The sequence below is a fragment of the Paenibacillus sp. S25 genome (genome assembly GCF_019454085.1).
GTDB classification, from domain to species: Bacteria; Bacillota; Bacilli; order Paenibacillales; family Paenibacillaceae; genus Paenibacillus; species Paenibacillus polymyxa_B.
Genome location: NZ_CP073683.1, coordinates 4,124,104 through 4,181,774, shown reverse-complemented (window position 1 = coordinate 4,181,774; position 57,671 = coordinate 4,124,104). Strand labels below are relative to the sequence as shown.

Annotated in this window: 62 protein-coding genes and 1 pseudogene (2 of these 63 only partly in view); 54 read left to right on the top strand and 9 right to left on the bottom strand. The window is 39.5% G+C overall.

From position 1 onward, the window contains the following. On the top strand, positions 1-1,696 hold the 3' portion of the coding sequence (locus KAI37_RS18260; RefSeq protein ID WP_220029961.1) for a methyl-accepting chemotaxis protein. The gene continues 50 nt to the left of window position 1, outside the view; 1,696 of the gene's 1,746 nt are visible here — the last part of the coding sequence; the start codon falls outside the window, past its left edge; its stop codon occupies positions 1,694-1,696. Positions 1,697-1,810: 114 nt separating this feature from the next. On the opposite strand, the gene KAI37_RS18255 is transcribed toward KAI37_RS18260, so the two are convergent. Together KAI37_RS18255 and KAI37_RS18250 are read right to left on the bottom strand one after the other, a co-directional pair. Then, entirely contained in the window at positions 1,811-2,380 is a 570-nt protein-coding gene (locus KAI37_RS18255; protein ID WP_220029960.1) for a DUF1697 domain-containing protein, read from the bottom strand. Between the two features lie 32 nt (positions 2,381-2,412). After that, positions 2,413-3,063 (bottom strand): hypothetical protein, encoded by a 651-nt coding sequence (locus tag KAI37_RS18250; RefSeq protein WP_220029959.1) that lies wholly within the window; start codon positions 3,061-3,063, stop codon positions 2,413-2,415. Positions 3,064-3,274: 211 nt separating this feature from the next. Between KAI37_RS18250 and KAI37_RS18245 the strand changes: the two genes are divergently transcribed. The 11 genes from KAI37_RS18245 (at position 3,275) to KAI37_RS18195 (ending at position 17,849) form a co-directional block, all read left to right on the top strand. Beyond that, positions 3,275-4,267 carry a hypothetical protein gene (locus KAI37_RS18245; RefSeq protein WP_220029958.1) on the top strand — a complete coding sequence of 331 codons (993 nt, stop codon included), beginning with the start codon at positions 3,275-3,277 and terminating at the stop codon, positions 4,265-4,267. Further along, the gene (locus tag KAI37_RS18240) at positions 4,267-5,355 is read left to right on the top strand and encodes a hypothetical protein (protein WP_258382997.1); all 1,089 of its coding nucleotides are present in this window, start codon (positions 4,267-4,269) and stop codon (positions 5,353-5,355) included. The genes KAI37_RS18245 and KAI37_RS18240 overlap by 1 nt, the downstream gene beginning before the upstream one ends. 81 nt (positions 5,356-5,436) lie before the next feature. After that, the gene (locus KAI37_RS18235) at positions 5,437-6,390 is read left to right on the top strand and encodes an ADP-ribosylglycohydrolase family protein (protein WP_071644345.1); all 954 of its coding nucleotides are present in this window, start codon (positions 5,437-5,439) and stop codon (positions 6,388-6,390) included. 161 nt (positions 6,391-6,551) lie between these two features. Next, positions 6,552-7,472 carry a hypothetical protein gene (locus tag KAI37_RS18230; RefSeq protein WP_071642055.1) on the top strand — a complete coding sequence of 307 codons (921 nt, stop codon included), beginning with the start codon at positions 6,552-6,554 and terminating at the stop codon, positions 7,470-7,472. Between the two features lie 220 nt (positions 7,473-7,692). Further along, positions 7,693-10,080, top strand: a complete 2,388-nt coding sequence (locus KAI37_RS18225; RefSeq protein ID WP_220029957.1) for a polyprenyl synthetase family protein — start codon at positions 7,693-7,695, stop codon at positions 10,078-10,080. Between the two features lie 227 nt (positions 10,081-10,307). Next, complete coding sequence (locus tag KAI37_RS18220; RefSeq protein WP_220029956.1) at positions 10,308-10,847, top strand: CueP family metal-binding protein; 540 nt, start codon at positions 10,308-10,310, stop codon at positions 10,845-10,847. 284 nt (positions 10,848-11,131) lie between these two features. Then, positions 11,132-13,195: a methyl-accepting chemotaxis protein gene (locus KAI37_RS18215; RefSeq protein WP_220029955.1), complete on the top strand. Its 2,064-nt coding sequence runs from the start codon at positions 11,132-11,134 to the stop codon at positions 13,193-13,195. Between the two features lie 155 nt (positions 13,196-13,350). Continuing rightward, positions 13,351-13,731: an immunity 22 family protein gene (locus tag KAI37_RS18210; protein WP_220029954.1), complete on the top strand. Its 381-nt coding sequence runs from the start codon at positions 13,351-13,353 to the stop codon at positions 13,729-13,731. A 597-nt stretch (positions 13,732-14,328) separates the two neighbouring features. Next, complete coding sequence (locus KAI37_RS18205) at positions 14,329-14,847, top strand: hypothetical protein (protein WP_220029953.1); 519 nt, start codon at positions 14,329-14,331, stop codon at positions 14,845-14,847. Between the two features lie 313 nt (positions 14,848-15,160). Then, complete coding sequence (locus KAI37_RS18200; protein WP_220029952.1) at positions 15,161-16,375, top strand: Shedu immune nuclease family protein; 1,215 nt, start codon at positions 15,161-15,163, stop codon at positions 16,373-16,375. An 85-nt stretch (positions 16,376-16,460) separates the two neighbouring features. Continuing rightward, positions 16,461-17,849, top strand: a complete 1,389-nt coding sequence (locus tag KAI37_RS18195) for a hypothetical protein (RefSeq protein WP_220029951.1) — start codon at positions 16,461-16,463, stop codon at positions 17,847-17,849. A 165-nt stretch (positions 17,850-18,014) separates the two neighbouring features. Here the strand turns inward: KAI37_RS18195 and KAI37_RS18190 are convergent, their stop codons facing one another. Further along, positions 18,015-18,302 carry a hypothetical protein gene (locus KAI37_RS18190; RefSeq protein WP_220029950.1) on the bottom strand — a complete coding sequence of 96 codons (288 nt, stop codon included), beginning with the start codon at positions 18,300-18,302 and terminating at the stop codon, positions 18,015-18,017. A 154-nt stretch (positions 18,303-18,456) separates the two neighbouring features. Here KAI37_RS18190 and KAI37_RS18185 point away from each other — a divergent pair, with 154 nt between their 5' ends. The 3 genes from KAI37_RS18185 to KAI37_RS18175 all read left to right on the top strand — a co-directional run bounded on the left by KAI37_RS18185 (position 18,457) and on the right by KAI37_RS18175 (position 20,329). Then, positions 18,457-18,681 carry a helix-turn-helix domain-containing protein gene (locus KAI37_RS18185; protein WP_220029949.1) on the top strand — a complete coding sequence of 75 codons (225 nt, stop codon included), beginning with the start codon at positions 18,457-18,459 and terminating at the stop codon, positions 18,679-18,681. A gap of 176 nt (positions 18,682-18,857) precedes the next feature. Next, the gene (locus tag KAI37_RS18180; RefSeq protein WP_220029948.1) at positions 18,858-19,301 is read left to right on the top strand and encodes a hypothetical protein; all 444 of its coding nucleotides are present in this window, start codon (positions 18,858-18,860) and stop codon (positions 19,299-19,301) included. A 137-nt stretch (positions 19,302-19,438) separates the two neighbouring features. After that, positions 19,439-20,329: a toll/interleukin-1 receptor domain-containing protein gene (locus KAI37_RS18175; protein ID WP_220029947.1), complete on the top strand. Its 891-nt coding sequence runs from the start codon at positions 19,439-19,441 to the stop codon at positions 20,327-20,329. 189 nt (positions 20,330-20,518) lie between these two features. On the opposite strand, the gene KAI37_RS18170 is transcribed toward KAI37_RS18175, so the two are convergent. After that, positions 20,519-20,806 (bottom strand): DUF6809 family protein, encoded by a 288-nt coding sequence (locus KAI37_RS18170; RefSeq protein ID WP_179033033.1) that lies wholly within the window; start codon positions 20,804-20,806, stop codon positions 20,519-20,521. 120 nt (positions 20,807-20,926) lie between these two features. Here KAI37_RS18170 and KAI37_RS18165 point away from each other — a divergent pair, with 120 nt between their 5' ends. The 21 genes from KAI37_RS18165 (at position 20,927) to KAI37_RS18070 (ending at position 39,640) form a co-directional block, all read left to right on the top strand. Then, complete coding sequence (locus tag KAI37_RS18165) at positions 20,927-21,151, top strand: helix-turn-helix domain-containing protein (protein ID WP_220029946.1); 225 nt, start codon at positions 20,927-20,929, stop codon at positions 21,149-21,151. 181 nt (positions 21,152-21,332) lie between these two features. Further along, entirely contained in the window at positions 21,333-21,971 is a 639-nt protein-coding gene (locus KAI37_RS18160; RefSeq protein WP_220029945.1) for a COG1361 family protein, read from the top strand. 165 nt (positions 21,972-22,136) lie between these two features. Further along, on the top strand, positions 22,137-22,952 hold the full coding sequence (locus KAI37_RS18155; RefSeq protein ID WP_220029944.1) for a hypothetical protein: 816 nt from the start codon (positions 22,137-22,139) through the stop codon (positions 22,950-22,952). Between the two features lie 186 nt (positions 22,953-23,138). Then, positions 23,139-23,813 (top strand): DUF6602 domain-containing protein, encoded by a 675-nt coding sequence (locus KAI37_RS18150; protein WP_220029943.1) that lies wholly within the window; start codon positions 23,139-23,141, stop codon positions 23,811-23,813. Between the two features lie 353 nt (positions 23,814-24,166). Further along, a complete protein-coding gene (locus KAI37_RS18145) occupies positions 24,167-24,898 on the top strand; it encodes a hypothetical protein (protein WP_220029942.1) in 732 nt (243 codons plus the stop codon). A gap of 222 nt (positions 24,899-25,120) precedes the next feature. Then, the gene (locus tag KAI37_RS18140; protein ID WP_220029941.1) at positions 25,121-26,539 is read left to right on the top strand and encodes a caspase family protein; all 1,419 of its coding nucleotides are present in this window, start codon (positions 25,121-25,123) and stop codon (positions 26,537-26,539) included. Positions 26,540-26,762: 223 nt separating this feature from the next. Continuing rightward, the gene (locus KAI37_RS18135) at positions 26,763-27,407 is read left to right on the top strand and encodes a hypothetical protein (RefSeq protein ID WP_220029940.1); all 645 of its coding nucleotides are present in this window, start codon (positions 26,763-26,765) and stop codon (positions 27,405-27,407) included. A 237-nt stretch (positions 27,408-27,644) separates the two neighbouring features. Next, the gene (locus KAI37_RS18130) at positions 27,645-28,166 is read left to right on the top strand and encodes a GNAT family N-acetyltransferase (RefSeq protein ID WP_258382996.1); all 522 of its coding nucleotides are present in this window, start codon (positions 27,645-27,647) and stop codon (positions 28,164-28,166) included. A gap of 200 nt (positions 28,167-28,366) precedes the next feature. Next, positions 28,367-29,047 (top strand): MAE_28990/MAE_18760 family HEPN-like nuclease, encoded by a 681-nt coding sequence (locus tag KAI37_RS18125; protein WP_220029939.1) that lies wholly within the window; start codon positions 28,367-28,369, stop codon positions 29,045-29,047. 162 nt (positions 29,048-29,209) lie between these two features. Further along, on the top strand, positions 29,210-29,785 hold the full coding sequence (locus tag KAI37_RS18120; RefSeq protein WP_220029938.1) for a GNAT family N-acetyltransferase: 576 nt from the start codon (positions 29,210-29,212) through the stop codon (positions 29,783-29,785). A gap of 327 nt (positions 29,786-30,112) precedes the next feature. After that, complete coding sequence (locus KAI37_RS18115; RefSeq protein ID WP_220029937.1) at positions 30,113-30,985, top strand: GNAT family N-acetyltransferase; 873 nt, start codon at positions 30,113-30,115, stop codon at positions 30,983-30,985. 313 nt (positions 30,986-31,298) lie between these two features. After that, on the top strand, positions 31,299-31,547 hold the full coding sequence (locus tag KAI37_RS26710; protein ID WP_345945610.1) for a hypothetical protein: 249 nt from the start codon (positions 31,299-31,301) through the stop codon (positions 31,545-31,547). Further along, complete coding sequence (locus tag KAI37_RS18110) at positions 31,537-32,241, top strand: acetamidase/formamidase family protein (RefSeq protein WP_345945609.1); 705 nt, start codon at positions 31,537-31,539, stop codon at positions 32,239-32,241. The genes KAI37_RS26710 and KAI37_RS18110 overlap by 11 nt, the downstream gene beginning before the upstream one ends. A gap of 255 nt (positions 32,242-32,496) precedes the next feature. Next, the gene (locus KAI37_RS18105; protein WP_258382995.1) at positions 32,497-33,063 is read left to right on the top strand and encodes a GNAT family N-acetyltransferase; all 567 of its coding nucleotides are present in this window, start codon (positions 32,497-32,499) and stop codon (positions 33,061-33,063) included. Between the two features lie 880 nt (positions 33,064-33,943). Next, the gene (locus KAI37_RS18100) at positions 33,944-34,744 is read left to right on the top strand and encodes a CPBP family intramembrane glutamic endopeptidase (RefSeq protein ID WP_220029936.1); all 801 of its coding nucleotides are present in this window, start codon (positions 33,944-33,946) and stop codon (positions 34,742-34,744) included. 562 nt (positions 34,745-35,306) lie between these two features. After that, positions 35,307-35,840, top strand: a complete 534-nt coding sequence (locus tag KAI37_RS18095) for a YfiT family bacillithiol transferase (protein WP_071642015.1) — start codon at positions 35,307-35,309, stop codon at positions 35,838-35,840. A 29-nt stretch (positions 35,841-35,869) separates the two neighbouring features. Then, positions 35,870-36,019, top strand: a complete 150-nt coding sequence (locus tag KAI37_RS18090) for a hypothetical protein (protein WP_158659117.1) — start codon at positions 35,870-35,872, stop codon at positions 36,017-36,019. Between the two features lie 70 nt (positions 36,020-36,089). Further along, entirely contained in the window at positions 36,090-36,686 is a 597-nt protein-coding gene (locus tag KAI37_RS18085; protein ID WP_076293999.1) for a DUF2441 domain-containing protein, read from the top strand. Between the two features lie 233 nt (positions 36,687-36,919). Next, on the top strand, positions 36,920-37,861 hold the full coding sequence (locus tag KAI37_RS18080) for an acetamidase/formamidase family protein (RefSeq protein WP_220029935.1): 942 nt from the start codon (positions 36,920-36,922) through the stop codon (positions 37,859-37,861). A 190-nt stretch (positions 37,862-38,051) separates the two neighbouring features. After that, positions 38,052-38,558: an HIT family protein gene (locus KAI37_RS18075; protein ID WP_076294001.1), complete on the top strand. Its 507-nt coding sequence runs from the start codon at positions 38,052-38,054 to the stop codon at positions 38,556-38,558. 191 nt (positions 38,559-38,749) lie between these two features. Beyond that, positions 38,750-39,640, top strand: a complete 891-nt coding sequence (locus tag KAI37_RS18070) for a phosphotransferase (RefSeq protein WP_220029934.1) — start codon at positions 38,750-38,752, stop codon at positions 39,638-39,640. A gap of 135 nt (positions 39,641-39,775) precedes the next feature. On the opposite strand, the gene KAI37_RS26520 is transcribed toward KAI37_RS18070, so the two are convergent. Next, positions 39,776-40,051, bottom strand: coding sequence for a hypothetical protein (locus tag KAI37_RS26520; protein ID WP_071644343.1), 276 nt, complete (start codon positions 40,049-40,051; stop codon positions 39,776-39,778). On the opposite strand from KAI37_RS26520, the pseudogene KAI37_RS18065 reads away from it, so the two are divergent. Together KAI37_RS18065 and KAI37_RS18060 are read left to right on the top strand one after the other, a co-directional pair. Then, positions 40,013-40,135 (top strand): annotated as a pseudogene (locus KAI37_RS18065) (helix-turn-helix domain-containing protein); the annotation flags it as partial. The gene KAI37_RS26520 and the pseudogene KAI37_RS18065 overlap by 39 nt on opposite strands. A 231-nt stretch (positions 40,136-40,366) precedes the next feature. After that, on the top strand, positions 40,367-40,717 hold the full coding sequence (locus KAI37_RS18060; RefSeq protein ID WP_220029933.1) for a hypothetical protein: 351 nt from the start codon (positions 40,367-40,369) through the stop codon (positions 40,715-40,717). Between the two features lie 185 nt (positions 40,718-40,902). Here KAI37_RS18060 and KAI37_RS18055 read toward each other — a convergent pair whose 3' ends face one another. Then, positions 40,903-41,223 (bottom strand): DUF6809 family protein, encoded by a 321-nt coding sequence (locus tag KAI37_RS18055; RefSeq protein WP_220029932.1) that lies wholly within the window; start codon positions 41,221-41,223, stop codon positions 40,903-40,905. Between the two features lie 218 nt (positions 41,224-41,441). On the opposite strand from KAI37_RS18055, the gene KAI37_RS18050 reads away from it, so the two are divergent. The 9 genes from KAI37_RS18050 (at position 41,442) to KAI37_RS18010 (ending at position 47,105) form a co-directional block, all read left to right on the top strand. After that, positions 41,442-41,897 (top strand): NUDIX hydrolase, encoded by a 456-nt coding sequence (locus KAI37_RS18050; protein ID WP_220029931.1) that lies wholly within the window; start codon positions 41,442-41,444, stop codon positions 41,895-41,897. A 455-nt stretch (positions 41,898-42,352) separates the two neighbouring features. Next, positions 42,353-42,802, top strand: coding sequence for a GNAT family N-acetyltransferase (locus KAI37_RS18045; protein ID WP_028542551.1), 450 nt, complete (start codon positions 42,353-42,355; stop codon positions 42,800-42,802). An 89-nt stretch (positions 42,803-42,891) separates the two neighbouring features. Further along, on the top strand, positions 42,892-43,305 hold the full coding sequence (locus tag KAI37_RS18040) for a GNAT family N-acetyltransferase (protein WP_220029930.1): 414 nt from the start codon (positions 42,892-42,894) through the stop codon (positions 43,303-43,305). Between the two features lie 154 nt (positions 43,306-43,459). Beyond that, positions 43,460-44,002 (top strand): DMP19 family protein, encoded by a 543-nt coding sequence (locus KAI37_RS18035; protein ID WP_220029929.1) that lies wholly within the window; start codon positions 43,460-43,462, stop codon positions 44,000-44,002. A 137-nt stretch (positions 44,003-44,139) separates the two neighbouring features. Then, complete coding sequence (locus tag KAI37_RS18030; RefSeq protein WP_220029928.1) at positions 44,140-44,589, top strand: hypothetical protein; 450 nt, start codon at positions 44,140-44,142, stop codon at positions 44,587-44,589. Positions 44,590-44,699: 110 nt separating this feature from the next. Beyond that, positions 44,700-45,197, top strand: coding sequence for a GNAT family N-acetyltransferase (locus tag KAI37_RS18025; protein WP_028542549.1), 498 nt, complete (start codon positions 44,700-44,702; stop codon positions 45,195-45,197). 231 nt (positions 45,198-45,428) lie between these two features. After that, the gene (locus KAI37_RS18020) at positions 45,429-45,977 is read left to right on the top strand and encodes a GNAT family N-acetyltransferase (RefSeq protein WP_220029927.1); all 549 of its coding nucleotides are present in this window, start codon (positions 45,429-45,431) and stop codon (positions 45,975-45,977) included. Positions 45,978-46,001: 24 nt separating this feature from the next. Then, the gene (locus KAI37_RS18015) at positions 46,002-46,457 is read left to right on the top strand and encodes a DinB family protein (RefSeq protein ID WP_220029926.1); all 456 of its coding nucleotides are present in this window, start codon (positions 46,002-46,004) and stop codon (positions 46,455-46,457) included. A 21-nt stretch (positions 46,458-46,478) separates the two neighbouring features. Next, positions 46,479-47,105 carry a class I SAM-dependent methyltransferase gene (locus KAI37_RS18010; RefSeq protein ID WP_071641967.1) on the top strand — a complete coding sequence of 209 codons (627 nt, stop codon included), beginning with the start codon at positions 46,479-46,481 and terminating at the stop codon, positions 47,103-47,105. A gap of 162 nt (positions 47,106-47,267) precedes the next feature. Here the strand turns inward: KAI37_RS18010 and KAI37_RS18005 are convergent, their stop codons facing one another. Together KAI37_RS18005 and KAI37_RS18000 are read right to left on the bottom strand one after the other, a co-directional pair. Then, entirely contained in the window at positions 47,268-48,131 is an 864-nt protein-coding gene (locus KAI37_RS18005; RefSeq protein WP_220029925.1) for a sulfurtransferase, read from the bottom strand. Positions 48,132-48,206: 75 nt separating this feature from the next. After that, the gene (locus tag KAI37_RS18000; RefSeq protein WP_220029924.1) at positions 48,207-49,151 is read right to left on the bottom strand and encodes a DMT family transporter; all 945 of its coding nucleotides are present in this window, start codon (positions 49,149-49,151) and stop codon (positions 48,207-48,209) included. Positions 49,152-49,384: 233 nt separating this feature from the next. On the opposite strand from KAI37_RS18000, the gene KAI37_RS17995 reads away from it, so the two are divergent. The 7 genes from KAI37_RS17995 to KAI37_RS17965 all read left to right on the top strand — a co-directional run bounded on the left by KAI37_RS17995 (position 49,385) and on the right by KAI37_RS17965 (position 56,404). Then, complete coding sequence (locus KAI37_RS17995) at positions 49,385-50,293, top strand: hypothetical protein (protein WP_071641963.1); 909 nt, start codon at positions 49,385-49,387, stop codon at positions 50,291-50,293. A 212-nt stretch (positions 50,294-50,505) separates the two neighbouring features. Next, positions 50,506-51,219, top strand: coding sequence for a 2,3,4,5-tetrahydropyridine-2,6-dicarboxylate N-acetyltransferase (dapD, locus tag KAI37_RS17990; protein ID WP_013311259.1), 714 nt, complete (start codon positions 50,506-50,508; stop codon positions 51,217-51,219). Between the two features lie 180 nt (positions 51,220-51,399). Continuing rightward, a complete protein-coding gene (locus KAI37_RS17985) occupies positions 51,400-52,536 on the top strand; it encodes an N-acetyldiaminopimelate deacetylase (RefSeq protein WP_068942451.1) in 1,137 nt (378 codons plus the stop codon). Between the two features lie 75 nt (positions 52,537-52,611). Further along, positions 52,612-53,721: an ABC transporter ATP-binding protein gene (locus tag KAI37_RS17980; protein WP_028542542.1), complete on the top strand. Its 1,110-nt coding sequence runs from the start codon at positions 52,612-52,614 to the stop codon at positions 53,719-53,721. Then, positions 53,711-54,523, top strand: coding sequence for an ABC transporter permease (locus KAI37_RS17975; protein ID WP_023989586.1), 813 nt, complete (start codon positions 53,711-53,713; stop codon positions 54,521-54,523). Before KAI37_RS17980 ends, KAI37_RS17975 begins: the two co-directional genes overlap by 11 nt. Next, entirely contained in the window at positions 54,513-55,334 is an 822-nt protein-coding gene (locus tag KAI37_RS17970) for an ABC transporter permease (protein WP_013311255.1), read from the top strand. Before KAI37_RS17975 ends, KAI37_RS17970 begins: the two co-directional genes overlap by 11 nt. Beyond that, positions 55,331-56,404 (top strand): ABC transporter substrate-binding protein, encoded by a 1,074-nt coding sequence (locus KAI37_RS17965; RefSeq protein WP_220029923.1) that lies wholly within the window; start codon positions 55,331-55,333, stop codon positions 56,402-56,404. The genes KAI37_RS17970 and KAI37_RS17965 overlap by 4 nt, the downstream gene beginning before the upstream one ends. A gap of 512 nt (positions 56,405-56,916) precedes the next feature. Here KAI37_RS17965 and KAI37_RS17960 read toward each other — a convergent pair. Beyond that, positions 56,917-57,671, bottom strand: partial view of an aminotransferase A gene (locus KAI37_RS17960; RefSeq protein ID WP_220029922.1) — the 3' portion only. It continues 409 nt past the right edge of the window; the window shows 755 of its 1,164 coding nt (coding positions 410-1,164); its start codon lies beyond the right edge, outside the window; its stop codon occupies positions 56,917-56,919.

Sequence of the window (57,671 nt, the reverse complement as noted above, 5' to 3'; positions counted from 1 at the left end):
TTTAAAGGTTACGACAACGATGATCTCCATGATTGTAATCAGCTTAGTGGGTTTACTCATTGTATCGTTGGTAGGGGTTATTGGTATGTATCAAGCTAAAGAGGGTCAAGGTATTTTGTATGTGGATCGCTTTCAACACCAAACGAATATTCTTGAAGTCAAAAGTGATTTCTATAATATGCGGGCTAATTATACAAAAATACTCGACAATAAGGAGTACACAGATAAACAGTATAAGCAGGTGCAGAAAGGAAAAGATAGCGTTACAACCGGACTAAATGAATTCTCACAAAGGAATTTGGATGCTAAGGAACAGAAATTGTACGAGGAACTACGGGGGAGTATAGACACATATTATCAGGATATTGAGCAAATCATGGCAGTCAAAAAAAATAGCGGAACGTATGACACGGAAGAGAGAGGCCGGATTAATAAATCCAGTACGGCAATTGTTACGATGTTGACTACGATTTCAGATTATAACAATGAGCAATCCGCCAACTTATATCAAAATACGCAAAATGAGATTAAAATGCGTACAATTGTTTTGATCACAGTTCTGGCCCTCGTGCTGGCTATTCTTATCACCATCTCCTTTGCGGCCATTCGAAATATCCGTTTTCGGATGAGTACAATTACGAAATACTGTGAGGAGATTACCCAAGGAAATTTAACGGCAGCACTTGATCCTGCCTTGCTCAAAGGAAATAATGAGATCGCTGTGATTGCGCGTGCTATTCAACAAATGACAGATTCAACCTCAATGGTCATTACGGGGGTTATCAATGAGTCACGCCAAATTAACCAACTGAGTGATCAGACGAATTATAATATGACAGATCTCAATGAGCGGATTAGAGATGTATCTGCCACGGTCGAACAGCTGTCAGCAGCTATGGAAGAGACTTCGGCATACACCGAGAACATGAATCATTCTGCGGAAGAAATGCAGCGGGCAGCAGAGTACATTTCGGTTAAAACTCAAGAAAGAGCTCAGTCTGCCAATGATACAAGTGTAAAAGCCGAAACATTGAAGCACGCGGCTAGTGAATCCAATAAAGCGGCCAAGGAGATTTACCGGAAGGCCAATGAAAAGATGAAGGAAGCGCTAGAACGAGCCAAGGCGGTAGGCCAAATTCGTTTACTTTCTCAGTCTATCTTAGAAATCACGGCACAAACCAACTTGCTGGCTCTAAATGCATCCATTGAAGCGGCTCGTGCGGGTGAGTCAGGTCGAGGGTTTGCGGTTGTGGCTAACGAGATTCGCAAGTTGGCAGACGGCTCCAAACACGCGGTAGACCAAATTCAGAGTGTTACTCAAGAAGTTGTGCAATCTGTAGAGAATTTAACTACTAATGCCGAAGAATTACTACACTTCCTGCAAGCCCAGGTGGGCAAGGATTATCAGCTGCTTGAGGACACAGCAGGACAATATTACAATGATGCCGTGGAGCACACAAACACGGTCAATGATTTGAACGCCACCTCTAAGCAGGTGAATGCAACCATCCAAACCATGGTTAGAGCGATTCATGAGATTGCAACAGCCAGCGAACAGTCCGCTATATCCACTCAGCACATTGCAGAGAATATGGTTTCATCGACGGAGAAATCTCTTGAAGTGGCACACCAGTCTGATCAGGTGAAGGAAAGCGCGGCCCGACTGAATGAACTGGTCGAAGGTTTTAAAATTTAACGAGGGCAATACACAAAGACTAGGGAAAACATTACATCGAAGAAAAACAGTTGAGGAGCCCTAAAAAGGCTCCTTTTTTAAGTTTACTCTTCCAAGATTGATTTTGGACTACAGTCAGGAACTCGTGTCCTGCAACTCCTCCTGTTCAGTCGTTTGCATCAGCTTATAGATCTGCCGTGTTGTGTTCACATTCCGTACCGTCATTTGCTGATACAGCTTGGTGCCGACTAATTTCGTTAACCCGCTTTTTGTGACTTGTTCTTTGCTGACAGAATACAGAACGGCCCCGGTCGTATATATTACATGGCCTATTCCCGGTTTCAAAGGAAGCTTATCCAGAACGGAAATATCGTTAATTTCATCCCACAGAAACATTACATCACTTTTCATCTGTGTATCATTAGACCATTCATTCGGCAGTGCCTCCATAATGCTCTGAATCTCTTTCATATTACGAACGATGACACGGATGGGTAAGCTAAAATCCTCCAGAATCGCCTGTTCCAATATGAGTGAAAGCTCCTGGTTAGACTGGGTCTGACTAGAAAAAATAATGTTTCCAGAATTAATGTAAGTCGTCACATGCCCCATACCTGCATTTTCAAACGTTTGCTTGAGCTTCTTCATCTCGATCTTGTTGTTGCCGCCAACATTGATGCCCCGCAGTAATGCGATATAGATCATATAAGCTTCACCTCTCTTCAAAAAAAGGATTTCTAACAAAGGGATAGGTATTCCATTAAATACGTGGTTTGATTTTCGCTCAACAGCGGATGCAGCAATGGTTTTACGTGCTCGATATATTCTGCTTTGGTTTCGTAGGTGTCCTCATCTTTCAATTCTCCCTTAAAGGTACAGGCACCTTCGATCAGGATGGAAAGAGCCGTAAAGAAGTTAGCTAAAGAGTCGGCAACCTGCTGCGCTGCCCCACCTTCAAAAGCAGCATATACAGGGGAACCGAGAGCGCTAGTATCGACAATGACTGGATCGTCATTAAAATTGGCAATCACGACATGATGGGGCGGCCACGAAGAAGATTCTTGGACAAACTCACCAGATGTAATCCAGCGATAGCCTAGTTGTTGGCGATACAGATGTTCTGGTGCGGCAAAAAAGAGAACCGCGGCATCCCCGATTTCAACTGCTGCATTTTTTAATTTGTGTGTTCCCGCTGCCTTAGCATCGATCATTTCATAATGGCTATACAGGTACTCAAGCTCAGGGGATACGGGAATCCGTCTGTCCCAGCAATCTGTTAGGTTCTCCATCCGGGGCTGGATGTCGTGGTTTTGGAACAGCCCGTAGGCATCATTATATAAGTTTTGCTGTTGTACAAAACGGGCCAAAGCTTCGCTTAACTGTTTCATAGGTGTTCATTCCTTTCTAATTGTAGGCTATGACCTTTGACATCACGGTTTACTTCTATCGTAAAGATATCATAATATAGACATGGAGAACATATGTTTCTGTAATTGTGCCGCCTTGCCAGTCTATCCAGATTAATTTTACAATATAGGAGTTCGAAAATGTTTTGTACTTAGTTTAGTATGCTCAGGCTTACTTGTAAGGAGGATAAGCATGTCATTTTCTAAAATATACGATTACAAATTAAGAGCTTATTTTAATGAGCGTATTTCTGATTTAAGTCATGAATATCTATTTTATTCTTATCCCGATCAAGAGCAAAATTTAAGAATATTAACCCTGAATATAAACGAACAGGATTATGTTTCTCTAGTGCGATGGCATGATCTGTTTGACAGGTCGATATTTACAAAAATGGATGATATCATTCGAAGCGAACGGGATACTGAACGCCTAATTCGATTGCTTTCGTTCATTTTTAATGTTTTTGATATACATAAAGATGTTGCTTATAGGAGAAAAAACTTATTTTGTTTTTATTATCAATATCAAGTTTCACATCTAAGAGAGAGAGGAAATGAATTCTCGCTTACTCAGGACAGACTATTTTTCCTTCACCATCTCTTATTTGAACTGGGTTTAGGTGACGACATTTATGATCGTCTAACGATTGAAAATAATAGGATTATGTACAGAATGGAAGACGCACAATATTATGATCTGCACATTCTTATTAACATTTTGCATGAGCATATTAACAAAAGTAGGATGGATATGGATACACAAGCAGCACTGGAAAAAATAAAATTTTTACAAGGCCAATGGGTCAACTTTATGCTGGGTAGTCATGATGTATATGATTTTCCATTCGATGATTTCAACAAGCCGTTTGTAGAAGCAACGATGTTTATGCAAGCCTACAAATCTAATAAAAATGGGGTATTAGAGGTGCTGATAGACTGTATCAATGAGCATCAATCTCCAACAGAGCAGTTCATCTCCCATTTGATCTTGATGAATTATTCCTATTTTGTTCTCAAAAGTGATCCTAGCGAAATTACATATCTTAAGTTGTTTTGCAAGAAAAAACCGGGAGTTTTTATGAAAGTATTGACTGCATTGCTTGAAATCAGATTTTTTATCGATAAATCCAGCTTCACAAATGTGGGTATAGATTATTATTTATCAAGAATAAAAGGGGTTTAATGATGCCATTCCATCACGTTTCTTTACCTGATTTACCACCGTCTATCGGACGCCTTACAGCCATTCATCCACTAAAGGGCGACTCTCAGGAAAGCATAACCCTGCTGGCACTAAACACACAAGCAGAACTGTGGAGACTAGAACTTCGCTCAGGCAGCGCAGAATTGTGCACACGTATTTGTATTCCTGATTTTAATCCCATGCAACCTGTCCAAATGGTTACCAGTTCTGACGGCAGATACGTAGCTATCTCCAATCGTTTTGGACGGCATGCGGCAGTGTATGATTTAGTCCATGCTCAAGAAAAAATGCAACTATCGCGGGACGAATATCACTACGATAAAAGTATGTTTCCCCTGGCATTTGTACACCAAGACGGTGCATGCATTCTTGTCCATGGGACGGAATGGAACCGGCTTGATCTGACGGATGTAGAAACAGGCATGCTTTTGACAGCAAGACCTACTCCTGTTTATAACAGCGAAAGCAAAAATGAGCACTATCTAGATTATTTTCATGGGAGGCTGCTGATTTCACCAGGGGGAAAGTGGATTGCGGATACGGGATGGGGATGGGCTCCATTAGGAGTGGTCCGAACTTGGTCCTTATCCGATTGGCTGATGAACCCATGGGAATCGGAGAATGGTCCGTCAGTTCGCCATCTTTGGCAAACCATAGATTGGGATGGGCCGGTGTACTGGACAGGACCCGACACATTGGCGGTTTGGGGACAGATGGATGCCGATTTGCTGGAGGAGGAAGATTGGGGAGAGGAAGGAGTTGAACCGGCTGTTGTCCTATTCGATATGACCCAGACCGGGTACCGGCGTGTGCTTCCAGCGATCCCCTCCCTAAATTGTAAGCCACTTGTAGACGGGACTTTTCCTTACCCCCAAGCGGATATGGCCATTTGCGGTGACCAATTATTCTTATGGGGAAAAGGAGTCCCGCTTCAGGTATGGCGGCTTTCAAGCGGTGTGCGGGAATATGTAGATACGGAGCGGTTTCCACTCGTTTACCATCAAGAGGCAGGAATTTTTATTGAATTGAAAGCGGATAGCCGTTGTAAAGCCTTAAGCTACGAATAAATGGCAGTGTCGGGCTTCCTTCCTGGCGAGATGGGAAAATATGCATTAGTTATTACATTTGAAAAGGGGCGTAAAACCAAAATGGCACTTATCAAGGATCGTTTTTTGGGATGCCTGGTTGGGCTGGCAGTGGGTGATGCTTTGGGAACCACTGTGGAATTCAGCAGTCCAGGTACATTTGAACCTGTAACGGATATCGTGGGCGGCGGTGTCTTTGGGTTAAAGCCGGGCCAGTGGACGGACGATACGTCGATGGCGCTCTGCTTGGCCGAGAGTATGGTGCGAAAAGATGGCTTTGATCCGGCAGATCAAATGCGCCGATACACCAATTGGTACCACTTGGGATATATGAGCAGCACAGGAACGTGCTTTGATATTGGTGGTGCAACGAGAGCAGCACTGCATCGCTTCGAAGCTACCGGAGATCCGTACAGTGGGTCCGTTGACCCCATGACTGCTGGTAATGGCTCGATCATGAGGCTTGCACCTGTTGCCATGGCTTATGCGAACCGTCCAGAAGAGGCCGTGATGTACGCCGAGCTGAGCTCGCGAACCACCCATGGAGCAGTCGAAAGTGTGGAGGCCTGTGCCGTGCTTGCTTCAATCCTTGTGGCAGGTTTGCGGGGAGCGGACAAAGAATCCATGTTATCGGTGGATGTCTGTTATAAGTGGCGGCAGGACGAGCCCGCTTATTCGGCAGCCATTGAAGAAATCATTCAGGGATCTTACAAGCATAAGGAGCCGCCTGAAATCCAAGGAAGCGGTTATGTTATTCGTTCCCTTGAGGCTGCGCTATGGGCATTTTACCATTCGGCTTCATTTGAAGAGGGGGCACTGCTGGCGGTAAATCTGGGGGATGACGCAGATACGACCGGGGCAGTGTACGGCCAGATTGCAGGGGCTTATTACGGGCTAAGCGGTATCCCGAGTCGTTGGCGCGAGAAGCTGGCGATGAAGGAGACGATCGATGAACTGGCTGAGGCTTTATGGCATAAGGTCGAGAAGGACCAAACGCTCCAAGGGGAACATCTATAAAGGTCAAGCTGGGCTGCTTTTCTTATGAAGCAGAACCCAGCTTGTTTTTTTGTTTGCTATATCGCCATACTTCCGCCCTACTCAGCAACATGCCGTTATGACAAAATGAGTTCAATACAAATAACACTTCATTTTATTGACCTTTCAGAGGAGGAATTACCTTGTCACATCCACATAAACAGCTTCATTCATTTGTTGATATTTCCAACGATATGAAAGGATTTGAGATCGTTTCGACCCAATTTGGCCCTGATGGGCGCGTGTATATTTTGCTGATTGATAAAGTCCCAGAACGAGTGCGGGGAATGTTCACGCCTGCCTCATTGAAAGACAGACATACTTACAAGGTACTCATCCTAGACGATCACATCGAAGAAGTGTGTGTGGAGGCGCAGCAGTTCAACTATCATTATGTACAGCCTCTAAAAAATCATTTGTTACTCGTCGGAGCACGGTGCCATTATTACGGACCTGGTCAATACGATCTAAATGGTAAAATTATTGATTATGAAGGTCGTACCGTGAATGAACTACTGCTTGGAGACGGTATCCAGAGTGTTCAGGTTACAGAAGAAGGTACGATCTGGACCAGTTATTTTGACGAAGGTATATTCGGGAATTATGGTTGGAATGAGCCTGTGGGGTCCTCCGGCCTTGTCGCCTGGAATAAAGAGGGACACAAAATATATGAGAACCAAGCGGCAGACATTCATGATTGCTATGCTTTGAACGTGGTTAGCGAACAGGAAATCTGGTTTTATTACTATTCAGACTTTTCATTAGGGTGCATTTCCGGTAGCGACCGTACGAATATTACGTTTATGAATCCGAGGATTTCCGGCTGCTCCGGGGTGGCTACAGATGGATATCACTTTTTATTCGACGGCGGATATGGAAAGGATGGACAATATGTCCTGAAAAAGAATGTGAAGCCAGGTAGTTTGAGCAAAGGGCAAAACATCCGTTTTTTAAATGACGATCAAGAGTTTCTTCAGCCGCACGAACAGGATTTTAGAAAAAACCGCCTGCTGCTCCGTGAAGGTTCTCTGCTGTACCAGGTGGCTGTTGAAGAGTTAGCGTAAAAACCCACGTCAGACGTGGGCTTTTTTGTTGATTGAAAGTAATTTGAGCCTATATTCTTGTTTTAAATTCATGGATATTGCCAAAGAGGGGGTATCGATAAGCAGCATGATAATTTCGTAACCTTACAGTTTTTTTTCCGTATAAAGATAAAAACATGATCCAAGTTCGTTCCCTCAGGGAGAAATACAACCATGTTTAACAAAATGAGAAGTTGAGGTAATGCACCATATGAATGAAAAATTACAAGCCAATACAGGATATCAGCTGGCTGAGCGGAAGGCGATCCAGTATTTTGCATTATTGTATGATCAGGTCTTAGACAAATCTTATGTGACTACCCTGACAGAAGACATTCAAAAGTGGAAAAAAAATCATCTTCAACATTCCTCATGGTTATCCTTTTTTTCACGGAGAAAGAGAAAACCTGATACTTGGGACTATAATAGATACATTCAATGGCTGAATTATACAGGCAAATTGGATGATTATCTGGACCGAAGTGTCTCCTATATTTATATGAGGGACCTAGGCAAAGCTCTGGATTCTCCTGACACACATACCCGGATTCAGCGTGTCATTGCAGACGTAAAAAAACACTTGATCCAATCCACCAGTGCAAACGGGGGAGACCAACCGGAATTTATGAATTTGGCCGGGGTGTATCGGTGGGCCCAGAGGGAAGGTATAGAAACCGCGATAATTTGGGTGATCAACAAACTTAGGTCCGTATCCTCCCATATTCCCAAGGAGATGGATGCCGAGCAAGCCCAGCGCAAACTGATTAAGATCATTATCGGGGTTATTCTGCATGTGATGGAAGAAATGGACGATACAGTGTTGCCTGTGGAACGTGCTCGCAGACTTGATGAAGCCATCAGGCTTGGGTACTCCTATGGTCTAACCTATCCTTTCATTGATGATCTTCTCGATTCCCAGGTTTTGACCGTTCAAGAGAAAGAACAATATTCCCGTATGATACGTGCCGCGCTTCTTAGTGGATCTGTGCCTGAGTTGGGCGATTGGACCGGAAATCATATGGAGTTGATTCAATACATACATTCGGAGCTCTCGGATGCATTTGAGTATATTAAGGAACATCAGCGGCCAGACACACAGCAAACCTTTTTCGAGCAGTCCTATGTCTTTTTTCATGCTCAAGATATTGACCGTGTTAAGGACCTAACGCGAGCTACTTATACCAATGAAGAGCTTTATATACCCGTGATTTTGAAGTCTTCTTCGTCCCGATTGATTGTCCGTTCCGTGATTAGTGCTCCTGCGGATGAGGGTTTTGAGCAACGAACATTCTTTTATGGTATCTATAACCAGCTTGCTGATGATTTTGCGGATATGGTTGACGATATGAGAGACGGTGCGGTAACACCCTATACCTACTATTTAAAATATCATCATCAGAGATCGGATCTTATCAATCCCTTTGAATTATACTGGGCGGTTATTTCCTATTTGATCCATAACGTATATGACTCCGATGCCATGGCTCGTGAGGTGATACTGGATCGTGCAATGAATGGACTCAAACGTTATAAAGAACGTGTAGGTATTGAAAAGTATAATGAAACGATGGGGATCTTTGCATCCAGAAATCCGGAATTTAATAATCTTATTCAGAAGATGGTACAAAAAGCGGATGATGTAGATTTCTTAGATAAGCTGCTTCGGGACCAGATGATTACCCATCTGAAAAACGATGCGAGGGAAAAGGAAGACTTTTTTAATACGGTCAAAATGGTTCGTGAGCAGATTAACAACCAATTGAAAATTACCAAGCCTCAAGGGATTCCGGTCATGAAAGAACGGCTTATTGAGGCTGCAAATTACAGTCTCGAAGGGGACGGGAAGCGGATACGGCCTATATTGACTTGGGTCATGGGCGTGAACGAATATGGATTAGATGCATCGGCAATCGTGCCGCTTCTGAGATCACTGGAGTATATGCATACAGCCTCCCTGATCTTTGATGATCTTCCTTCCCAGGATAATGCGTCTACCCGTAGAGGGCGTCAGACCTTGCATCAGGTGCACAATAGCGCTACCGCAGAATTAACCGGTCTGTTTCTGATCCAGAAGGCGATTGGGGAACAATCGTCACTTGACCAGTTCAATGCTGAAACGGTGCTTGCTTTGATACAATACTCGGCCCGTAAGGCAGAGGATATGTGTATGGGTCAGGCGATGGATCTGGATTCCAAAGGAAAGGCACTGACCTTGGAGCAGCTGAATATGGTGTGCTTTTACAAAACAGGAGTGGCGTTTGAGGCTTGTCTGGTTATGCCAGCCATGCTTGCACAGGTCAAGGAGTCGGAAATTGCTGCTTTGAAGAAATTTGCCTATCATATGGGGATTGCTTTTCAGATTAAAGATGATTTGCTTGATGTGGAAGGAGATATGCTCTTACTCGGAAAACCTGTTGGCCAAGATTCTGATAATAACAATTCGAATTTCGTGTCCATCCTTGGTCTTGAAGGTGCTAGTAAAGAGATGTGGGAACACTATTGCCTCGCGATGGAAGCATTGGAAGAAATTCCACGTAATATTGCTTTTCTGAAGCACTTAATACATTATGTCGTGAACAGGGACCGTTAAAAAAACGAGTGTACCCCATTGCTCCACAAGAGTAATGGGGTGTTTTTACGTTGAGACAGAAGAGCTGCTCATGCTCCTTCGCTCATCGGTAATCCTCTATGTTATACAAATATGACTGAATCACAGCACAGATATGTGAATATCTGGTGACTTCAGCACCCCATTTTTCCCATTATGGTGCATTCTCCCTTATAATAATACAAAACAGACGAGGAGATGAACTCCAAATGAAAAAAGGAATCTTAGTCGCTTCAGGGTTGGTTGTTGCCGCATTGGGGACATACCTAATTGCAGGAAATATTCAGAAAGAAGGGGTGGAAAACCACGAGACGACAGACATCAAGCAATTGGTGCATGATATCAGTGCAGGCAAGGCAACAGCCCAGTCTGCTTCCATTAATTCCAGTCAGTTGATTGTGACAGGGGACGATACTCAGACCGTGAATTATGATTTGCCTGACAACGAGTTTTTTGTTTCGATTGCACCATATGTGGAACAGACCCACCCTTGTGCAACTCATAGTCTAACAGGCTGCCAAGGCGAAATAAAAAACGGAGCGTTCAATGTGACCGTTCACGACTCCGAAGGGAATGTCATCATGGAGAATGCCGCCATGAAATCACAATCCAATGGTTTTATTGATCTATGGCTACCGAGGGATAAAACATACCGTATTAGCGTGAATCATGAAGGTAAAACGGCTGAAACTGAATTCTCTACATATGAGAAAAACGATACGTGTATCACAACGATGCAGTTGGGTTAACGACGGAGGATGAGGGTTGAGCTTACGGATCGCTGAAACGCTCTAAATCCGCAAAACTCTGCGTTCTCATATATAGCTTTTAGTAAAGAGCCTACGTCTGACGGAGGCTCTTTGTGCTGCCCTAATCTTTTGCTGGAGTTACCGAACAGGTTGGGAGGGAATCTATGAGGAATCAGATAGCGAAACTTTAAATTGTGTATACTAAAAACCTATTAAAACAACTGCAAACTTCCGACATATTATCTAAGAGCTTTTCGCTCAATATTCCTCGGGGAGATGGCAGCATGTCACAAAATATTAAGAAGCGCGTAGTTAGATCATCCAGCATCGCCAACACATTGGCCATGGTCTTGTTAGTCATTATCGTTGTCGTCTTTGCAACCTTGGGGACGTTCATGTTTGCAAGCACGCAAAGCATACTTGTCAAGCAGCAAGAGGCCATGCTCCAGACCAAGACGCAGGCCGTTGTCACTCAATTCGATGCGTTGTTTAAGGAAAAGGGATCACTTGTCAAACAAATGTCAACGAATAATCTTTTTAAGCAATATTTAGAAACCACCCCATCGGCAGAAATGGTGAAAACTTCTCCTTATGCTGCGGAAACAGTAGCGACTCTGGCAGCCATTGTAAAGGCAGAGCCATCTTTTGCCGACGCCTGGATTGCAGGAATATCTGGTAAAGGCTTCTTTCTTCAGAATGATGGTGTTGCTTCTAAACCGGATTTTGATATTCATACACGCCCATACTTCAAGCCAGCTGTTGAAGCAGACGGTTTATACTACTCAGAACCCTATAAGGACGTCAATTCGGGTAATGTGCTCATGGGCATTTTCTATCCGATTAAAGATAGCAGTAACCAATTAATCGGATTTGCTGCAGTTGATATTGCTTTCAAAGACATCCCTGCCGTTATGCAAAGCTATTCGCTTGGAAGCACAGGTTATTCGATTCTTGCGTCCAAAACAGGTGATATTTTGTATCACCCCGATCAAAATAAAGTGCTGAAAGAAAAGATTAACGAAAGCACAGGTGACCTTGGGGAGATTGGAAAGAAAATGATTGCTGGTGAGTCCGGAGTACAGCTAATTAATGATAATGGGGAACCTCGTTATATTGGGTATGCAACCAGTAAAGATACGGGGTGGTCTGTAGGCTTAACCATTTCTGAAGATGAGGTGCTCACAGAATTAAAAACCTTTACCTGGCTTACCATTGGCGGTTTTGCGGCAGCCACCATCCTGCTCGTTGTGATTTGTTATATAACGCTCCGTTATCTGTTGAGATCAATCCCGAAATTGCTTGCAAAAATCAAGCTGATTGAAAATGGAGATTTGACCGTTCAGTTTGATACGCAATCCAACAATGAAATCGGGCAAATTTCTCAAGGAATTTACAATATGGTTCAAAAAATTCAAGGCATGCTCCAAATGGTGGGTGGCTCAGCTCAAGTGTTGAATCAGTCTTCTCATGATTTGCAATCCATTTCTTCCAGAACGGCGATTACGATGAACGATACTGCGACAGCAATTAATGAAATTGCCAATGCAACGAACTACCAATCTATTGAAACGGATAACATTTTACAAAAAACCGGAGCATTATCCGGCCAAATTGACGAAATTGCCAATGATGCCAAAGCCATCGAAACGATGGTGCAAATCTCTGCTGAGCAAAGCGGACAGGGGCTTGCGGTAGTAGATCAGTTATCCAGATGGGCGGAAGAAAATCACAATTCCACACAAGCGATGTCGTCTATTATTCAGGAGATTGATCTGAGCCGTCATGAGATTTCCAGCATCGTGGATACGGTTAACCAAATTGCAACGCAGACCAACCTGCTGGCGCTCAATGCTTCCATTGAAGCTGCACGTGCAGGAGAACAGGGTAAAGGGTTTGCTGTGGTTGCCGGGGAGGTTCGCAAGCTGGCTGAGCAGACTGCACTGGCGACACAGGAAATCTACAAGAAGGTACGTGTGATTGAAGAAAAAACCAGCGTATCGGTTGAGCATACAGTTCATGGTCTGAAAATTGCAGAAGAAAATGCCAGATCGGTGGAGGACACGAAGCAAGTATTCTTTAGCATTAACAAGGATTTGGAAGATTTGAAATTGCGAATGATCCAGATCAGCACCAACACCTCCAAAGTCCACAAGCACAAAGATGAGATTTTGCAGGCGCTGGAGATCATATCTTCCACCACCGAAGAGAATTCCGCTTCAACCGAAGAGGTTAGCGCCAGCACGCAGGAACAATTGGAGAGCTTCGAACAGGTTGCTGAGCTATCCAAACAATTAAACCAATTGTCCAATAAGCTTCAAGACGAATTAAAACAGTTCAAGGTCGAGTAACAAGTCTAGGCATGATTTTGACTAAATATACAGCAAAGCCCGCATCCAGCGCGGGCTTTTTAGCTTCAACAGCTGTTGTAGGGTAAAGGGCATGATAGCTGGTGCGTGATATAGATAGACCATACTATAAACTGAAATATTAGCGGGGTGAAGATATGAATTACTTTGAAAAAAATATGGTGTCCGTCTGGTACGGCCACTTTGCCTCTGATGATGAGTTGTTTGAATATGTTGAGATCAAATACCCGGAAGATGAGAATGAGGATGTTTTTAGCGGTTTTTTAAATGACCATGAAATAGATGATTTTGACGAAGATTTTGCTGAAGGAGTCTTTCTGATGGATGGGGCAGATGATGGTATAAAAGATGTTTCCTATGTTGATTCTTTTTTATCTCCACTATTACATGATTTGAGCAAAATAGATGGTAAATATAATTCGTTGTTCTTTATATATGATTGTAATACAAGTGGTTTATCTGAAAAAAATGGCGAGAAACTACGCTTTTTAGCCGCATATCCTTATTCAAAAGATTAACGGTTACACTATTCTTTTGTCTTCGGAGTCTCATTACAAGTAATTATGATAATGAAAATTGAACTTAAAGGATCAATAATTTGATCCGAAAGAATCAGGGCCTTAAGGTGAATTTCCATCTTAAGGCCCTTTTTTTGTGCAAAATTAGATTTCCAAATTTTTGAACGGCTGATATACTAAGGAGACAAGCGAGCATGAAGATTACCTATTTTATCGGATGAAGCAGGAAGGATCGGCAAGCGCTGCTCTCAGAAGCGGCTTTTGTGATGGTCGAGCAGTACAAAGAGGTGGAGCAGCCGGAAGACTGGCTATTTCCAGAGCAGAGAAAAGGCCGCCACCTGACGGAACGTTAAGCTTAGATTGATCTTCGCTATTTTCAGGAACTGCTGGGGCATCAGAGTGTGCGAACGACGGAGCGGTATACACATGTGAGCAGGCGGGACATTGGGCGGATTCAAAGTCCGTTGGATCGGATGAGCGGGCAGGAGGATTGAAACGCAGAAAGTGCGGGAATCAGGAACAAAGTGCAGGATTCACGAAGTTCGTGAATATGACGTTATACGTAATTACTGTAAATAGAAGCGAGGAGATTTTAAGATGGAACCCTTCTTTAAAAAGCCTGAAGAAGTTGATGAATATTTCAATAAAGTGACTGATAGTCTATTAATCTTAAAAGCAAGAATAACAGCATTATATAAATCTGATAAAGACTCTATAGAGTATTTTGCTTTTTACGAGTCAATACTTACTCAAGTTAGAGCTTTATTTATTGAAAACAGTCGATATAAAAACAATTATACTGTTCAAGTTTTTTTGAACAAATTGGGGTTATCAAAGACCTCAGAGGAAATTCATACATACTTAAATAGCGAACTTATACCTAGCATTAGTATTAGAGATGCTATCAAGATAAGTGTCGACAGATTTATTGTTCATTATGATCAAGTTTCTATTGAAGAAAAACATATCGAAGAAATTTGTAGAGAGCATTTAACTGATATTAAGAATGAATTTTTTATAGGCAGATTAGTAGATATTATTTCAGGTCATATGCTCCTTTCATATGTGAAGCGTATGAATGATTGGGAAGTTGATTGGTTTGAAGGTAAACAATAGATGAACTAACTTTCTAGAGGAAGATTTTTGTGAGAAAACTCGAAGAAGACAGTAACTACGTATAACATAATATTCACGCATCGGGCATACGCCCTCGGTCCGGCAGAGGGATTTCGGGGAAGCAGAGGCAGCTGGACACACCTGGCATTCGCCAGGCGTCGTAAATACAGGAACGTTATACGACAGAATCTAAATAGCAGATATATAACACACAGATGTAATCGTGTTTAAGAATCCATTAAATATAAACTATGCGCTAAATATAGAGAACTAATTTAATCTTAAGGTAAAAAATGTTTATTAAGGAGATTTTATGATTAGATTCGAAGAAATCGAGGATGAAATTATAATTCGATACACACCAAGGGATGGGGGATATTGGATAGCGAAGAAATTTGAAGATAACAAGGAGATAGCTATACATAAAACCTTTTACTTCGAAAAGAATGATTTATATAAGGAGATCGGTTCAGAAGAATTTACTATAATAGAAGAGGCACAATTTTCTTTTGCAAAGTTAGAAGGCGACTATTTTAGAGTCAAGAAAACTGCAATTGGGATAGAGAAGGAGTTATTGATCCATAAAAGTATAAAATTCCAACTAAATATATTTAAGACATGGAATAATATATCTATTTTCAAAAGGGTTTTTGATGTGATAGAAGGGGATTTGTCAATTGGACCAAAAGAGTCGGATTTACCTATAGAAGAATTCAAGAAAATATTAGAGATATTCCCCAAATCCACTGAACTACGGAAATATTCGAATGCAAGGATTAGCCATATATTAAAGGAATATGTAGATATGAAACGAGATTTTGTATCGGACTATAATTCCTACATGTCTAAAAAGTCAGTTGCTAATAGTGCTAGGTCTAGCTTAAGTGCTTCATTTGCTGAATATGAAATAATGAAGTATCGGATAGTGCTGAATCGTCTTAAAGATATGCTGAAAAATGAAAAAGGCTATTCTGAATCAGACTGGCAAAACGAAATTATTGATGTTTTAATATTGATTTATCCTAAATATATCACAGTATTCAAAGAAGTAATCGTCTACGACGATTACGATTCGAAAGAAAGAAGATTAGATTATATGCTAGTTGACTCAAATGGAAATGTTGATGTGGTTGAAATAAAAAAACCTAATTCTAATGCTTTAATTTCGACAAGAACATATAGAGACAATTATGTCCCTGTTAGAGAACTCTCGGGTACTATCATGCAAGTAGAAAAGTATCTGTTTCATTTAAACAAGTCGGGTAGACAAGGTGAATTGAAGCTAACAGATAAATATAAGGATTTGCTTCCGGATGGTTTCAAGATTAACATAACAAATCCTAATGCTATATTAATTCTTGGAAGAGAAGAAGATCTTGGGATTGAACAACTTCGAGATTTAGAAGTTATTAAACGAAAGTATAAAAATGTGATGGACATTGTTACATATGATGATCTTATTAGAAGATTAGAAAGAATTATTGAAAAATTTCAAAGTCAAATTGCCGAAAACCCATTCAAGAAGTGATTCCGTCGTATAACATAATATTAACGACTCAGCGAATGCTGAGTCGTTAATAAAGGAACGTTAGATGACATAAAGGAGAATACAGATGGAAAAAATAGTTTTCAGTCAGATTACATATGCTTATGAATTTACAAATATAGAGATCTTCTTCAAATATAAAAATATGACTTTTTTTAGTACTGATAATCTTACAAGCGTTTATACAGATAGTGGAGCTTCTCAAGCAAGGGAGTTCCAATTGAATTGCATTACCAGTATTGAAATGCACGAAGGAATAAATGAAAGTAACAGATACAATAGAGCAAGTATACTTACAATACTTGGAATTGTTTCTTTTTTCGTGGGAATCCCATTAACGGTTTATCATAAAATAAAAGGAGAAGATACAATAATACCGAATAATTTAATTAATGAGGAACCTTTAAAATTAACTATTGAAAATGAAGATTATACGGAACAATTAAAATCTGTGTTGGAGAAGTTAGAATCCGATGAAGAGGTTGTAGTATCTTTATTAGACCGTTGGAGAAAAGCAAACTACTTAGTAAATGAAAGCGTCGATGCAAATCTCTACCATGATGAAGCTATTCTTAATTATTTTCATATTATAGAACTAATTTGTGAAATCTACTCAAAAGATTTACGAATAGATTTGGAAGAAAATATAAAAGGGTATGTTGAAGAATTTTATAAAAAACATTTCTTTTTCAATGAGAATCAACTTGAGTCACAAGTCAATTCAGTAAAAAAAGTCTTTACTGAAGTTTTGATTGGTAGGGACTTAGCATTGTCACATAAAATTAAATTTGTTCTAACTAAATTCAATATGTTGAATCCTTTTGTTGAATATTTTATAGACTCTGTAATAAAAACAAGGAATGCTATTGCTCATGGGAGATTTACATACCAAGAAAAATTATCTTGGCCTTTACCACCGTTTTTGTTCATGTCTAATGAATCGTTTGAAATATTAGACTCCTTAAACTTTCTTACAGCTAGATTGATTAGCTGTTATTTAGGGATTGAATGTTGGAAAAAGGAATGGGAAGAAGTAGATAAAGATTTAATGCCCCCTGATAAATTGCTAGAAAAATTTTTGACAAATGTTTCGGAATATCCCGAGTTGAATTGTGTAAGTATTAATGAACCAAATCAGTATCATATTACATGGAGGTCAATTTTCAAACATTATGTAAGTAATCCTAAAAAATTCAAAATAGAAAAAATTGAAACTGTATTAAAAAGCTTCTTTATGGATTGTACAGTCAACGAGTCCAGCGCCAGTGATTTATTTAACATATCTGTAATCTTAAGTGACTCAAAGGATGAGGAAATTCAAAATACAGCTATAAAGAACATAGATTTGATAATTCAGAATAGGTGGTATCTTTGGTCTAATAAAAGAGATATTTATAGTTATTTAGAAAAAATGAATGTTCCACCTATCTGGTATCTGAGTTATTTAAAGCAGTAAAGATCTTATCTAACATAATATTTAAGCGGCGTCTCCTGACAAAGCCTTGGTCTTCTGAGTGAACTTCGGAGAGAGATTTCAGTAGAAAGCTCCTTCGAGGTTCACGAATACAGAAACGTTTTACGACAGAATAAAATACAATAGAAAAGAGGATCATATGATCCTCTAAATGCTAGAGTTTTGCAATTCACTAAAGAGTTGTAGAGCGTCTTTGAAACCTTGTATGTAGATACTTCTTTCTAAGATGGACTGAAGAGAAATTTGAGCGTCTTCGTAAAGAAAAACCGTATGTTGAAGTTGATCGGGCAAAGCATCACGAAGTGTTTTAAAGTATTGATCTGTCTCAGAAGAAAGCCGAGTGTATTCTGCATGACAATCCAAAAGCTCAGTATAGAGTAATTCTAGACGTATTCTTATCAGTGGTTCTGTTAGCGATTCTAATGTATTAACCATATCCTGTTTCCTCCTTCGATTAACTCTATAGAGTTATTATATAACCTTACAAAGTTAATTACAAGGTGAATATTTGCCTTTGTAGAGTTAAAACTTCGCTTTTAATTGATGATTACTACTGTGGAAGATAAGATAAAACTATGGAGGGGAAAAGATGAACGTAATCAAGTGCAATATACGAGAACTCATGGCAGAACATCGAATAGATGATATAACAGAATTGATGGTGAGATCAGGCTTAAGTCGTAACTCAATCAACAAGTTATATCGGGAGACGAATATAGAAACAACAAAGCTAGAAACTTTATTTAAACTATGCGATACATTTAACTGCAAATTATCGGATTTAATTGAGTATGTACCTGAAGAAGAAAATTAGTGAAGGTATATTCAAGAAGTGATTCCGTCGTATAACATAATATTCAAGCTGCGGCTCCTTTGGAGCCTTGGTCTGCTGGATGAATTTTGTGGAAGCGTTTCAGCAGACACATCCGACTTCGTCGGACGTCTTGAATACAGGAATGTTATACGAAACACTTCGAAAGCAGGAAAAACATGATAGCCAACAGTGCGATGAGAAATTTATTAAATAACTTAACTGAGTCTAACCTATCAATGAGCTTAGACCTATTCAATCCTGATTTTTGTATGTGGAATGATTGTATTTTGCTAGATGCTTCAAGTTTAAGAAATATACATTCTATTGAAAAAACCATTTATCAAGATCAAATGGATCTAGAAGCATCAATTAATCATTATCACATCGAAAACTTAAAGACAGGATTAGAACTTATCGAAAATTGGGAAGAGCGTTTAAAATTGAAATATCCTAAACGAGAATTTATTTTGATTTTAAGTTCTACAATTACAGGCGAAGATGTGGTGATTCGATTCTACCAACTTAGAAATTACGAGCCTGAATGGATTAAATTGAAAGACCTTGAAGGGTATAGAGAAGAAGCTATTTTAGTTATGGAGATTTTGAATGCGATCCAATGATGTGAAGTGCTTCCTATAACATAATATTCACGCTGCGGGCATACGCCCTTGGTTCGGCATTCGCCGAACACCCGACATACGTCGGGTCGTGAATACAGGAACGTTAGCCGAAATATTCGCATGAAGGGATGAAAGAGATGCCTAGTATTTTTTTAAGTCATACCAGTTTAGACAAACCATTTGTAGAAAAATTAGCAAGAGATTTAAAGAGAATTGGTGTAAATGTATGGTTCGATAAATGGGAGATTAAAATAGGTGATTCAATTACTTGGAAAATAGAGGAAGGGATAAGAGAGAATGAATATTTAGGAATTGTACTTTCTCCCGAAGCACTGAATTCTGAATGGGTTAAGAGTGAACTTGGAGCGGCATGGGTAAAACAAATGCAGTCAAAAAAAGTATTTGTTCTACCCATATTTTATAGAGAATGTAACATACCTTATTTTTTAGCAGATCGAAGATTTGCAGATTTCAGAAATAACTATGAGCAAGGTTTTAGTGTATTAGCATCTATCTTTGGAATAGAAGAAACAGAAGCAATAACTCAAGACAATTGGAGAAAATTCACAAAAAGTAGAAAAGTGGATTGGAAGAAATTTAAAACACTTGAATTTGAGGATCTAGTAACTACTTTAGTCGACCAAGCTATAAAATATAACTGGTCAACATGGGTTGGTGGTACTGCGAATCCTTTTTCCATTACATTAAGTGCAAGTTCAAATGGAGAGCATAGATCCATATCTATAAAATTAGTTGGAGAAAGTAATGCTTATATGTATACAGATAAATATAATTGGAATCCAAATAATTTGAAAAATAAGGATTACGATATCTATGTTGGAAATTCAGTTGATGCGTGTGAAGAATATGTATGGAGGATAATGGATGATTTTAACGAACAATTTGGTAGGCCTACAGGCAAAGCAGAACATGCAACTGAACGCTTTTCAAAGGGAGATGAAGTCTTAGTTGCCACTAAAGAAATGATTAGTAAGTTTAATTGGTACAAGGGAGACAATGACCTTTAGTAAACTCAATGAAGGCAAATATATCGGCTAACAATATATTCACGCTGCGGGCCGACTGATGTCGCCCCTTGGTCCGCCAGAGGCTAATAGCAGGGAAGCAGGATCAGCCTCGCAGGGTTCGTGAATACGGGAACGTTATACGACAGAATCAGAAGTAATAGAAATAGAAAAAGAGGATCATATGATCCTCTAAATGCTAGAGTTTTTCAATTCACTAAAGAGTTGTAGAGCGTCTTTGAAACCTTGTATGTAGATGCTTCTTTCTAAGATGGATTGGAGAGAAACTTGAGCATCTTCGTACAGAAAAACCGTATGTTGAAGTTGATCGGGTAACGCTTCGCGAAGCGTTCTAAAGTATCGATCTGTCTCCGAAGAAAGCTGATTGTACTCCGTATGGTACTCCAGAAGCTCAGCAAAGAGTAATTCTAAACGTATTCTTATAAGTGGCTCTGTCAATGATTCTAATGCATTAATCATATGATGTTCCTCCTTTAATTAACTTCATAGAGTTATTATATAACCTTGTAGAGTTAAATCTTTGCTTTTCGTTGATGATTACTGATATGGGAGATAAGATAGAATTATGGAGGGGAAAAGATGACCGTAATCAAGTGCAATATAAGGGAACTCATGGCAGAACATCGAATAGATGATATAACAGAATTGATGGCGAAATCGGGATTGAGTCGGAATTTAATTAATAAGCTATATAGGGAAACGAATATAGAAACAACAAAGCTGGAGACTTTATTCAAGCTTTGCGATACATTTAACTGTAAATTATCTGATTTGATTGAATATCTACCTGGAGATATTCAATAGTGAGGGCAGATTCAAGAAGCGAATCCGTCGTATAACATAATATTCAAGCAGCGGGCTCCTTCGGAGCCTTGGTCTGCGGATGGATTTCGGGGAGTAATTTCAGCAGACAACCCCTTCGGGGTTTATGAATACAGAAACGTTATAGGAAATTGCAAAACCCGAAAATACAAGAGGAGGATATATGTCTAAATTACTAATGGATATAATTCAGGTATCTGCAAATATTGCGATTGTATTAACTTTTATAATTACAATTTATATTTTCAGAGAAAACATCTCTTCTCGAAAAACCTCAATTAGACCTTTGTTGATGCCAGGTAGGGTTAATCAATTTTTTAATGATGATAATTTGTTTGCTGGAAATTACGAATATCCACTGACTGATGATGTAGGAACAACCGCGTTAGTTCATTTTGGAATAAAGAATGCAGGAAAAGGAGTTGCGAAAAATGTAAACGTGCTTAACTTTAGAAGTGAAGAAGAAGAACCTATTGAATTTAGAGTGGGGAACAATTCAATTAGTATACCTGAGGGTGAACATGTACCATTTGTAATTAGAATTGCGAGAAAAGATCCTACTGATTATTACTTCATTACATACAGTACAACGGTTTCTTACGAAGATATTTTCGGGAAAAAATTCTATATAAGTATAAGACTATGGGTTCAAGAAAGTGGCGTAATAGTCATTGAATACAATGATACTCAAATACCACAATGGAAAGAATTTATGACTGTTGTATCAAGAGAAGTTGAGTTAAATGGATTTTTTGAAATGAGGCAATTAGAAGAACGTATCAATGATAATAAAAGAGAGTAAATAAGAACAAGCAACATCCTATAACATAATATTCACGCTGCGGCTCCTTTGGAGCCTTGGTCTGCGGGATGGATTTCGGAGAGGCATTTCGGCAGACAACCCCTTTGGGGTTCATAAATACAGGAACGTTAGGTGAAATCATCGTGAAAGGAAAAGGTGAAGATATTGTCAGACAATAATATTAATACACGAATAATGGATTGGTTAAATTCTCAGGGCTATCCATTAGAGATGAGTGTGGCAGAAGTTTTACTGAACTTAAAATTTAATGTTATTCAATCGGAGTATTTTATTGATGATGAGTCAACTCAACAAAGAGAGATAGATATAGTTGCAAGTCTTCAAAAAGAGATTGGTAATAAACTTGTTAGAATAAGCCTTATAATTGAATGCAAAGTATCGAAAGATAAACCATGGATAATATTTACCTCAGAGAATACAAGATTAGCTCCTCCAGCTAGAATAGCTCAAAGAGCTGGCTCAAGAATTGGAAATATTGTATTGGGAAACTTAGCACATAAAAAAGAAATTCAAGACCTTAATCTATTTAGCTTACCAGAACGCCCCGGTTATGGACTTACACAAGCTTTTACAAACGGGAATGATGTTGCATATAATTCATGTGTTTCGGTTTCTAAAGCAACTAGAGCTATATCAAAAAGTGTAGATTCAAGAAAGAATGATAGATATGTAAGGATCTGTTTGCCTGTAATAGTAATCGACGGTAAACTATTTGAAACTTATTTAAATGAAAGTAATGAGATGTCTGTAATTGAGGTTTCTAAAGGAGTTATGGTATGGAGAAACCCAATTGTTGGGATGCCGCATACTGTAATAAACGTGATTACTAAGGAAGCAATAGATGAGTATTTTTCAAGTGTAAAAACAGACATTATTAAGATCATCGATTTTATAACAAACGACCCATCAATAATTTCTAATGAACCTCAGGTAACTCTTAGAACCGATGACATCACCTAACATTACATTCCTACAACGTCGCGTCCTCGGTCGCCAAGAGGGATTTCGGAGAAGTTAATTCTGGCACACATTCAATCGGCTAAGTTTAACGACCCGTTCCCTATGGTCACTTAAGCCGCTTGAACGTCAGGAATGTGCGAACGTTATGTGAAATTGCAGAAAACTTGATAAGGATGTGTTGCAGGGATGTTACTAAGACATATAAATGAAATTGAAAATACTTTATTACAAATCTCAAGAATTCCCGCAAATGCTGGACATACATTGCATCGGGGAACACCACGAGAAGCATTTATTAGAGAATTTCTTCAGAATCACTTGAGTGAGTTAATTGGGTTTGGTACAGGGGAAATCATAGATTGTAATTCAGAGCCTCGTCAACTGAGAAATCAAATTGACATCCTGCTTTATAAGAAAAATTATCCTAAACTAAACTTTGGGGGAGATATTAACGGTTTTTTTGCTGAATCCGTTGTTGCGACTATAGAAGTGAAATCTCTATTGACGGAGCAGGAACTCATAAGTGCATTTAATTCAATTAGAAACACCAAGAGTTTGCAAAGAAATGTAGTAACAAGTTTTCATACTGGTTATCAGCCACCAGGAATCCTATCAATCATTGTTGCCTATGATGGTCCAGCGAATATGTCTACGATTCATGGTTGGATTAACAACTATGTTAATAATAAAAGGGTTATAATACCCTCAATGCCGTTAACTGGGAACGAAAGGAATCAGATAAGTAGTCCAGTTGCTGATTTAATAGTAGTTTTAGGTAAAGGGGTCATTCAATTCGACAATAGCCCATCTCCTTTATTAATGATGAAAATCGGCGACAAAACCCAAATGGAAAATGGCTAGTGATGGATAACAATACTGGAAGCTTATTGATGCTCTTTTCTCAGTTAACACTTGCATTATCAGGTGTATCAGCGAATTGGATGGATATGATGCCTTACTTGAGAAATTTCAATTTACCAAATGGTGCCGCAAGGTTTTTAGATTAAGAGATCTCGTGTGCTAATTCTACGATGCCTGCAACTTCACATAACATAATATTCAAGCTGCGACTCCTAACGGAGCCTTGGTCTGCGGGAAGGATTTCGGAGAGGAATTTCAGCAGACAACCCTTGTGGGGTTCATGAATACAGGAACGTTATACGACAAAATCTAAATGATATTGTTGAAGAATCAACTTTACAGAAGGAGAAATTATGCAAAAAAACTTAAATGTCGATAAAATTCTTGGAGTAATGTTGAAAGAAATACAAAATGAAACAAGGAAATGGCTAGCTGGCAGACCATGTAGTGAGGAAGCATTTTTAAACAGACTTACTGAGGTTTTAGCAAAGACGAGAAGGAATTGCGATGTAGGAAATACTGAAGTTTATAAAGTAGAGGTTAAACAGTATATTTTACATAGAAAAGGTAAAAATCAAACGGATAAATATGGCTCAGATCTAGCAGTTACAATTTCTATCCCAGACCTCAAATTCTCAAAAACATCGTTGCTCCAATTAAAAAAAAGTGAAAATTATAAGGCACAACTTTTGCGAGACCAAATACAACAAGCATCACAATTCGAACCCATCAAGCAAAGAAGTTTTGTAATGACAGTAGATGAATCACGAGGCGGCATTAAAGTCAATTCTATTACTAATATTGAGAAGGATATACCTATTGGACAAACTAGTAAGACTTTTGAATGTGAAGAGTGGGATACACTTTCAGAATGGATTATTAAATGGATGAGTTGTAAAGTAGGAGCTGGAAATAAGGCTAATGATCCAATGCCTATTGAAAAATTATTAGAAAAGCAAATTATAAATGATGGTGAGATTGACCAACTTGAACTTGATGATATTTATGATTCAAATGAACTTAAATTACCCGAAGATTTCTTTTTAACTAAGAGTTGGATAAAGTATACTTTTAGAAAAGAATGACTCCAAAAATAGAGTTAAAGAAAAAAAGAATATGTTAGTCAATCAGAGAAGGGATTCCGTTGTATAACATAATATTCAAGTAGCGGCTCCTAACGGAGTCTTGGTCTGCGGGAAGGATTTCGTGGAAGCAGATTCAGCAGACACATCCGACATTCGTCGGACGTCGTGAATACAGGAACGTTATACAACAGAATCAAAGTTAAAGAAAGGGAGAATTACATCATGAAAAATGTAGCTATAGTAATAGCAGTATCAGATTACGAAAATATCACGCCACTACCAGGGTGTAAAAATGATTATAAACTTATATCAGATATTTTAAAGGCAACAAATAAATACACAGATGTTTTAGAAATATATGAAAAAACCGATTCTCTGAATGTAAAAGAAAGTTTAACGAGTTTCTTCTCTGGTATAAGAGAGGAAGAGATTGGGGAACTTTTCTTTTACTACACTGAACATGGAACTTATGATGGGGAAGAGGAGGATCTTAGATTTGTTCTAACAGACTATTCAAAAGAAAAATATAATACAACTACTCTTTCAAATAATTTTATTGATCAACAGATTAGAGGAGTTGATCCAAAATTAACTGTAAAAGTAGTTGATGCATGTAATTCCGGAATACCTTATATCAAAGGAGATTTAGAAGTTACTCAAATCTTCGAACAAGAAAAAGCAATTAGTAATTTGTACTTTATGTTCTCTTCTCATAGCCATCAGTCTTCCTATGTAGATACGATTAGTCATTTTACAAAAAGTTTTGCTGAAGCCATCTTAAATTACAAAGGAAATGAAATCAGCTATGCAAGCATTATAGAATACATTAAAGATAAATTTGCTCAGTCAAGTAAGCAAACTCCTTATTTTGTTACTCAAGGCACTATGAGTGATATTTTTTGTAATATTACAGATATCATAAAAAATATTGATATAAAAAAATATGAAAAACAAATTCTTGATTATAAAAAAGAAGAAACTTCATTGACTGAAGCAATTAAAAGATTATCTAAATCATATTCATCTAAAGATGAGATTGATAAGATTTTAAGTGAGATGAAAGAAGCATTTGCTGAAATAATTAATATTGACTTTCTTGCAGAGATATTTTCTTTAGATGTTATTGAAGTATCAAATTATACAGAAATTTTAGACATAGATGCAGTAGCTAGGTGGATTGATAAAAATCCTAATGATTATTTTATTGAAGTAGAGAAAGAAGAGATCAGTAATAGTAACAATATTTATAATAATATTTATGGAAATCTCATTCCAAATTTGTTTAAGCCAAAAGTTGAGTTTACAGGTATTTCTACAAGGTTGAATACTACTTTTGACTCTCTTAAAATAAAATTAAATCCAAGTTATCCGGCAACTTTCCCTTACCAATGTAATGTGGTTTTTTTAATTTCACGTTATAAGATTACCGTTTTTTATAAATTCATCACGTATCATGAAACTGGATGGGAAATATATGAATATGGTGATAGAAGTAAATGGAAGTATTTCGATTTGAGATATGCCAATAAAAGTGAAGGAATGAAAAGAATTAAGAAAATCAATAATGAATTTTTTGAATATATTAAAAGCAGTATACAAGCACGCTTGGAAGTACAAAATTCCTCGAATAAACATGATTAAATGATTCTGAAAGTTAAATAGGTTAGAGCGTTGAAAAAATATAAATGAGGCCTAATCGAAGAAGTAATTCCGTCGTATAACATAATATTCAAGCAGCGGCTCCTGAGGGAGCCTTGATCTGCGGGAAGGATTTCGAAGAGGAATTTCAGCAGACAACCCCTTCGGGGTTCATGAATATAGAAACGTTAGGTGAAATTATTAGTTGAAAATAAAGGAGAGCATTATGAAAGACATAGATTCAATAAATAAAATTGCTCAGATTTGCTTTTATTGTATTACAATTATATTGGGTTTTCTTACTTTTAGGAATGCAAAGAGAGGATTATTAAACCCAGTAAATACTGAGTATCATAAGAAAGTAATTGAACGATTGTCTGAAGTTTCAGAAGAACTTGCTAGTGAATTTTATAATGATTCAGAAAAAGACTGGTTCCAGATAAATGACATTACAAATGCAGTTGACAGAATTAATGATTTTTATTTAGAGAATAAGGAAGAAATTTTGTCCAAGAAACAATTTCCTTTTTGCGGTTATCCACTTCCTGAACTATCCTCACATTTGAGAACATTAATATCAAGAATTAATTTTGATCCATTTATACCTATAAAAATAAGAGATTTAATTATTGAACTTCTTGAAAATAGATTGGAATATACTGAATCTATTATTGTTGAAGAACTGGATAGATATTGTGATGAATTAGCAGAAGGATTGCATACAGAACTTTTTGAGTATAATGATGGATTAGTGCAGACTAGAGTGAATAAAAGACTAAGTGAACTAGGATTAGATGAAAGTCAAGTTCAAGAAGCAGTAAATGATATTCAAATTGAAATACATCATTATTTTAGATCCTTTCAACCATGAATGTAACTCTAGTAGGTTAATAACATCACCTAACATAGCATTCCTACTGCGGGCATTCGCCTTTGATCGCCAAGAATGATTCCCAAGGGGGTTAATCAGGCGATACATTCAACCAGCTAAGTCTGACGGCTTGTTCCCTTTGGTCACTTGAGCTGCTTGAACGTCAGGAATGCAAGAACGTTAGGCGAAATTAATGCAGTACAGAACAGATAATAAGATCTTAGATAGAGGTGTCCAATGTCTATAATTATTCGGACTGAAATCAATAGTGATTATACACAAGTTCACAATGTCAATTTTGTTGCTTTTGGAAATAGAGAAGATGAAGCAAAATTAGTTGAACGGATAAGAGAAACTGAAAATTTTATCTCACAGCTCTCAATTGTTGCTGAAGAACATGGAGAGATTGTAGGACATTTATTAATGAGCAAAGCCGAAATCATAAATGGTGAGAAACGTCATGAAGTATTTGTTTTAGCGCCTATTGCAGTAAAACCTAATAATCAAAAACAAGGCATAGGAAAACAACTAATTTATGAAGGATTGAATAGATGTAAGCAACTTGGACATTTTATTGTACTGCTAATTGGGCATCCATCTTACTATCCCAAATTTGGTTTCAAGCCAGCTCGAGAATATGGCTTAGAATTAATTCAGTTTGAAGTTCCAGATGAAGTATTTATGGTATGTGAATTGAACGAAGGTATATTAAACACTATTAAAGGCGAATTGAAATATCCTAGTGCATTTTTCGGGTAATTCAAGAGGGTATTAACATCACCTAACACAATATTCACGCTGCGGGCCATTCAGCCCTTGATCTGCCGGAAGAAATATCGAAGAAGAGGACTCAGGCAGATACATCCATTTCCCTAAGATAAGAGCTATCTAAGGGGAATGGACGTCGCGAATACGAGAACGTTAGGCGAAATTATATAGATGAAAGTATGGAGAAATATATGAACTCTTTTTTTGATTATGACAAGTACTGGAATCAAAATTTAGTTTCGTTAAATAAATTTCAGAGACTTATTATGTTTATTAATGATGATACGGCAATAAAGACACATATAACTGGCTTTGGGTTAACATTAGATATGGATAAAATTATAAGTAATTATAAAGCAGATTTCACCCAAACCCTTTATATATTTGCGAATCAAATGGTGGCGTTTTACTGCACTTTACTAGATTCGATAATTGAAGAGTTCTTTTTTTGTATTTTTGCTAAGTATCCAGAGAAATTAAAGATATTTGTTAATGAAGAAGAGAGCTTTAGAACAATGCTAGGTTTTTCGCTAAATGATTTTTTAAAATATGAATCAAAAGAAGAATACGTATATCAACTTTCAAAGAAAGCCTCGAAAATTTGTAATAACGGAAATATAAAGAAGGTGTTTAAAAGGATTGAGCGATTGATTTCATTGGATTATTCTGAAATAAAACTTGATGCTATCAATGAGTTATATACTACACGAAATAAAATCATCCATGAAAACATATTCTATAAACTTGATACTGATGATTTGAATAAATTTAATGATGGAGTTGATTCTTTATTGTACGAATTGAGGGATGCATTAAAGAAACTGGATATAGAAGTGAAAGATTCTTATGTAAGAATATTTGACGATGACTAACATAACTCCGCCTAACATCCTATTCACGCTGCGTCGCTACGCTCCTTGATCTGCGGGAGAAGCGTTGGCAGATAACCCCTGATGGGGTTCGTGAATAGAGAAAACGTTATAGGAAATCAGTGCGAATCATCGTAATATCAATACAAACAAAGGAGAATTTATATGCACTCTGAAAAGAACCCGTACAGCCTGTCAATAGAATGTAAAGACATTATCCTTCGCGAATATCAATTAGAAGATTTAAATCAATTACAAGTACTTACATGGCAACCGGAGATTTATGGGTTCTTATCAGGTTGGAATGTTGAAAAAGAAGTCAGACTAGACTGGTTGAAGAATTATGAAATACCAGAAAACAATCAATTTCTTAAACGTGTCGAAGAAGGACTGGATGTTGGTGATCTTAGACTGAGGCTAGGGATCGTACTTAAAGAAACTGGGGAATTTATTGGCTGGTGTTGTTCAGGAATAAAAGACGATCTTCCAGCACCAAACAGAGAAATCATGTATGGTATTTCAAAAGACCATAGAAGTAAAGGATATACGACTCAAGCAGTTCAGGGAATAATTCAGTATTTATTTGATAACACGGAGATCAAAGAATTAAATGCAATTGCATTACTAGAGAATGGTGCATCGAATAGAGTTATTCAAAAAAGTAATTTTAAGTTTGTCGGAGAGATAGTAATAGATGATGAAATATATAACCATTTTAAAATTCATAAGATAGATTTTTGAAATATGGTGAGCTAATTCGGGAAGGAACTGATATCCTATAACATAATATTCAAGCACGGCTCCTTCGGAGCCTTGGTCTGCGAGATGGATTTCGGAGGGGCATTTCAGCAGACAACCCTACGGGTTCATGAATACAGAAACGTTATAGGAAATCAGCGTAAAACGAAAATAAAAGCAAATTGCTATCAGTTAATTCAATTAACAGGCAAGATAGTTAATCGTTTTCACGAATATAATTCCCTTATTTTCCAATCAGCAAACCGTAAAAAAGAACGATTGTTACGAAGAATCTGTAAAAACGTTGAACAGATGAAAGGAGAAAGTTCGATGCAATTTAAATGGTATACAGATGTGCATGAGTTTTATAGAGATACCTATGAAGTGCTGATGCATCATGAGGCACAAAATATGATTCCTCTGGGCAATATCATAATCGGGCATGAAGGAAAAGACAAAACAGATTGGCGTGACCCTGCAAATTGGCTTATGGTAACGATTTCGGATGCTAAGGGCATACAACTTACCGCCATAATGACACCGCCACACAATATTACGCTGTATGCAACGGACAACGTCATTAACCCAAAGGCTATCGATTGTTTGATAGATGGGCTGAATGACCGTGAAATTCCAGGAGTGATAACTGAAAAAAACTTGGCAGAATATTTTGCCAGAGAATATACCTTACGTAAAGGAATAACCTTTAAAACGACCATGAGCCAACGTATATATGAACTTACAGCAGTAAACCCAGGTATTCAAAAGATTGGTACCGTTCGGTTGCTAGACGAAAAGGATATTCACTTTTTCCCGTATTGGGCTGAAGCATTTTCCGCAGCAGGGAATTACGGTCAAACAGAAATGTGCATCCCGCAAGAGGCAGAGCCTTACCTCTACCGTATAGCACCGAAAAAACTTTATATTTTAGAGGATGACAACGGAATTCCAGTTTCTATGGCCGGATATACAAGGGAACTTCAGACAGCTATCGGTGTGGCATTTGTATATACGCCTCCGTATGAGTGTAGAAAGGGCTACGCGACTTCAATTGTGGCGCAAATAAGCCAACTTGCCTTGGATAAAGGATTTACTAAATGCGTCTTATATACGGACCTGGCGAATCCTACATCAAACAGCATCTATCAAAAGATAGGCTATAAGCCAATTTGTGATTCGCTTCAGCTAGAATTTAAATATTAGAATGATGTGACCAGAACTTCTACTAAGTTGAAATGAGAGCATAATATACAGTAAAGATAAGGCGGAGATTACAGTGAGATATCCCCGTTTTGTGAATCAAAACAGTTAAATATGTGTGACCCTGTATATTCCCTTTGATTCATCAATAGTGTATGTAAGTATTTCGAAGAAGGTGCTGACATCCTATAACATTATATTCACGCTGCGGGCATACGCCCTGGGTCCGGCATTCGCCGGCCACCCGACATGCGTCGGGTCGTGAATACGAGAACGTTATAAGAAATTGACGATAATTATTTTAGGAGGTTATTTCATGGCAGAATTCAGAGTAAGGCCAGATCGTTCTAATTTATATGGTTCTATTTCCGCCGAATTTGATCCTATATTAACGATTAATTCTGGAGATACCGTTCAATATTCCTGTTTTGATGCTGGTTGGGGTACTCCCTCGGATGAAGGAAAAAGAGTAAAACCCTATGAGAGACGAGAAAAAATAGATTGGGGCCATGCCTTATGTGGGCCTATACAAGTAATGGAAGCAAAAAAAAGGGATGACGCTTGAAATAAGAATAAATGAGGTTATACCTGGACCTTTTGGGTTTACGTCTGCTGGTAAATACCCAAATTGGCAAAATCAAAAGCTAGGCTTAACCGAATGTGATGAACTTAACCTTGAATGGAAGTTAGATAAAAATAGTTTGGTCGGAAGTACGGGAGTAAATGGAAGAACATTCTCGGTGAAATTAAAACCGTTTATGGGGATTCATGCCATGCCGCCGGAAGAGAAAGGGATTCATACAACATGGCCCCCACGATATTGTGGTGGGAATATCGATTGTAAGGAGTTAACAAAAGGAAGCGTATTATATCTCCCTATTCCAGTAGATGGCGCATACTTTTTTGTTGGGGATGGACATGCCGCACAGGGGGATGGAGAGATTAGTTGTCAAGCTATCGAATGTCCGATGGAATATTTAGAACTAACTTTTGCAGTCAATAAAGAGATGAAACTTGAGTTGCCAATTGCGAATACTCCAAATGGGTGGATTAGTTTTGGTTTTCATGAAGATTTAAATGAAGCTACTGTGCAGGCAATGGATGGGATGTTGAACCTGATGGGTGATTTATTCAATTTAGATAGGGTTGAAGCTATTGCCTTAGGAAGTACAGTAGTTGATCTTCGGATTACTCAAGTTGTAAATGGAATCAAAGGGGTTCATGCTATACTTCCGCATGGAGCTTTAAAATTGGCTTAGGTTACTCATAAGAAGGCGTCAACTACTTATAACGCCATATTCACGCATCGAGCATACGCCCTCGGTCCGGCAGGGGGATCTCAGGGAAGCAGAGGCAGCCGGACACACCCAGCACTCGCTGGGCGTCGTGAATACGAGGACGTTATCAGAAATGATTTCAAGACAATGTTAATGCTATATTTTAAAACCTTGATTTCAAGAGCAATGTTTAATACTACAAGATGTGAAAATTTATATGCATAGGAGAGGAGTATCGTGAATAGAAGCCCATATGAAGAATTTCCTTATATCATAACATCAGAAGTAACACTAAGAAAAATTGTCGAAACAGATTTAGACCGTCTGTTTGAGATATACAGCAATGAAAATCTTTTTCAATATTCTCCTGTCATGTTGAAAAAAAATAAGGAAACTGTAAAGAACATGATTGGGCACTTTGAAAGGGATTTCAATAAACGCAAAGAGATTTTTCTTGGAATTTCCCAGAGCAATTCGCCTGACAGTATCGTTGGAGTAGCCGAGATGTTTGATTATAATAGTGACGTAAACATGATAACTATAGGCTACAGACTTCACGAACAGTTTTGGGGTAAAGGTATAGCCACAATGACAGTTAATGCAATGACAGATTATCTGTTCAATCGTGTTGGTGTTAACCGCATACAGGCATTCGTATTACCAGAAAACATAAAATCGCAAAATGTGTTACGACGCAATAAATTTACTCAAGAAGGAATAGTCCGTGAAGGACATATCTGGAAAGGCAAAGGTATTGTTGATTTAGTTATGTACTCATTACTCAAGTCAGACATTACAAAGTAAGCATTTTCTGCGTAAAATCCTTATCCTATTTCTAAGCTCTTTCTATCTAAGAAAAGGGGATATATTTATGATTCAATATAACAATAAATAGAATATATAGTAAAAATGGAACGCATTATGGTTTTGTGCTCCATGCTAGGTTTTGATCAAAGGGATTTTGCGCATTGGGTGTAGAATTTTATAAAGAAATATAATGTACGAAGAGAATTGAAATAACTAATGAAGTGAATTGTAGAGTAATTCGAAGAAGGCAATCGCATCTGATAACAAAGTATTCACGCTGCGGGGCGTACGCGCCTTGGTTTGCCGGGAGATAATTCGAGGAAGTGGAATGAGGCAGACAACCCTGAGAGGCTTAAAGGAGCGTAGCGACTGGGTCGAAGACTTAGCCTCTCAGGGTTGTCTGCAATTGCCTAGACCCTGTAAGAAGATAGTTGATGAATTGTGACTCGGTGTAGATCGGAAGATTTAGAACACTAAGTGCCATAATAAGGAGGAATACATAAGAATGTGTTAGTAATAAAGACGTATCTAGGGACACTATGCTTGCAAGGGTTACCTTGATACGTTTTTCCATGGAATAAAGGATTTGTAAGAGAAGAAAACGAATTATGGTATGAGAGAAATTGGTATTTAATTACTAATGGGATTTAGATACTTTATGAATGTAAAGGGTTATTTATATATGTATGAAGAACAAATGAAACCCAGCAGATAATACCGTATTCCGCTACTTCGCTAACGCTCCTTGATTCGCCTTAAGCCTCTCGGTTTCGTAAATACAAAGAATTTGTGCGGAGCGCAACTTTGAAATCGCAGAAAACAACATTAGTTGATAAAAGTCAAAGCGTCCATCCGTCAAATGTGAGGTGAAGAAATCGTGACAGACAAAAAAATCATAGTACAATTTACGAAGCTGACATTTTGTATAGCCTATCTTGTGTCAGGTGCTTTGATTGCTCTTGGGCAATTCGGATATTCGGTTCACAATTGGGTTCACTCGTTACAGCAATTTGGGATGAATATTCCTTTTGCAATCTATATTTTGTCGCCCGCTATTGCTTCATATATCGTTCTGAAGAAAAATAACAAAATAGCAGATTTTAAGGAATGGTTGAAAACTGTTTTTTACGTCAAAAATAATCTCTCTCTCTATTTGTACGCTGTTGCAGGGCTTGCACTGTATTTTTTGATACATCTTGCAGTTACAGGCCGCACGGAAATGGTGCTTCCATTTTATACGTTCTTCCTTGCCCTGCCTGGTAATCTTATTATCGGTGGCTTGGAGGAAGCAGGCTGGATGTACATATTACAACCTGAGCTTGACAAAAAATACGGGTTTGTTTTATCTTCTGCTTTTGTTGGAATAATTTGGATTTTATGGCACATCCCTCTCTTCTTCATTCCGGGGACGAATCACGGCGAGGGACTCATTAACTTTTGGATGTTTGCAGTTCAACTCATTGCGTTTCGGTTTTTCAACGGGGCAATCTACAGAATATCAGGAAAAGGCCGTGTGTTTATGTGCGTATTATTCCACACCATGTTCAATGCGGCATCCCCCATCTTTGGCACCATGACTATGACTTGGGCGGGAACACTTGCCGCAAATGCTGTGATTGTTCTTGTTTCAATTGTAACCGTTGTGATTTACGACAAAACGAGCAGGCGAATAGTATAAGCATTTTCTTCATTATGCCTTAGTCCAACAATGTGAAAGTACAACTTGCAGAATTACTCGCAAATCAGGCCGTTACGCCTATCCAGCCAGTCGATGGACGAGTAGTATTTTGCTGACGAAAAATCTACACTCTTAAACCATTGACTGGCTGGATCCTTGCCGTGCCATTGCGCCGCCGACAACGGGGAACAGGTTAAAATCCTGCCCCGTTGCCGACTGCTTTATTTTACGGCAAAACCTGCTCCGCTACATTAGTGGTAGTCGTTAGCTTTTTACAGTGGCCTTGCCCCCGCACCCCTGGCCTCATTCAAGAAACAAGGGCTGAAATCGGGCGGGACTTTTGGTCAAAATGTCCAGAAGTGACGACACAGGGCGAAAGGCGTTTTTAGGTTTTTTTATTAGCTTATGGATTTCCAAACACCAAAAAGTAAGTTCTAAACTCTAATAGTTTTATTTCAAGAAATGATTTGGATTAATCGAGTAACCTTAAGCCTTTCAGCATCAGGAATACAACAACGTTACGCGTAATTACTGCAATTCTAAAGAAGAGAGGAGAAATACAATGGATCAAATCAAATATCCGATTGGTCAATTTCAACCCAAAAACAATCTTTCAAATGATGAAATAATAAATCTTATTAAACAAATTCCTGAACTAATTAAGCGATTAAATACATTGCTGATTGGTCTTGAACAATACCAATTGGAGACTCCGTATCGGCCGAACGGTTGGACAGTAAGGCAGGTCATACATCACTTAGCTGATAATGATATGAATGCGTACCTGAGATTTAAAAGAGGATTAACTGAAAATAATCCATTAGCAAACACATATCGAGAAGATTCGTGGGGAGAATTAATTGATTACAAGAAGTTGCCCGTAGAGAATTCGCTATCACTTATTGAAATATTGCATCATCGCTTTTTAGTATTGCTGAAAGAACTTAGTATAGAAGAGTATAAACGGACTATACAAACCGAAGTATTAGGAATAATTACATTAGAGACAGCTATACAAAGGTTTATTTGGCACAACAAACACCATGCATCCCAAATCGAAAACCTAATAAGAAGAGAGAAATGGAAAGACATATAAGAAAGAGGGTAATTGTAAGGAGTTCAAAGATGGCAGTAACATCGCATAACATAATATTCAAGCTGCGGCTCCTTTGGAGCTTGGGTCTGTGGGATGGATTTCGGAGAGGAATTTTAGCAGACACCCCCTTCGGGGTTCGTGAATACCTGAACGTTATAGGGAATCAGCGTAAAAATTAAACATCAAAATCAATATTGTTAGTTACTTATTGAATTGTTTTTTACGTTAATGGTCAAACGGAGGTAGACTATGAATGAGAACGAAATGCTTGTTTATCATATTGTGACTAGGAAAGAAATGAGTCCTGGACAGATTATCAATTTTGACAAAAACCAGAAGAACAATCTGTATCATTTCTTTTTTGAGAAGACATATACAAATAATAACGGTGAAGATATTTTTAAGATTTTACATGATCATTATTCAAATGGAGGATTGAAACTGGATAAAGAGAACGCTGCAGCAACGATGAAGTATGCAGGACAAACGATCAGATCTGTTAGAGAAGTAATAGTAGAAATGGTGAGATTACAAGAATATCCCGATTATCCTTCTAGATTGTCTTGCTTATATGCTGCGAGAAGTTATGAGGATACTTTGAAATGGAAGGAGATATTTGATTCTTTTAATCGGAAGGTTTTGCAGATTGTTAAGCTACGAGTAACAGGGAGTTATTTTGAAGGTGATGGGAACCTATTACCAAAGGTAGACGGAGCATCATTTTCAAAAAAAATCGAACAGGCTAGAGAATATTGGAAGGGAAATGTGAAAAACGAACTTCCTGAGCTTCTGATTAATGGAAAAATTGAAGTTGTTGAAATAATTGATGATTTCACATTAGTATAATCTGAGTATTTCAGAGGAGACACTGCATCATATAACATCATATTCACGCATCGGATTCTGGAGGCTCCTCGGTCCGCCAGATATGATCGGCAGAGAAGTGAATTCAGCGGACATATCCGCACCGACTAACTGCGCAAGCGCAGTCGGACCCTGGAGGGTCCTTAAGTCGGTGGGACGTCGTGAATACGGTAAGTTATAAGAAATTGACGATAATTATTTTAGGAGGTTATTTCATGGCAGTTTTCAGAGTAAGGCCAGATCGTTCTAATTTATATGGTTCTATTTCCGCTGAATTTGATCCTATATTAACGATTAATTCTGGAGATACCGTTCAATATTCCTGTTTTGATGCTGGTTGGGGTACTCCCTCGGATGAAGGAAAAAGAGTAAAACCCTATGAGAGACGAGAAAAAATAGATTGGGGCCATGCCTTATGTGGGCCTATACAAATAATGGAAGCAAAAAAAGGGATGACGCTTGAAATAAGAATAAATGAGGTTATACCTGGACCTTTTGGGTTTACGTCTGCTGGTAAATACCCAAATTGGCAAAATCAAAAGCTAGGCTTAACCGAATGTGATGAACTTAACCTTGAATGGAAGTTAGATAAAAATAGTTTGCTCGGAAGTACGGGAGTAAATGGAAGAAAGTTCTCGGTGAAATTAAAACCGTTTATGGGGATTCATGCGATGCCGCCGGAAGAGAAAGGGATTCATACAACATGGCCCCCACGCTATTGTGGTGGGAACATCGATTGTAAGGAGTTAACAAAAGGAAGCGTATTATATCTCCCTATTCCAGTAGATGGCGCATACTTTTTTGTTGGGGATGGACATGCCGCACAGGGGGATGGAGAGATTAGTTGTCAAGCTATCGAATGTCCGATGGAATATTTAGAACTAACTTTTGCAGTCAATAAGGAGATGAAACTTGAGTTGCCAATTGCGAATACTCCAAATGGGTGGATTAGTTTTGGTTTTCATGAAGATTTAAATGAAGCTACTGTGCAGGCAATGGATGGGATGTTGAACCTGATGGGTGATTTATTCAATTTAGATAGGGTTGAAGCTATTGCCTTAGGAAGTACAGTAGTTGATCTTCGGATTACTCAAGTTGTAAATGGAATCAAAGGGGTTCATGCTGTGCTTCCGCATGGAGCTTTAAAATTGGCTTAGGTTACTCATAAGAAGGCGTCAACTACTTATAACGCCATATTCACGCATCGAGCATACGCCCTCGGTCCGGCAGGGGGATCTCAGGGAAGCAGAGGCAGCTGGACACACCCAGCACTCGCTGGGCGTCGTGAATACGAGGACGTTAGATGAAATTACGAAGATATCCTAATAAAAAAACAGGAGGTGCATAATGACAAGACTAATTACATTAGCTGATGGAAGGTCAGTAGAAGTTGAATGTTTAAGCTGCGCTTTAACAAGTGGTATGATTGCACCGACTGGTGGAGTAATTTATGAATCAAGCAATTTTCATGCCCATCAAGATGTAGCTTATCCAATTAGAGGGTTAGTTATTTTAGCTTCAAAGAGACATTTTTACTGCATGGATGAATTAACAGATGAAGAGCAATTTGAGTATATTTCATTAATCCGTAAGATCAGAAATGAACAGAGAAATCATTTGGGTATAGATAAGGTCTATTATTTTTATAATGAAGACACAACACATCATTTCCATTTATGGATGGTTCCTAGATATGATTGGATGTATCGATATGGAAATTCAGTAGAATCATTAAGACCAATATTATTACATGCAAGGAATAACATGAACGATGAAGAAAATATGAATAGCGTAATAGAGGGCATTAGTATATTGAGGGAGAGTATGAGAGATTTTGTGAGTAGTTCAAGATAACTCCATCTAACACAGTATTCACGCATCGGAGCTTCGCCCTTTGGTTGACTAGATGTATGATCATGGAAGAAAGCACAGTCAACAAACGACCCAGCCTAAGATAAGAGCTATCTAAGGCTAGGTCGTTTCATGAATACAGAAACGGTAGATGAAACCAATGCAAGATCTTAAGTAAGGAGTAGAGATATATAATGATTGAACATAATATCGAAACGATTAATAGATTGCTTCAACAGCACCATATAAATGATGAAATTGTAAGTTTTCAAAGACTATCAGGAACAACTTCTGGAATAGTTTTAAGATTAGAATCAAAGAATGGAATTAAGTACATTTTGAAGTCTGATAACCCAATCCAGATTGAATTAGTTGAACATTTGCTTCATACCTATACGCACTCATTATTATTACCTAAAGTTCTTTTATCAGCCCAAGATAAGTCATATTTTGTGTATACATTCATTGATGGTAAAACTCATTTTAATCGTGGTAAAAAAAGAAATTGGATGAGAATCCTAGTAAAAGAACTGCTCAACCAATATGTTGAACATCAGGGAAAAAATACATGGGGGAGAATAGAATTCCCACGAGAAACATGGAAGGAATTTAATGAAATTAGCATTGAAGAAGCAAGAATAAATCTGAAGAATGTATTATTGCCAGAAGACTATCAATACGTAAAATTAATGTCAAAAAAACTATTTAATGATGATTCAAAGCAAGGAACTAAGTATTTATTGCATGGGGATACAGGCGTTCATAATTTTGTTTTTAATGATTCAACACTGATTGGTGTGATTGATCCGTCACCGATGGTGGGGCCAATCATATATGATTTTTTATATGCATTTTGTTCTTCACCTGATGATATTAATACTGATACTTTGTTTGCCGCATCGGATTTACTTGAACAAGGTAATGTTGAGAGAACCAGATTAATTGAGGAAACACTGATACATCTTTATTGTCGAATAGGACTTAGTATACGGCATCACCCAAATGACTTGACTGAATATATACAGGCATGGGGGTATTGGAAAAAATTATGTAAGCAAATCGATGATGACATTGGCATCATCTAACAAAATATTCATGCATCGGGCCATCCGGCCCTCGGTCCGACAGAGGGATTTCGGGGAAGCGACTCCAGTCAGTGAGGGTTGGTGCATACAAAACATTATATGACAGAATCAAAATGAAAAAGAGCCAGAAGGCTCTTAATCTAAAGATATATGTAATTCGTTATGCAGGTGAAGAGCGTCCTTAAAACCTTGCAAATAAATTTCACGTTCTAAAATAGCTTGAACAGAAAGCTCAGCATCATCGTAGAGGAATAGAATCTTCTGTATATTTTCCGGTACTCCTTCATGTAACTGCTTGAAATAGAGATTCCACTCGGATGAGAACTGGTTGTAGCTGGAGTTGTTTTTGATAAGATTGCCATATAAAGATTCAATTCGAGTACAATGGCGAAGCTCAATACGAACGAATATGTGTCATTAGAAGTGATCGATAAATTATGTGCGGCTTTAGGTTGTCAGCCAAGAGATTTATTGGAACATATAGCAGAACAATGACAGATTAGAATCAAGAATAAATGTTGGTTAATCGAAGAAGTGATTCCATCGTATAACATAGTATTCAAGCATCGACTCCTTTCGGAGCCTTGGGCTGCAATATGAATTTCGAGGAGGTATTTCAGCAAACAACCCCTACGAGGTTCATGAATACAGAAACGTTATGTGAAATACAATGCAACAATTTTAAAAAATCTATTAAACAAAAAAAGAAAATGAGGGATATGCCTAATGACTTTACAAGACTTATATAATGACAAACCAACTAAATTATGGAACAAAAGAATGATTGAATACGGAGATGCCCTTTTTACAGAAGAGAGATTATTAATGTGTGATAAAGTCCTAGATAACTATCTAAACCAATTAATATTATTACAAGAAACTAAATATCCTGAAAGTATTATGAAGGCTGTAGAAGAAATTGTAATTAGGTTTAATGAATTGAATGATACGAACGATTATTTTATTGAAACGATGGAACGTGAAGAATTGGCTGAATTTATAGATAAGGCAGCAAGACTAGCTGGATTAGAAATTGAGGACGATCAAGATATTACAGAAGAATGGAGAGAATGGTGATGTTGAATTAAACATGATTTGTAGGTAAATTCAATGAAGTCATGGTACTTTGTATAACATCACATTCTAGCATCGCCGCATTCGCTCCTCGGTTCGGCAGAAGTTGAGAAGCCATGAAGTGGAATCGGTCGAACACATCCGGCATACGACGGACGAATTGAATGCAAAGACGTTATACGATAGAATCAAAAACAATAGGAAAGAGGATCATAAGATCCTCTAGATGTTAGAATTTTTAATTCGCTAAAGAGTTGTAGAGCGTCTTTGAAACCTTGTATGTAGATGCTTCTTTCTAAGATGGATTGTAGAGAAATTTGAGCATCTTCGTACAGAAAAACCGTATGTTGAAGTTGATCGGGTAACGCTTCACTAAGTGTTCTAAAGCATCGATATGTCTCTGAAGAAAGCTGATTGTACTCCGTATGATACTCCAGAAGCTCAGCAAAGAGTAATTCTAAACGTATTCTTATAAGTGGCTCTGTCAATGATTCTAAAGTATTAATCATATGTTTTCCCTCCTTTAATTAACTTCACGAAGTTATTATATAGCCTTATAGAGTTATTAAAGAGGTGAATATTTGACTTTGTAGAGTTAAATATTTGCTTTTCGTTGATGTAGTGAGGACAGACTCAAGAAGTGAATCCGTCGTATAACATAATATTCAAGCCGCGGCTCCTCATGGAGCCTTGGTCTGTTGGAGGATCTCAAAGGGGTGTGAAGATATTGAATTACATAAGAGAATTAAGAGAGTTAGTAGGTACCCGACCTATAATTATGGCAGGAGCATGTGTGATTCTCATAGATGATGAGGGACGATTATTATTGCAACAGAGAACTGACAATGGTCTATGGGGATTACCAGGAGGTTCAATGGAGCCTGGTGAGAATATGAAGGAGGTTGCAAGCCGGGAACTTTTTGAAGAGGTAGGCTTAGAAGCTGAAGAGTTAGAATTACTTGATATATTTTCAGGCCCTGAACTTTACTATCGATATCCTCATGGAGATGAAGTATATAACGTAGTTGCAGCTTATATATGTAAAGAATACAGTGGAATAATTAAAGGTGATGAAGCTGAAGTACAAGATATACAATTTTTTGATTTAAACAAGATACCTAATCAAATAAGTCCTCCCGACCTACCGATAATAACAAGATTTTTAAATGAAGTAAGATCATAAAAACATTTTTTTAGTAAATTGAGGTTGTCCCCGATATCACCTAACAAAGGGCTGTTTGAACTTCGGGAATACCCAAACGCTATGTGAAATCAATGCAATTATTTAAGAGGTAAACATGGGTGTGACTGCTTGGCGCTTTTTCTTACCCCACGTGCAAATTGCAATAAAATGAACATGAAGTAGACGGAGCTGAGTGTCTACTTCATGTTCGCCTAAATTTTTGGAAATTAACATAATCAAACTACAAAACGAAAAAAGACCATATAAGAAAATTCGCTGATAAAAAAATTTGCATATTGATTTTGAATTCATAGTGAAGAAGTTCGGTAACTTCTGATAACATAATATTCAAGCATAAGAATCCTCACGGAGCCTTGGCCTGTTGGGATGGAGTTCGAGGAGGCATTTCAATAGACAACCCCGGAAAAAATAAAAAGACAATGGAGGTATGTTTGGTGCTGACATTAGAAAAAGCTAGAAAAAATGATGCACAAAAACTTGCTGAAATACAAAAGGCCAGTTTTGAGGATGAATCAAAGCATTTTAAGAATAACGAAACCGTTGGGCCAATAGGATATGACTCCATAAGTTGGCAAGAAGAGATGATGCAAAATTGCGAATATTTCAAGGTACTCTTTAATGGAGAAATAATCGGGGGAGCAATGATATTTGTAGAATGTAATCAAGTGCATAATTTAGGAAGGATCTTTATTGATCCAAATTTTAAAAATCAAGGAATCGGAACGAAGGTGATGGAGAAAATTGAAAGTAAATTTCCAGACAGCACTGAATGGTGGCTAGATACTCCTAGCTGGAGTGTGAAGAATCATCACTTCTATTCAAAGTGTGGGTTTACTAAGGTTAGAGAAGAAGGTGACTTATACATTTTTAAAAAGACTTTATAAACTTATGTAATGTACAAACGTTATGAGACATCAGTGCTAAGTGTTACCAAGAAGATATTCAATGAAAAGAGTGAAAGGGAGGATTTACAATGAAGATTGATTTTGCGATTGAATCAGATTATGAGTATATCTCGTTAAGAGACAAACACATACATAAGACACTTATAAGACCAAAAATAAAAGAAAATGAAATTCTAATCATTAGAGAATCCAATCAAGAAATAGGTTGGATGAGATACGGATTTTTTTGGGACAACACACCATTTATGAATATGATATGGATAGATGAGGAGTATAGAGGAACAGGTATTGGTAAAAAAGTTGTCCACTATTGGGAAGAATTAATGAAACAAAAAGGATTTGAAATGGTCATGACCTCAACACAGTCAAATGAAGGAGCCCAACATTTTTATAGAAAGCTTGGATATAGAGATGCTGGATGTTTAATGCTTGAGAACGAACCTCTGGAAATAATACTGACAAAGAAGTTGAACCAAAATTAACGTTGAGGAAATCAATGAAGGAAGTGACATTTAAAAAATATAATATTCAAGCTGCGTCTCTAATGGAGCCTTTGCAGACAACCCCTTTGGGTTCAGGAATACAGAAACGTTACATGAAACCATGCAAAACTAAAACTATGAAATCAAGGTGAATATGATGAGTACCCTAAATCATGTTGTAAAGCTACTAATTCCGCCCCATAACAACTTTTCGGCTACAGATCTTGTGGAACACATGGGTAGTGTTATCTACGGAGAAGAGGCTAGCTCAATAAGAGACATGATTTATGAGGTACCTGAATCTTTGAGGACTATTATTTTATTAATAGATTTTGATACAGAATTATCAATGAATGGAGTCTTCGGGTTTATGGAAAATTCCACTGGAAAGTACTTGAATGAAACAATTGCTGCTTTAAAGCTAATTAAAGCGGAAAAAGATTCGTCTATTATGGAGGAGATAAAAGAGCTTATTGAAGGTGTTAATTTTAATGGGCAAATAAAATTAGAACCATATCAAGTTACAACATTTGAAGAGAGACATGACATTAATGAAAGGCTACTTGAAAGAATTGAAGAGTTGGCTGATGGACTGTATATATATTCAATAGATAGAGATATTTTTGACTACTTAATTGGTTATCTTTCTGACAACTGGATTGTATTGTTGAAAAAGCTTCAGGATGTCTGTAAGTAACTCGCAGAAGTGCGTGGTATCATCTAACCCGGCATGCGCTGGGCGTCTTGAATACATCCTCGGTCCGGTAAGAAAATAAACAGTTGATAGGAAGATGCGGATTTCATTTAAATTAAATACGGTATGGAAGTGAATTGATGGAGGGACCAATCATAACTTGTATAAGTATAGGCGTTTATGCTCATGCACTTACAAGGGGCAATAAATACATCGTAAAAAAAGAAGATGGGGACAAGTATAGAATTATTGGAAACCATGGAAAAGCAGTTTGGATATCAAAAGCTCATTTTATTGAAGGAAATATAGAAGTGCCCTTTTTAGAAAGATGGAAGTTTGATGATGATCCAAAGGAGTTTGATTTGGTGGAGGTGACCCTTACTTTTTCGGATGGAAGTGAACGATGGAGTTTGGTGACAACCCCTCAAAAATTAGTAAATCACTTTGGAAAAGAAATGGAAATACCAGGATTTAATATTAAACATCTAATTATAACGAAAACAATAGACCACGACGATATTGAAAAAATATTAAAATATTTAGAGGCCAATGATGAATTAACAGAAGCAAGCAGAGCGTTGGAATGTTGATTTGGAGAGAGCAGAGGAACCGCATAACACAATATTCATGCTTCGGCTCTTATGGAAAATATAGAAACGTTAGGTGAAACCTTTGAGAATCTAGAAATGAGGTAACTTCAATGATGCAATACAGAATCCGACCAATAATAGAAGATGATGTATTTTTTTTATGGGAGATGTTATATGAATCATTATTTGTCCCAGAAGGTCAAGAGCCATTCGATAAAGCGATAATAAAAGACCCTTATATATCAAAGTATATTGAAGGTTGGGGAAGAGAGGGGGATTTTGGATTTATAGCAATGAACCATGAGGGTGAACCCGTCGGATCAATAACAGTTCGATATTTTAACGAGGATAATAAGGGATTTGGATTTATTGATAATGATGTACCCGAACTAGGAATGGCTTTGTTAAAAGAATACAGGGGAAGAAAAATCGGAATGGCCTTAATGGATGAATTATTTAAAGAAGCTAGGAAGAGGAATATAAAAAAATTATCCCTCAGTGTTGATCCGAGCAATGCAGCGGCAATGAAACTCTACGAGAGATTCGGATTTAAAGAAGTTGGGAAAGTTGATTCATCAATCACGATGGTTGTCGATTTAAGAAGTTAAAATACAGTAGTAATAGGGATTATTTTAAGGAACTCAAAAGAAATCAAGGGTATCGCCTAACATCATATTCAAGCAGCGGCTCCTTAAGGATTCTGAGTGCACCCAAACAATCTAAAACTCGGGAGTCAAGGGTTGAAAAATGTATGCAGAAAATTCTCAATGGAGAGGGTTTAAATGATCGTTAAAAGTAATTCAGGCAAAGGCTAAATAAACGTATCAGAGGCGATAATTATGATAGATTTAGAGTCAGAAAGATTACTTATAAGAAATTTTCGATCTGATGATTGGAATGATCTACATGATTACTTATCAATAGAAGAAGTATTGAAGTATGAACCTGGGGAAGTTTGTAATGAGGAAGATTGTAAGCAGATGACATTGGAACGATCGCAAAGCAATATTTTTATGGCAGTTGTATTAAGAGAAAACAATAAAATGATAGGACACATTTATTTTAATCAAACCGTACCGTTTGAGTTTTTAACATGGGAAATAGGATACATATTCAACCCAAGATACTATGGAAATGGATATGCTACTGAGGCAAGTAGAAGAGTATTGCAATATGGATTTGAAGAGTTAAAGGCTCATCGGATTATTGCGATGTGTAATCCAGAAAACGCTTCATCGTGGAGATTATTGGAGCGCTTGTTGATGCGAAAAGAAGGTCACCATATGAAGAAAGCATTTTTTTATAAAACGGAAGAAGCACAACCCATTTGGCATAATGCATATCAATATGCGATTTTAGCAGATGAATGGCAAAGGAACAATGAATAATTTGAAAAAAAGGGGTGTGATACCATGAATGAGAAGTCACGGTTACTAGAGGAGTTCAAAGAATGGATCCGTTTTGTTTCTGAGATTCGTGAAATGGATTGGCAAATAACGATTGCTGAAGGTAAATGGTCAGTTCAGGATATCGTAAGTCATATACTACTGTGGGATAAATACTTTTTTGAAGCAGCAATAAGTCCCATATTGAACAATAAACCTTTGACATTAACACATATGGATTTTGAACAATTTAATCAGGATGCTATTGAATATGGAAAAACAAAAACGAAAGAAGAATTAATTAAAATAACTATTCAGTACCGTAACATGATATTGGAGAGTATAGAGAGTTTTGAAGACGACAAGTTTACTAAAGAATATGCTGACGGGAAGTTTACTGTAATATCATATTTAAGAGATTTTATCTGGCATGATCAACATCATATCAGACAGATTGATGAACTTAAAAGAAAAGCTATGTGAGTATATAGGCGGGTGAATCATATGGGGGATTATTGGAACAAAAGATTTACTGAAGAAGGGATGATTTGGGGTTGTGAACCAAGTCAAACTGTAACCCAAGCTATAGATTTGTTCAAAAAGAATCATGTACATGATATTTTGGTTCCTGGTGCTGGATATGGAAGAAATACGAAGGCGTTCTCTTCTTATTTTCAGGTTGATGGAATTGAGATATCTAGTTCAGCTATAGATCTAGCAAAAGAATGGGACTTAAAAACGAATTTTATTCAAGAATCGGTATTAGAGTTTAGTACATGCCAAAGGTATGATGGAATATATTGTTATGATTTATTGCATTTATTTTTGTTAGAAGACCGAAAAAAACTGATACAGAATTGCGTGAAGCATTTGAAGGAATTGGGAGTAATGTACTTCACATGTTTTTCTGATTGTGATTTTAATAATGGTGTGGGTAGGGAAATTGAAGAAGGAACATATGAATACAAGAAAGGTAAATATGCTCACTTCTTTACTGAAGAAGATTTAAAAGGACATTTTAATGATTTGAATATATTAGAAACGGGTTCCATAAGAGAGACTCTGATATATGCAGAAAAACAACAGAAAAAATATGAATTAAGGTATATATTTGTTCAAAAGATTGGATAGCTATTCTAAAAAGCAAGCAACTTCTACTACATCGTTTTATTGCTTCACTCAGCTCAAGTTGATTTTTTGTGTACTTTTGAACAAAGCAAATACACTGCCGTAAGCCTAATTGCTTAGGACAGTGTATTTGTCTTTAGAACCTGTATATCCGTTGAAAACTTTTTATTCCTCTCCGGTCGCCACCGGATTCTCCTCATAACTGATCCAGTCGCTCCAGCTTCCCGGATATAAACGCACCTTACTAAATCCAGCTTCATTCAGGGCCAGTACATTGGGACAGGCGGATACGCCAGAACCGCAATACACGATAATTTCTGCGTTTGGATCAAGGTCGGCAAAGTGCTGCTGCAATTGTTCCGCATTTTTAAAGCTGCCTTTTTCGTCCAATACTTCTTTCCAAAAGTAATTCACCGCACCGGGGATATGCCCCGCAGCTTGATCTATGGGCTCTTCCAGTCCCAGGTAGCGCGGCCGCTCTCTGGAGTCGATCAGTATAGGTGAAAAACCGATATAGGAGCCAACAGGAGCAGAATCTTCGGATATATGTTGTACTTCTTTCATACTTGTGAGCATTTGTGGCTGAACATTTGTCACAAAGGTCGAGGGAATGCGAATCGGCTGATCTGCCGTAACGGGGAACTTCGCTTCCTTCCAAGCGCTGTAGCCCTCTTCCAGCACATATACCTGCTCATGCCCGAGATAGCGCAGGAGCCACCAGAAGCGGGAAGCCATCATACCGCCTTGGTCATCATAAGCGACAATGCGTGAAGATGCGTTGATCCCGGCACGACTCAGACGTGCGGCAAGTGTATCCGCATTAGGTAATGGATGGCGACCACCATGCTCACCAAGAGGAGCAGTAAGGTCTTCTTCCAAATCGAAGTGAACCGCCCCTGGAATATGGTCTTCATTAAATTGAGTCCGTCCAGCCCCGGCTTGTCCGAGCAGGGAACGGCAGTCAGCAATGATCATGTCCGGCTCATACAATCGGGCCAGCAGCCAGCGTTTGGATACGATGGATTTCATAGAGGATTCCGCCTTCCTTTATTTAACAGTAAATTTAATCCATTGAGTATGGTTTATGAAAATGGGGTAAATAAGTTAAGAGCTGGCCTTCAGGGGATGCTCAGTGTCGGGCAACTCACTTTGGTGGATGACTTTCTTTTTAAAATCCGCTCCGTATCGTATAAAAATCCATACCCCGAACAGGATGAAAAAGCCTGCACCAAATTGTAAAGTAGACAGCCTTTCCCCGAGCAGCATCCAAGCTAGCAGGGAAGAAATAACGGGTTCGCCGAGTACCGCCATTGACACCGCGGTGGCGTTAATGTATTTGAGTAGCCAGTTAAACAGGTAATGTCCGAACAGCGTAGGCACAATGGCAAGCAGCAGGAATAGTCCCCATTCCCGTGGAGCGTATCCGGTAAAAGGAATGGCATTGACCACATTATACAGCGCAAGTGAGGTGGCTGCGATGGCGAAAACCCAAAAATTATACACAAACGCGCTCAATTGCTCGCGCAGATGCTTGCCCATCAGCATATGGATGGACACGGCTACCATACCCAAGAAGGACAGTGCATCCCCGAGTAGGGCTTGTCCCGATACGTGGAAGTCTCCAGCTCCGATGGCCAGTGAGCCGATAAAAGCCATACCCATTCCGATGAGCATAGCACGATTCGTGCCCGTCCGGAAAAACAAAAAAGAACCGAGCATGACAAGGATCGGCTCCAATGTCATAATAACGGTAGAGCTTGCAACGGTGGTCAGTCGCAGTGAGCCCATCCAGAGCAAAAAATGCAGCCCCAGCGCAATACCGGACCAGAGGATCAGCATCCACTGCTTGCGGGTCAGGCTAAACAGCTCAGTGCGGTATTTCCAGACCAAAGGCAGCATGATCAGATTGGTTAGGTACAAACGGTACATAGCGATGACGGACACCTCGGCTTCAGACCATCTTACGAAGATCGAGGAGAACGAAATAGCGATAATACCTATGATGTACAATAATTCAAAGGAAAACGACGGTTTGTGTGCTTGATTCATGTGGCAGCTCCATCCGTATGGAAGAAAGTAAATACGTCTATGTTCCTTCCAAGCGGTATCTCGAAAAATAGGTTTAATACAGCTCATTATACCGTACCTGACATTCCCGTGGTATTAGGATTTTGCAAAATCCTGAGAATATTATAAACGGGAGCAGGAGGTAGGATTTTAAGTGAGATGCTGCGTAGAACTTTTGCTGCACAAGCTCGTCTATCATAGTGGAGGTGGATTTTATGAAAAAACAAAACACATTTTCAATCATACTACTGACTGTAGTGGCAGTGCTGGCTCTGTCAGCCTGTGGAACGAAACCGCAAACCAATAACAACGCTTCTCAAGGGGCAGACCAACCGCAAACGCAACAGCAGCCGCAAGTTAAACCGGAGCCAGTCGCTGAGCCGGAGGTTAAAAAAGGCACAGGTATATACAATGGAGCTGCTGACCCGCATACGGTAGAGATTGAAACCAATGGCGAAGCCCAATCCTTCCAATTGGGGGAGGGACTGGACACGGTAATAGCTGGACTTAAAGAAGGCGATACAGTAGCTTTTGAATACAACGAAAAAACAGTAGAGGGCGACGCGACGGCGAAGCAACTGACTTTAACGAAAATACAAAAAACAGAGGCTGCAACAGATAGCAGTCAAAACGGAAGTTCCAGTCAAGCAGTAGGTGGGGAACGCTCGAAAACTCAAGCTTTTGAGCTTACCCTTGAAGGAAAAAAGGAAAAGCAGACAGCAACATTGGCAAAAGGAGAGGGATATTCACTGTATGTGTTTGATCCGATGTCCCTGTTTCCCGATCAAAACCGTGTTGCCTTGGCTGTAGATGATAACTATTATGCTGAAATTACAAAGCTGCCCTCCGATTTTAATCTGGATGAGCTTCAAAAAGAAGGCGAGAAGGATCTAGCTTCCATCGGTAAGGTGCAAAAGTTGGACAAAGCATCCGTCCCTCAAGAGCTGACCAGCAACCGTCTGTTCTTACAAGCGAGCAGTTCGAAGATGACACAGCAATATATAGTTGTAGAAAATAAAACAGGCGGTTTCATCGTGAGAGTGAACATTCCACAAGGTGAACCTGCTGAAGGATTCGAATCCTTCATTTATACATCGCTGGAGAGCCTGCAAGCTAATAAATAATCCTACTTTGGTGTGGGATGGTCGGCGGCTTACAATCATGAATTTAAGGCAGTTTTGCCGTTGGAAATTGTTATTTTAAGGGTGAGGTTAGAGCTATAAGGGTCTAATCTATAATTGCGAGACCTGCACTTTTGTGCTATAAAGGATGAGAGAATAAGATCATTCCGGCTTGCGAAGTCGTATGAAGCGATGAAGGAGTTGTTAGATTTACTATGTCCATCGAAATGAATACACAAGAAGTCATCAACGTGATTAAAAACAGCAAGAAAAAGACGCCTGTTAAAGTATATGTAAAAGGAGCTTTGGCTTCCGCATCTTTTGGCGAGAATGTTCAAGCCTTTATTTCTGGAGACAGTGGTGTTGTATTTGGTGATTGGGCTGATATCAAGCCTGTACTGGATAGCGCAAACGCGAAAGAAGAAGACTATGTAGTGGAAAATGACCGCCGTAACTCTGCTGTTCCTATGCTCGATCTGAAAGGCATCAATGCCCGCATTGAGCCAGGCGCATATATTCGTGATATGGTTGGCATCGGTAACAACGCCGTCATTATGATGGGTGCAGTAATTAACATCGGTGTCACCATTGGTGAAGGCACGATGATTGATATGAATGCTGTGCTGGGCGGTCGTGTTAAAGTAGGTAACATGTGCCACATCGGTGCAGGCGTTGTCCTGGCAGGTGTCATTGAACCACCATCTGCACAGCCAGTTGTAGTAGAAGACGATGTATTGATCGGTGCGAACTCGGTCGTATTGGAAGGCGTGCGAATTGGTAAAGGTGCAGTTGTTGCAGCTGGAGCTGTCGTAACTGAAGATGTGCCTGAATACTCCGTAGTGGCGGGTACACCTGCACGTGTGATCAAACAGGTCGACGATAAGACCAAATCTAAAACTGAGATTTTGAAAGAACTGCGCGTTCTGTAAGAAGGCAAAAGTTTTTACGTACCAAAGGTGAACGATTCCTTGTCAGAAGCATGATGCACTGACAGCATAACTTAGGGACGAAGCACAACGGACAAGGCTCGGCGGCTGCGCCGGGCTTTTGTCCTTTTGTTCTTTTGCCAGATAAGAGCTGATGAGCTATAAAGAGGAGGCGTAGCGGTAATGAGTACGGTCGACTATCGTTCTTTTGTCCAAATACGAAGAGATTTACACCAAATTCCCGAGCCGGGTTTTGAGGAGTACAAAACACAACAATATTTGCTGGATTATTTGGAAACGCTCCCTCAGGAGCGGTTGGAAATTCGTACATGGCGTACGGGCGTGTTAGTGTTCATTCATGGAACAGCTCCTGAACGCCGCTATGGATATCGTTGTGATATGGATGGTTTGCCGATTGAAGAAGAGACAGGGTACGATTTCCGTTCGACCCATCCCGGCTATATGCATGCTTGTGGACACGATTTACATATGACGATTGGATTGGGGATTGTTACTCACTTTGCAAGCCATCCGATTAAGGATGACCTGGTTGTGTTGTTTCAACCGGCTGAAGAAGGGCCGGGCGGAGCCTTGCCTATGAGGGACAGCACGGAGCTGGCAGACTGGATACCCGATGAAATTGTCGCGCTGCATGTTGCACCTGAATATCCTGTCGGTACAATTGCGACTCGCCCGGGCATCCTATTTGCCAATACGTCGGAGCTTTTCATCGACCTGAAGGGTATGGGCGGGCATGCTGCGTATCCACACAAGGCGAATGATATGGTAGTGGCTGCTTGCCAGCTGGTGGGACAATTACAGACGGTTGTAGCCCGTAATGTGAATCCACTCGATGCAGCGGTCATTACCGTGGGTAAGGTTAGCGGAGGCACGAAGCAAAATATTATCGCGGAAACCGCCCGTTTGGAGGGTACGATCCGAACGTTGTCAGCCGATACGATGATGTTGGTAAAATCACGGATTGAAGCACTGGTGCGTGGTGTGGAGGCTGGATTTGAATGCCATGCCGAGATTCATTATGGCTCAAACTACTTGCAAGTGTACAATGAAGCTCAGGTGACCGAGGAATTTATGAACTGGGTCCGTAATCGGCAGGATGTGCAGCTTATTGAATGCGGAGAAGCGATGACCGGAGAAGACTTTGGGTATTTTCTGGAGCGAATTCCCGGTCTGATGTTCTGGCTTGGTGTTGATACGCCTTATGGTTTGCATCATGCGAAGCTGGAACCTGCGGAGGAAGCGATTGGTGTAGCCATTCGTGTGCTGACAGACTATTTTACATGGAAGTCTCAAGGGTAAATGATACGCCCTGAATAATTATGTTTAATGAGAAGAATGAAATGGAATGAAGTCGAATTTTTGAAGGAGGGTGTTATGGGAGAGCAAACCATCATCCGATTTGAACGGGTGACCAAGCAATATGACAACGATCCCCCAGTGCTGGCGGACGTCAGCTTTGAGATTGAGCGTGGTAAATTTTATACACTGCTGGGGCCTTCCGGCTGTGGTAAAACAACGATTCTGCGTATGATTGCAGGTTTTGCGGAGCCGACAGAAGGCTCTATTTATTTGAACGGAAAACTCATTAATCGTGTTCCAGCCAATGAGCGGCAGGTCAATACGGTTTTTCAAGATTATGCGCTATTTCCGCATCTGAATGTGTTTGAAAATGTAGCCTTTGGTCTGCGAATCAAAAAGATGAACAAAAAGGACATTCAGGAGAAGGTGACACAGGCGTTGTCCTTTGTCAATCTGGAAGGCTACGGCGAGCGGGAAATTTCTGAGATGTCCGGGGGACAGCGTCAGCGTGTAGCCATCGCACGGGCTATCGTCAATGAGCCTGATGTTCTGTTGTTGGATGAACCGTTGTCTGCACTGGATTTAAAGCTGCGTACTGAAATGCAGTACATTTTGCGCGAAATGCAGCAGCGCCTTGGAATTACCTTTATTTTCGTTACGCATGATCAGGAGGAAGCGCTGGCCATGTCGGACGAAATTTTTGTCATGAACAAAGGTAAGATTGAGCAAAGTGGTACCCCTAATGATATTTATGATGAGCCGATCAATCGGTTTGTTGCTGATTTCATCGGTGAATCCAATATTGTCCCAGGACGGATGATTGCGGATTACCAAGTGGAATTTAACGGTCGACAGTTTGAATGTGTCGACGGCGGACTACGTCCGAACGAGCCTATTGAAATTGTGATCCGGCCGGAGGACTTGGAGATTACGAGTGTGGCTGAAGGCAAGCTACGTGTAAAAGTGGATACCCAATTGTTCCGTGGGGTTCACTATGAAATAAGCTGCTATGATGATTCGGGTCAGGAGTGGCTCGTGCATTCTACCAAAAAGGCGGAGCTGGGCAGTGAAATCGGTCTGCGATTTGACCCGGAAGCGATCCATGTGATGCGGTTCGGGGAAACAGAGGAAGAATTTGATCGGCGTCTGGAAGCCTATGAAGAGGTGGATCAGCATGTCCGGTAATACAAGAGCAGCGTATCTGCTGCCTTACTATTTATGGATTGTGCTGTTCGTGGCGGCTCCAGTTGTTCTTGTGTTTTACTATTCGTTATTTGATGTGGATGGTCATCTCACATTCAACAACTATGCTCAGTTTCTGACACCTGTTTATTTGAGCATGACGCTTAGCTCGTTCTGGTATGCATTTCTGATCACTGTATTTTCACTGTTAGTTGCTTACCCGGCAGCATATTTGCTCACACGCACCAAGCATAAGCAGCTGTGGCTGTTGCTCATTATTTTGCCGACCTGGATTAACTTGCTACTCAAAACGTATGCTTTTATTGGGATCTTTGGTACCTATGGCCCGGTGAATGCGGTGTTAGGTATGGTTGGGTTGGGAGGTCAGCAATTATTGTTTACCAGCTCCAGCTTTGTGTTTGTATCGGTTTATATTTTTGTGCCTTTTATGATTTTGCCCATCTATAACGCGTTGGAAGGGTTAAACCCTTCATTGCTGGACGCAGCCCGTGATTTGGGAGCCTCCAAGTGGACTGCGTTTCGCAGGGTTATTTTCCCGTTAACGCTTGCGGGTGTGCGGTCCGGTTGCATGGCTGTGTTTATTCCAGCGTTGTCGCTGTTTATGATTACCCGCCTGATTGCAGGTAACCGTGTGATTACACTGGGGACGGCGATAGAGCAGCATTTTCTGGTTACTCAGGATTGGGGTATGGGCTCTACGGTTGCCGTGTTCCTGATTTTGGCGATGGGGATCATTATGCTGCTCACCTCGGGAACGAAACGGAGGGTGCGGCATGGTAAATAAAAACCGATTCGGGAATATTTATTTGGTGATTGTTTTTCTCGTGTTGTACGCACCTATTTTGTATTTGATGTACTATTCCTTCAACAGTGGCGGGACGATGCATGAGTTTGAAGGTTTTACACTCCAATATTACAAAGAGGTGTTTGCAGACACCCGTTTGATCATTATTGTCATTAACACCTTGGTGATTGCTTTGCTGTCGTCTGCGTTGGCTACGATTATTGGCATCATGGGTGCGCTGGCTATTCATCAGATGCAGAACCGTCGAGTCAAGAATACGCTGCTGTCGCTCAATAATGTATTGATCGTGAACCCGGATGTCATTATTGGCGCTTCCTTCCTCATTTTGTTCACGATGGTCGGGATTAAGCTGGGTTTCTACTCCGTTTTATTATCCCATATTGCATTTAGTGTGCCGATTGCGGTCATTATGATTTTGCCGAGGTTGCAGGAAATGAGTCCATCTCTGGTCGATGCCGCGCGTGATTTGGGTGCCAGCCGAATGGATGTGCTGACCAAGGTGATTCTACCCTTTATCAAGCCAGGGATTTATGCGGGCTTCTTTATGGCGTTAACATACTCGCTGGATGATTTTGCGGTGACCTTTTTTGTGACAGGTAGTGGCTATTCGACCTTATCGGTGGAAATATACTCACGTGCCCGTCAAGGGGTTTCCTTGTCCATCAATGCGCTATCCACGCTCATTTTCCTGTTTACTGTGCTGCTGGTGGTGGGTTACTACTTTATTATGCGCAAGGCGAATCGTAATGGTAAAAAAGAGCCTGCGGCAGAAATGGGGGTGCCTAGATGAAGTCACTTGTGCGCGTGTTTCTGTCCATTTTCATCATCTCGTTTGGTCTGATGGGGGTGGCAGCATGGCTTAATTCCAGTCAAGGCTACTCCGGTGGCAACACACTGACGGTGTACAACTGGGGAGACTACATTGACCCCGAGCTGTTGGAACGGTTTCAGAAGGAGACGGGGATTACTGTCATTTATCAGACCTTTGACTCCAATGAGGCGATGCTGACGAAAATCGAGCAGGGAGGAACTTCGTTTGACGTAGCGGTTCCCTCGGAATATGCTTTGGCTAAAATGAAGCAGGAGCACTTGTTGCTCCCGTTGGACCACAGCAAGCTGCCGAATTTGAAGCATGTGGATTCTCATTTTCTAAACCTTTCGTTTGACCCGAAAAATGAATACTCGGTACCGTATTTTTGGGGTACAGTCGGGATTGTGTTTAACCCGGAGCTGACGAAAGGCATTGATTTTCATAGCTGGAACGGTCTGTGGAATCCAAAGCTACGTAATAACCTACTGTTGGTTGATGGTGCGAGGGAAGTCGTAGGGATGTCACTGAACAGCCTTCACTATTCCTTGAACGATACGAATGAGGCACATTTGCAGCAGGCTTTGACGAAGTTGGAGAAATTAGCGCCCAATGTTAAAGCGGTTGTTGGTGACGAGATTAAAATGCTGCTGGCAAACGAGGAAGCTGCTGCCGGCGTTGTATGGTCCGGTGATGCGTCTGAAATCATGGATGAGAACGATAAGCTCGATTACATCGTGCCAGATGAAGGCTCCAACTTGTGGTTTGATAATATGGTTATTCCAAAAACCGCTACCCATGTGGATGCGGCCCATAAGTTCATCAATTTCATGATGCAGCCCGATGTAGCCGCTCAAAATGCCGAGTTTGTAGGATACTCCACACCTAATGAGGATGGGAAGAAGTTGTTGCCTGAAGATATCTCTGGTGACGAGCGTTTTTATCCTCCGTCGGAAATTACTGACAAGCTGGAAGTATACAACAATCTGGGCAAGCGCATGCTCGCTCATTACAATGAATTGTTCCTGCAATTCAAAATGCATTTAAAGTAGGGGAGTGGCGTTGGGATTAGGGATTGGTGCTTTAAAGGTCGCTGCGGTGGCGGGTGGTGCTTACCATCGCTGTTAAATTCCGATTGTTATGATTGAATATTTAAAGGTAAAAATTGGAACTTAAAGGCGACCGCTTCGCTTGTCCAGCATCATTCCGCCCCCTCCGCTGCACCGTGCTTAAAGGTACTCACCCATGAATCCCACACCAGGTGAGGGAGTAGAGGAAGAGCGAACAGGCCCTTGAACCACCCGTACAGGTGGTTCAAGGGTCTGTTTTGTTTATTCACCGCGCAAAGCGGTGAGTATTTTTTTACCCCTGCGTCTCCCACACACGTTAGAGAATTGTGGGACTTTAAGGTGGGCAGTGAGCGAAGCGGGCCATTTGAATCTGGAGAAGCGGTAGCGTTCGCCTTTGCTGAGGGATTCTTACCTATAAATGTTTTATCCAATCCAAGAATCCCCCAGCAACAGCGATCGGAAGATCAAATGGACTGCGTAGCGCCTCCCCCACCTTAACTCCTCACAATTCCCCTAACAAACCTCTCTATTTTATCCAACCCTTGCTCCAGCACATCCTGCCCGTAAGCATAGGACAAGCGAACGTATCCTTCGCCATAGGAGGAAAAGGCATCTCCAGGTACGACAGCCACTCCATGCTCTTCCAGTAGTTTCAAGGTAAAATCCATCGAGCTTAATCCAAAATGGGCGATGGAAGGGAACAGGTAAAAGGCTCCTTCGGGTTTCTCCAGCGGGATACCCATATCTGTCAGCCTTCCATGTACATAATCCCGACGTTTACGGTACTCCTCGCGCATCGGAAGTGCATCATCCACCCCGACGGTCAGGGCTTCCAGTGCTGCATATTGGCTAATTGAGCTAGCGCAGGTCACGTTGTACTGATGGACTTTGACCATGTGCTGTGTAATTTCAGCGGGTGCAAGTGTAAAACCAATACGCCATCCCGTCATGGAATGTGATTTGGACAGACCGTTAATGACGATGGTGCGCTCACGCATACCTGGTAGAGCTGCAATGGACACGTGGGGTGTATCGTAAATCAGTTCGCTGTATATTTCGTCCGAAATGATAAACAGATCGCGCTCCTTCAGTAAATCCGCGACCGCTTCCAGTTCTTCGCGGCTCATCACTCGTCCGGTTGGATTCGAAGGATATCCGAGAATGACTGCTTTTGTCCGTTCGGTCAGATAAGGCTCCAGCACCTCGGCCGTGAGCTTGAAGCCGCTACTGCGGGTATCGGCAAACACAG

What these genes read in the sequence shown, in the direction of transcription:
- KAI37_RS18255 (WP_220029960.1), bottom strand. Translation starts at nt 2,380, where the DNA reads ATGATCTATATCGCATTACTGCGGGGCATCAATGTTGGCGGCAACAAC.
- KAI37_RS18250 (WP_220029959.1), bottom strand. Translation starts at nt 3,063, where the DNA reads ATGAAACAGTTAAGCGAAGCTTTGGCCCGTTTTGTACAACAGCAAAAC.
- KAI37_RS18245 (WP_220029958.1), top strand. Translation starts at nt 3,275, where the DNA reads ATGTCATTTTCTAAAATATACGATTACAAATTAAGAGCTTATTTTAAT.
- KAI37_RS18240 (WP_258382997.1), top strand. Translation starts at nt 4,267, where the DNA reads ATGATGCCATTCCATCACGTTTCTTTACCTGATTTACCACCGTCTATC.
- KAI37_RS18235 (WP_071644345.1), top strand. Translation starts at nt 5,437, where the DNA reads ATGGCACTTATCAAGGATCGTTTTTTGGGATGCCTGGTTGGGCTGGCA.
- KAI37_RS18225 (WP_220029957.1), top strand. Translation starts at nt 7,693, where the DNA reads ATGCACCATATGAATGAAAAATTACAAGCCAATACAGGATATCAGCTG.
- KAI37_RS18220 (WP_220029956.1), top strand. Translation starts at nt 10,308, where the DNA reads ATGAAAAAAGGAATCTTAGTCGCTTCAGGGTTGGTTGTTGCCGCATTG.
- KAI37_RS18215 (WP_220029955.1), top strand. Translation starts at nt 11,132, where the DNA reads ATGTCACAAAATATTAAGAAGCGCGTAGTTAGATCATCCAGCATCGCC.
- KAI37_RS18210 (WP_220029954.1), top strand. Translation starts at nt 13,351, where the DNA reads ATGAATTACTTTGAAAAAAATATGGTGTCCGTCTGGTACGGCCACTTT.
- KAI37_RS18205 (WP_220029953.1), top strand. Translation starts at nt 14,329, where the DNA reads ATGGAACCCTTCTTTAAAAAGCCTGAAGAAGTTGATGAATATTTCAAT.
- KAI37_RS18200 (WP_220029952.1), top strand. Translation starts at nt 15,161, where the DNA reads ATGATTAGATTCGAAGAAATCGAGGATGAAATTATAATTCGATACACA.
- KAI37_RS18195 (WP_220029951.1), top strand. Translation starts at nt 16,461, where the DNA reads ATGGAAAAAATAGTTTTCAGTCAGATTACATATGCTTATGAATTTACA.
- KAI37_RS18190 (WP_220029950.1), bottom strand. Translation starts at nt 18,302, where the DNA reads ATGGTTAATACATTAGAATCGCTAACAGAACCACTGATAAGAATACGT.
- KAI37_RS18185 (WP_220029949.1), top strand. Translation starts at nt 18,457, where the DNA reads ATGAACGTAATCAAGTGCAATATACGAGAACTCATGGCAGAACATCGA.
- KAI37_RS18180 (WP_220029948.1), top strand. Translation starts at nt 18,858, where the DNA reads ATGATAGCCAACAGTGCGATGAGAAATTTATTAAATAACTTAACTGAG.
- KAI37_RS18175 (WP_220029947.1), top strand. Translation starts at nt 19,439, where the DNA reads ATGCCTAGTATTTTTTTAAGTCATACCAGTTTAGACAAACCATTTGTA.
- KAI37_RS18170 (WP_179033033.1), bottom strand. Translation starts at nt 20,806, where the DNA reads ATGATTAATGCATTAGAATCATTGACAGAGCCACTTATAAGAATACGT.
- KAI37_RS18165 (WP_220029946.1), top strand. Translation starts at nt 20,927, where the DNA reads ATGACCGTAATCAAGTGCAATATAAGGGAACTCATGGCAGAACATCGA.
- KAI37_RS18160 (WP_220029945.1), top strand. Translation starts at nt 21,333, where the DNA reads ATGTCTAAATTACTAATGGATATAATTCAGGTATCTGCAAATATTGCG.
- KAI37_RS18150 (WP_220029943.1), top strand. Translation starts at nt 23,139, where the DNA reads ATGTTACTAAGACATATAAATGAAATTGAAAATACTTTATTACAAATC.
- KAI37_RS18145 (WP_220029942.1), top strand. Translation starts at nt 24,167, where the DNA reads ATGCAAAAAAACTTAAATGTCGATAAAATTCTTGGAGTAATGTTGAAA.
- KAI37_RS18140 (WP_220029941.1), top strand. Translation starts at nt 25,121, where the DNA reads ATGAAAAATGTAGCTATAGTAATAGCAGTATCAGATTACGAAAATATC.
- KAI37_RS18135 (WP_220029940.1), top strand. Translation starts at nt 26,763, where the DNA reads ATGAAAGACATAGATTCAATAAATAAAATTGCTCAGATTTGCTTTTAT.
- KAI37_RS18130 (WP_258382996.1), top strand. Translation starts at nt 27,645, where the DNA reads ATGTCTATAATTATTCGGACTGAAATCAATAGTGATTATACACAAGTT.
- KAI37_RS18125 (WP_220029939.1), top strand. Translation starts at nt 28,367, where the DNA reads ATGAACTCTTTTTTTGATTATGACAAGTACTGGAATCAAAATTTAGTT.
- KAI37_RS18120 (WP_220029938.1), top strand. Translation starts at nt 29,210, where the DNA reads ATGCACTCTGAAAAGAACCCGTACAGCCTGTCAATAGAATGTAAAGAC.
- KAI37_RS18115 (WP_220029937.1), top strand. Translation starts at nt 30,113, where the DNA reads ATGCAATTTAAATGGTATACAGATGTGCATGAGTTTTATAGAGATACC.
- KAI37_RS26710 (WP_345945610.1), top strand. Translation starts at nt 31,299, where the DNA reads ATGGCAGAATTCAGAGTAAGGCCAGATCGTTCTAATTTATATGGTTCT.
- KAI37_RS18110 (WP_345945609.1), top strand. Translation starts at nt 31,537, where the DNA reads ATGACGCTTGAAATAAGAATAAATGAGGTTATACCTGGACCTTTTGGG.
- KAI37_RS18095 (WP_071642015.1), top strand. Translation starts at nt 35,307, where the DNA reads ATGGATCAAATCAAATATCCGATTGGTCAATTTCAACCCAAAAACAAT.
- KAI37_RS18090 (WP_158659117.1), top strand. Translation starts at nt 35,870, where the DNA reads ATGGCAGTAACATCGCATAACATAATATTCAAGCTGCGGCTCCTTTGG.
- KAI37_RS18085 (WP_076293999.1), top strand. Translation starts at nt 36,090, where the DNA reads ATGAATGAGAACGAAATGCTTGTTTATCATATTGTGACTAGGAAAGAA.
- KAI37_RS18080 (WP_220029935.1), top strand. Translation starts at nt 36,920, where the DNA reads ATGGCAGTTTTCAGAGTAAGGCCAGATCGTTCTAATTTATATGGTTCT.
- KAI37_RS18075 (WP_076294001.1), top strand. Translation starts at nt 38,052, where the DNA reads ATGACAAGACTAATTACATTAGCTGATGGAAGGTCAGTAGAAGTTGAA.
- KAI37_RS18070 (WP_220029934.1), top strand. Translation starts at nt 38,750, where the DNA reads ATGATTGAACATAATATCGAAACGATTAATAGATTGCTTCAACAGCAC.
- KAI37_RS18060 (WP_220029933.1), top strand. Translation starts at nt 40,367, where the DNA reads ATGACTTTACAAGACTTATATAATGACAAACCAACTAAATTATGGAAC.
- KAI37_RS18055 (WP_220029932.1), bottom strand. Translation starts at nt 41,223, where the DNA reads ATGATTAATACTTTAGAATCATTGACAGAGCCACTTATAAGAATACGT.
- KAI37_RS18040 (WP_220029930.1), top strand. Translation starts at nt 42,892, where the DNA reads ATGAAGATTGATTTTGCGATTGAATCAGATTATGAGTATATCTCGTTA.
- KAI37_RS18035 (WP_220029929.1), top strand. Translation starts at nt 43,460, where the DNA reads ATGATGAGTACCCTAAATCATGTTGTAAAGCTACTAATTCCGCCCCAT.
- KAI37_RS18030 (WP_220029928.1), top strand. Translation starts at nt 44,140, where the DNA reads ATGGAGGGACCAATCATAACTTGTATAAGTATAGGCGTTTATGCTCAT.
- KAI37_RS18025 (WP_028542549.1), top strand. Translation starts at nt 44,700, where the DNA reads ATGATGCAATACAGAATCCGACCAATAATAGAAGATGATGTATTTTTT.
- KAI37_RS18020 (WP_220029927.1), top strand. Translation starts at nt 45,429, where the DNA reads ATGATAGATTTAGAGTCAGAAAGATTACTTATAAGAAATTTTCGATCT.
- KAI37_RS18015 (WP_220029926.1), top strand. Translation starts at nt 46,002, where the DNA reads ATGAATGAGAAGTCACGGTTACTAGAGGAGTTCAAAGAATGGATCCGT.
- KAI37_RS18010 (WP_071641967.1), top strand. Translation starts at nt 46,479, where the DNA reads ATGGGGGATTATTGGAACAAAAGATTTACTGAAGAAGGGATGATTTGG.
- KAI37_RS18005 (WP_220029925.1), bottom strand. Translation starts at nt 48,131, where the DNA reads ATGAAATCCATCGTATCCAAACGCTGGCTGCTGGCCCGATTGTATGAG.
- KAI37_RS18000 (WP_220029924.1), bottom strand. Translation starts at nt 49,151, where the DNA reads ATGAATCAAGCACACAAACCGTCGTTTTCCTTTGAATTATTGTACATC.
- KAI37_RS17995 (WP_071641963.1), top strand. Translation starts at nt 49,385, where the DNA reads ATGAAAAAACAAAACACATTTTCAATCATACTACTGACTGTAGTGGCA.
- dapD (WP_013311259.1), top strand. Translation starts at nt 50,506, where the DNA reads ATGTCCATCGAAATGAATACACAAGAAGTCATCAACGTGATTAAAAAC.
- KAI37_RS17985 (WP_068942451.1), top strand. Translation starts at nt 51,400, where the DNA reads ATGAGTACGGTCGACTATCGTTCTTTTGTCCAAATACGAAGAGATTTA.
- KAI37_RS17980 (WP_028542542.1), top strand. Translation starts at nt 52,612, where the DNA reads ATGGGAGAGCAAACCATCATCCGATTTGAACGGGTGACCAAGCAATAT.
- KAI37_RS17975 (WP_023989586.1), top strand. Translation starts at nt 53,711, where the DNA reads ATGTCCGGTAATACAAGAGCAGCGTATCTGCTGCCTTACTATTTATGG.
- KAI37_RS17970 (WP_013311255.1), top strand. Translation starts at nt 54,513, where the DNA reads ATGGTAAATAAAAACCGATTCGGGAATATTTATTTGGTGATTGTTTTT.
- KAI37_RS17965 (WP_220029923.1), top strand. Translation starts at nt 55,331, where the DNA reads ATGAAGTCACTTGTGCGCGTGTTTCTGTCCATTTTCATCATCTCGTTT.